The following is a 48731-nucleotide window of genomic DNA, read 5'->3' on the forward strand; positions in this document are numbered from 1 at the left end:
AACCCACCCGGCCGCGTTATTTCTCCAGCGCGTACTGCACCGTCAGCGTCACCGAAGACCCGACCTGTCCCGGCTCCACCGGCGTGGCGGGGGCAGCATCCGCCTTGAACCGCGCCGACACCATCATTGGCATGGGCGGCTGGCCGCCGCTATTGCTCTCCGCCAGCGAAACCAGCCGCGCCGAGCGATAACCCGCCGCCTGCGCGTAGAAATCCGCCTGCGCCTTCGCGGTTTTCAAAGCCGCCGCCCGCGCCTGCGCCAGCATGGGCGTCGGGTCGCTGATCGAGAAGCTCGGCCCGTTCACATTGGTCGCACCGGCCTCCACCATCGTATCCAGCAGAGTCCCCACCTTCCTGATGTCGCGCAGCTTCACCGAAAGCTGATTCGACGCTTCATACCCAATGAAGCGCGGCCCGCTCGGCTGCCCGTCCCGATTGCTGTAATCATATTGCGCGCTCAGATTGATGCCGCTGGTCTGGATATCCTTTTTCGGGATTCCCGCCTTCACCAGCGCTGCGATCAGCTTGTCCATCTGCACCGCATTGTCGCGCATCGCCTGCGCGGCGGTTTGCGCGCGGGTCTGCACCCCGGTGCCGACCGTCGCCACATCCGGCGCTGCCTCCACCGTTTCCGTAACGTTCAGCGTCACGACCGGCGCGGTTTCGGCGATGGTGACGCTGGTCTGCGCGACCGCCGCGACGGGCAGGGCGGCGCCAAGGGCGGCCAGGGCAAACATTGATTTCACAGGGCTTTCTCCTCAAAGCGATGCAGCCACATTGTAACGGCTGCGATGAACGGACGCTGACATGCGCTGAAAGCCGTCAGACAGCTTCCGGTTCCCCCTCTTGCCCTCGACCCCCGGAAAGCCTAGCTGCACCGCCATGGCGGCTCCCATCCTTTCCTTCGAAAATCTCGGCCTTTCCCAGGGCACCCATTGGCTGTTCCGCAATCTCGACATTTTCGTCGGGGAGCGGGACCGGCTGGCGCTGATCGGCCGCAACGGCGCGGGCAAGACCACGCTGCTGAAGCTCATCGCGGGGCAGATCGAGCCGGACGAGGGCAACCGCTCGGTCCGCCCCGGCGCCCGTGTCATCATGCTGGAGCAGGACCCCGACGTCAGCGGCTTCGCCACGCTGCGCGATTTCGCGCTGGCGGGCCAGTTCGCCCCGCCCGCCCATGAGGTGGACGCCATCGCCAGCCAGCTCGGCACCGACCTCAACCGCGAAGCCGCCACAGCGTCGGGCGGCGAACGCCGCCGCGCCGCTATCGCCCGCGCATTGGCCAGCGAACCCGACCTGCTGTTGCTGGACGAGCCGACCAACCATCTCGACATCGACGCCATCGACTGGCTGGAGGGTTGGCTCAGCCGTTATAATGGCGCCTTCGTCGTCATCAGCCACGACCGCGCCTTCCTGACCCGGTTGACGCGCCAGACGCTCTGGCTCGACCGGGGCGGCATCCGCCGCAACGAAATCGGCTTCGGCGGCTTCGAGGAGTGGATGGAAGCCGTCTATGCCGAAGAAGCCCGCGCCGCCGAAAAGCTGGACGCGAAGCTCAAGATCGAGGCCCATTGGCTGGAACGCGGCGTCACCGCCCGGCGCAAGCGCAACCAGGGCCGCCTCGCGAAGCTGTGGGAAATGCGCGCCCAGCGCGCCGCCATGGTGGGGCCGCAGGGCGTCGCGAAGATCGCGGTCGCCAGCGATGACAACAAGACGAAGAGCGTCATCACCGCCGAGCATGTCACGAAATCCTTCCCCGCTCCGTTCGCTTCGAGCGAAGTCGAGAAGCATAGCGCACAACCTGTCTCGACTTCGCTCGACACGAACGGGGTTGGACTGCCGGGCCGCACCGTCATCAAGGACTTCTCCCTCCGCATCCAGCGCGGCGACCGCATCGGCATCGTCGGCGGCAACGGCGCGGGCAAGACGACGCTGCTGAAATTGCTGACCGGCGAACTCGCGCCTGATTCCGGGCAGGTCAAACAGGCCAAGTCACTCGACATGATCTTCATCGACCAGCAGCGCAGCCTGATGCAGCCGGACAAACGGGTCAGGGACGTGCTGGCCGAAGGCGGCGACTGGATCGACGTGCGCGGTGTGCGCAAGCATGTCCACGGCTATCTCAAGGAATTCCTCTTCGACCCCTCGCTGGCCGAGGCGAGGGTGGGGACGCTGTCGGGCGGCGAACGCTCCCGGCTCCTGTTCGCCCGCGAATTCGCCCGCGAATCGAACCTGCTGGTGCTTGACGAGCCGACCAACGACCTCGATCTCGAAACGCTCGACCTGCTTCAGGAAGTGATCGCCGACTATGAGGGCACCGTCCTGATCGTCAGCCACGACCGCGATTTCCTCGACCGCACCGTTACCGTGACGCTGGGCCTCGACGGTTCCGGCACTGTCGACGTGATCGTCGGCGGCTATGCCGACTGGGTCGCCAAGCGCCAGCCGAAGAACGCGCCGAAGCAGGAGAAGAAAGCCGCCACGCCCCCGCCTCAGAAAAGCGCCGCGACCAAGCTCAGTTACAAGGATCAGCGCGATTTCGACCTGATCCCCCAGCGCATCGAGGAGATAGAGGCTGCCATCGCCCGCGACGAGGAAGCGCTGGCCGACCCCAATCTCTACAGCCGCGACCCGAAGAAATTCGAGGCCCTGACCAAGGCCATCGAAAAGGCCCGCGCCGAAAAGGACGCGGCGGAGGAACGCTGGCTGGAACTGGCGGAAAAGGCCGAGGGGCTGGGCGCTTAAGAAGGTCTTGCACCAATCCCCTCATCTGATAGCCAAGGCATCCAGTCAGGGGAAAACACATGGAACAGTCCGCGACGGTGCAGGACAATGACATGATCGACGGCCATCACGCGGTCCATTATGTCAACCGCGTCGGCTGGCTGCGCGCCGCCGTGCTGGGCGCCAATGACGGCATCGTCTCGACTGCCAGCCTGCTGACCGGCATTGCAGCCTCCGGCGCGGCGCGGGAGACCATATTGCTGTCCGGCATAGCCGCGCTGGTCGCGGGCGCCATGTCGATGGCGGCGGGCGAATATGTCTCCGTCAGCGCCCAATCCGACACCGAACGCGCCGATCTGGCCAAGGAAAAGAAGGCGCTGGCCCAACAGCCGCATGTGGAATGGGAGGAGTTGCGCGACATCTATGTCGACCGCGGCCTGACGGCGGACCTCGCCGGTCAGGTGGCGACGCAGTTGATGAATGTCGACGCGCTGGCCGCTCATGCGCGGGACGAACTGGGCATTTCCGAAGTCAGCACCGCCCGCCCGATCCAGGCCGCGCTGACATCCGCCGCGACCTTCTCGGTCGGCGCGGTCGCGCCCGTGCTGGCGGCGGTGGCCAGTCCTTCCCACGCCATCGCCGCCGTCGCGGTCACGTCTCTGATTTGCCTCGCCTTGCTGGGCTATGTCGGCGCGCGGCTCGGCGGCGGTGGAATATTGCGTGCCGTCGCCCGCGTCGTCTTCTGGGGCGTGTTTGCGATGCTGGCAACTTCGGGCGTGGGCAAGATTTTCGGCGCGGCCATATGACGGCCCTGTTCAGACCCATTTCGCAGGAGGCCAAAAGATGACCGATATTCAGCAAATCCCGCTCAAGACCATCCAGGGCGCCGACGCCAGCCTGGCCGATTATGCGGGCAAGGTGGTGCTGGCGGTCAATGTCGCCTCCAAATGCGGCCTGACCCCGCAATATGAGGGGCTGGAAAAGCTTTACGGCGGTTATAAGGACAAGGGGCTGGTGGTCGCCGGTTTCCCCGCCAATGATTTCGCCGCGCAGGAGCCGGGCAGCAATGAAGAAATCGCGTCCTTCTGCACCACCAATTTCGGCGTCGATTTCCCGATGTTCGAAAAGATCGTCGTCACCGGCCCGGAAAAGCACCCGCTCTACGCCGCGTTGACCAGCGCCCAGCCCGAAGCGCAGGGGGACGGCGCCGCCTTCCGCGAAAGACTTACAGGCTATGGCATCACGCCTAATCCCGAACCCGAAATCCTCTGGAATTTCGAGAAATTCGTAATTGCGAAGGACGGCACCGTCGCCGCCCGCTTCGCGCCGACGACCGAGCCCGATGACTCAGCTCTCATCGCCGCGATCGAGGCTGAACTCGCCAAATGAGGATGGAAGCCGCCATTCCCGCCACCGGGCATGGCGGCCCTGTCCATTCGTGCCCGAACCCGCTCGACAGATGCGGCTGACGGCGCTTTATTCGGCCTCATGCTACCCCCAGCCATCGCCCTTTATCAAATCGGCCCGGTCCTGGAAGCGCTGAGCATCCTCGGCACCTTCGTCTTTGCCGCATCAGGCGCGCTGGCGGCGGCGCGCCTGCGCCAGACGCTGGTGACTTTCGCCTTCTTCGCGCTGGTGACGGGGGTGGGGGGCGGCACGGTCCGCGACCTGCTGATCGGCGCGCCGGTCTTCTGGGTGCATGACGCGGTGCCCGCCATCGCGTGCATGATCGCCGCGCTGCTTATCTGGTTCACCCCGCGCCGCTGGTGGAGCGACCGGGCGCTGGACTGGCTGGACGCGGTGGGCCTTGCCGCCTTCGCCGTCTATGGCGCGGCAAAGGCAATGAGCTACGGCGTTCCCCCTTTCGTGGCGGCGATGATGGGCGTCGTCACCGGCTGCGTCGGCGGCATCATGCGCGACCTGCTGGCGGGGGAGCCGTCCATCCTGCTGCGGCCGGAACTTTATGTGACGGCGGCTGCCCTGTCTTCCGGCCTGTTCGTGGTGTTGCGCTGGTGGGGGCTGGACGTGCCGGTCGCCGGGTTGATCGCGGCGCTGCTGGGCTTCCTGCTCCGCGCCGCCGCAATCTGGCGCGGCCTTGGCTTACCCCACTATAAGTCGCCTCATTAAATCCTCCCTGCGCTGGGCGGGAAGGATCAAGAATATCCGTTTTTCCAACCGAATCGGTTGGCGCGGCTACCGCCACCCAAGCCGGACCTGGATCCACCCCCACAGGTGCCAACCCAGATCCACTCAACCTTCAATAGGCATTCCTGTGAACGACGACGCCGAAAGTGGCCAGCAATATCCGCAGGTCGCTCATGATGGACCAGTTGCGGACATATTCCAGATCATATCGCAACCGCTCGATCAGGTCATTCCTGGTATCCGTGGCGCCACGATAACCGCGTATCTGGGCAAGGCCCGTAATGCCCGGCTTGGCTGAGTGGCGAAGCCAGTATCGGGCGTCGACATGCCAGAACAGATCATCCCCGGCCCTTGAGCCCAATGCATGAGGTCTTGGCCCGACCAGCGACATGTCGCCCCGAAGTACATTGAAGATTTGGGGAAGTTCGTCGATCGACGATGCGCGGATGAATCGCCCGACCCTGGTAATCCGCCGGTCGTCCCGTGACGCCGATGTGGCCCCGGAAGCATCGGCCAGTTCGTGGCGCATGCTTCGGAACTTGAAGACATGGAACATGCGGTTGCTCCGGCCTATCCGGATCTGCTTGAACAGGATGGGGCCGGGGCTGTCGCATTTGATGGCGATGGCCACCAGGATCAGCAGCGGAGCGACCAGGAACAATATGGCGACCGCCGCCGCGATGTCGAAGCTGCGCTTGATTGCGCGGCTCCTCAGGTCCAGCGGGCCGGTGGAGACCCTGATCGCCGCGGCGTCGAACGCCAATCGCGCATGGTCGGATATCACCGGCCGCAATTCGGGAATCAGCAGATAGCCGATGCAGCCTATGGCCTGGAGGTAGAGCGACCAATGTTCGCGGTCCTCGACCCGGCAATCCACCAATATCCGGTCGTAATCGCTCACGATCGAACTGAAGGTGTGCAAGGCAACAGGGTCGTGAATGTCCAGCTTCAGCCCCAATTCCCGCATATCCACGACATCATATCCCGCTGTGGCGCGGGCGGGGACATTGTCGACCACCAGCAATTTCTTCAGGAACATTTCGGGAATGGCGCGATTGACGAAAATGTCTATCGGAATGCGGACGAGCAGCAGCAACGTCAACGAAAGCAGGCATCCCGACGAAAAGATGAATCGGGAAACTGGATCGGTGTCCTTGGAAAAGAAGAAAGCCAGCAGCGTGATCGCCACCGCCCATGCCAGCGCCCCGCATGCGCGCCGGGCGGACAGCTTGTAGGATTGCAATGAATCCAGCGTATAGAGCCGCCCGTAAAAGGCGACGACGATGAAGGCGGGGACCAGCACCGTGATCCAGTCGATATTCCGTCCGTTGGACAAATGACCGATCCGCGCCAGGCTGGACGTCAGGAAGCTGAACACAAGGATGAAGACGTCGATCATCAACTGCGCGGCATAGACGGTCACGCGAATCTGCCTGCTGGTCAGCTTCCTTCCGGCAGCAGCACTATGCAGATTCACATCTATTTGCACTCTTGAGGCCCCCGCGCTCAGACTATGAAGTCGTTTGATTTCCGTATCTTGTCCAAATAATCGCGTCCCTTTTGCCTATTAAATTAGGAAGTTGGATTAATCTAACTTTCGGCATATACCGCACGTGCTAACATCAAATCATGCTGCTCTGCAATATCTTGAAAACTTAATTCGAAAGGATGATGGATGTACCGATTCAGGGCGTCGGATTAATCGGCAGGCTGGGGGCGGCAAGCTGGCCATTAGCTCCGTGGCAGTAGAATGAAGCATTTTCCCTGATTAATTCATGCAGAATGCGCCGGAAAATGCTCTAATTCTGCCTGTGCGAACGGGAATATGCAGAAAATCTGCGACCGTTCACGTCGTTCCGAAGTGAATTGGGAAAGGAGTAATCCCAATTCGGTACAGGATTAAATATTCTTTTTAATCATCGCGCTATTTCTTGTTGTCCCGGATCGCTAATTGATTAAATGAGTCGCAACTTTTCGGGCAGAACTTTGCGTCGATTGCTGCAATGTGGGGGTATATGCGACCGATCAAGAAAGCCGTTTTCCCCGTTGCCGGACTCGGAACGCGATTTCTGCCGGCGACGAAGGTCGTGCCGAAGGAATTGCTGGCGATTATTGACCGTCCCCTGCTGCAATATGCGGTGGACGAAGCGATAGAGGCGGGGATCGAGCAGTTCATCTTCGTGACGGGCCGGGGAAAGGGCGCGATCGAGGATTATTTCGACATGGCGTTCGAGCTGGAAACGACCCAGATCGGCCGGGGCAAGGATATTTCGGCGCTGCATGGCACGCGCATGCAACCCGGCCAGGCCGTCTTCCTCCGCCAGCAGGAGCCGCTGGGTCTGGGCCATGCCATCTGGTGCGCACGGCACATTGTCGGGGATGAGCCTTTCGCCGTCCTCCTGCCCGATGAATTCATGTATGGCAGCCCCGGCTGCCTTGCGCAGATGGTGGCGGCTTATGAAAGACTGGGCGGCAACCTCCTGTGCACGCTTGAAATTCCCATCGACCAGACGTCCAGCTATGGCGTGGTCGATCCGGGAGAACGCCATGGCGCCGTGGTGGAGATCAAGGGCCTGGTCGAAAAGCCCGCGCCGGGCACCGCGCCGTCCAATCTAATCCTGCCCGGCCGCTATATCCTCCAGCCGGAGATCATGCAGGTGCTGGGTCGGCAGGAAAAGGGCGCAGGCGGCGAAATCCAGCTCACGGACGCGATGGCGGCGCTGATCGGCAGCCAGCCTTTCAACGGCCTGACCTTTGCCGGACAGCGGTTCGACTGCGGGTCCAAGGCGGGATTCATAGAAGCGAACCTGGCCCTGGCGCTGGATCGCGAAGATATTGGCGATCATATATTGGCCTACGCGGCCGATTTGATCGCAACTATTCAGAAGGGCAGGGGGCTGTCCCGCGACGTAGCTTGATTTGGATTATTGATATATTCGGCTTTTAAGATGATCGGGGGGTCATTTCATGGTTCGCGTCTTGGCTGTGTCCTCCGGCGGAGGGCATTGGGAAGAACTCATGCTTCTCAAGGATGCATTCGATAATAAGGCTGTTCACTTCGCGACGACGTTCGCGGACTTGCCGACCCGCGCCGGCATAACGGAGGCGACGATCCTGCCCGACTGCAACCGCAGCTCGAAATGGGCGGCGATCAGTTGCATCTGGAAGGCGTTCAACCTCGTCCGCCTGCTACGCCCCGACGTCGTGATCTCGACGGGGGCGGCGCCTGGCTTTTTCTGCATTGTCGCGGGCAAGTTGTTCGGGGCGAAGACATTGTGGATCGAAAGCTTCGCCAATGCGGAAAGCCTGTCGATGTGCGGAAAACTGGCCGCCAGGATTGCCGATCGCACCATCGTTCAATGGGAACATCTCGCGAGGCCGCAGGGGCCGCATTTCGCCGGAGCGCTCCTGTGATCCTGGTCACTGTCGGAACCCAACTGCCTTTCGACCGCCTCATCCGGGCCATGGACACTTTGGCGCCTTCTTTGGGCCAGCCCGTCTTCGCGCAGGTGGGAAAGGGCAAATTCCGGCCCCGGAACATGGAGTGGCAGGCGACATTGGACGCTTCCGAATTTGATCGACTGCTGAACCGCGCCAGCCTCATCGTCTCCCATGCCGGGACCGGGACGATATTGCTGGCGCAGAACATGCGAAAGCCGCTGGTCATCATGGCGCGTCGCTCTTCATTGGGAGAGCATCGGAACGATCATCAGGTCGCGACAGCGAAGCAGATGACCGGCCGCCCCGGCGTGCATGTGGCGGAAACTGTCGACGATCTGGCTCCCTCCATTGCAATCGCGAGCAGGGAGGAAGTGGAAGCCGCCATTCCGTCGCAGCGGGAACAGCTTAAGGCCGCCATCCGCGAATTCGTCGGATAGCCGCAGGGACGTACACGATTTGGTGTTGAATTGGCTCCCCGAGTAGGATTCGAACCTACGGCCATTCGATTAACAGTCGAATGCTCTACCGCTGAGCTATCGGGGAGCGGCCCGGCTTCCGCTGGGCAGGCCGCGCCTATAGCAGCGGCTTTCCGGCAATGGCAAGCGCCAAATACCGGAATCTTCACGCGATGAACTGTTCCGCCGCGATCCGGTCGTCCAGCGTATGTTCCGGGTCGAACAGCAAAGTCAGCGGCGTCGCCCGGTCGATCATCACCTCGACCTGCGCGATGTCGCGCACTTCGCGCTGGTCGGCCACGGCGCTGACCGGACGCTTCACCGGATCGAGCACGGTGAACTGGATCGCCGTATTCTCCGGCAGGATCGCGCCGCGCCAACGCCGGGGGCGGAACGGACAGATCGGCGTCAGCGCCACCAGCGCTGATCCCAGGGGCAAAATGGGGCCGTGTGCCGAAAGATTATAGGCGGTCGATCCCGCGGGCGTCGCCACCAGAACCCCATCGCACACCAGTTCGGGCAGCACGGTGCGGTCGTTGACCTTCACCTCCAGCTTCGCGGTCTGGCGCGTCTCGCGCAGCAGGGACACTTCATTGATGGCGGGAATGGAGAAACGCTCCCCATCCACCGTATCGACGGTCATGCGCAGCGGATTGACTTTGAACAGCTTGGCCGCCTCGATCCGCTGCTCCAGCCGTTCCAGCCGCCATTCGTTCATCAGAAAGCCGACTGTGCCTAGGTTCATGCCGAACACGGGCAATATCCGTCGCCCTTCCAGCATGGCGTGCAGCGTCTGGAGCATGAAGCCGTCGCCGCCCAGCGCAATGATCATATCCGCCTGTTCGACCGGCACGAAGTCATAGGCCGCGCGCAGCCTTTCCTCCGCTGCCTTGGCCGCTGGACTGGGGGAGGCGACCAGGGCGCGCCGGACATCGCCCGTCATCCGCCGGTCACGCTCATATGCCGCCGCACGGCCGCCGGTGCGCCCGCGCCGATGCGGAAATCATGGGCCGCCGGTTTCAGCCGCAGCGCCCGGTCGATCAGCGGCTCCACCGCAGCCGTTCCGCCCGCGCGGAAGGCGGATTTCAGGTCGACATGGTCCTCATGCCCCAGGCACATGAATATCTTGCCGTCGCAGGTCATCCGCATGCGGTTGCAGTCGGCGCAGAAATTCCGCGTCAGCGGCGTGATCAGCCCAAGCCGCGCGCCCAGCCCCTCGACAGCATGATAGCGCGCAGGGCCACCGGTGCGATGCGCGATCGGCGCCAGGGCATGACGCGCCCCGATGGCGTCGGCCACCTCCGTCAACGGCAGGTAATGATCGGTGCGATCTTCCCCGGTTTCGCCCAGCGGCATCGTCTCGATCAGCGTCAGGTCGAAGCCCTCAGCATCGCACCAATGCAGCATCGGCAGGATTTCATCCTCATTGATGCCCTTCAGCGCCACCATGTTGATCTTCACCGCCAGCCCGGCGGCCCGCGCCGCCTCCAGCCCCTCGAACACCAGCCGGATGTCGCCGTTGCGCGTCACATGGGCGAAGCGATCCGGATCGCGGCTGTCCAGACTGACGTTGATCCGCCGCACGCCCGCATCGGCCAGCGCCTGCGCATGCTGCGCCAGCCTGGTGCCGTTGGTGGTGAGCGTCACTTCGTCCAGCCCTTCGCCCAGATGCCGCCCGATGCGGCGGACGAGGTCTACGATATCCCGCCGCACCAGCGGCTCCCCGCCGGTCAGCCTGATCCTGCGTACGCCCCGCGCAATGAAGAGGTCCGCCAGCAGCGCGATCTCCTCCAGCGTCAGCACCTGATCCTTGGGCAGGAAAGTCATCCGCTCCGCCATGCAATAGCGGCAGCGCAGGTCGCAGCGGTCCGTCACCGAAATCCGCAAATAGCTGATCCGGCGGCCGAGCGCGTCGGTCAACGCCCTACGCCCCGGATCGACCATGCCCTTATCGACCGTCTCCATGCTTCCCTAGCTAGGCGATGGACCTGCCCCGCGCAAGCGTCCCCGGTTGCGGCAATGTGAACAGGTCGCTAACCGATATACGGATAAAGGGGGGCGATGGACCCTCCCAGGGAGCATCATGTGAGCGGTGAAACCGCACTGGACGGACAGCGCAGCCTTTTCATCCTGTCTCCGGGCGACCGCGACGGCCTGTCGCGGCAGGCGCAGGCCGCCGGTTGGCGCGCCATGGCCGCCCGCCGCGCGACCGACGCCGCGCAACGTTTTCTGCATAGTGATGCCCAGATCGCGCTGGTCGACATGCGCGGCGCGGGCGAGGGCGACGTCCGGCTGATCGCGTCGCTGGTTCCGGCGGTCGATGCGGGCGGCGGCGCGCTGGTCGTGCTGGTCGACGCGCAGCATATCGCCGCCGTGCCCGGCCTGCTGGAGGCGGGGGCGACGCATTTCCTGATCGCGCCTTTCACGCCGGGCGAATTGCGCGCCACGCTCGCTTCCGCCCAGCGGCTGGTCGACCGGCTGGTGGGCGGCGCCACCCACAGCCGTCGCGCCCAGCGCATCCGGCGCGGCGACGCGCTGTTCTGGGAAAGGGAGGGGGACGCCGTCCGCCTCAGCGACAATCTCGCCCGCCATCTCGGCATTGAGGGGCGCAGTATCGGTCCGGCGGGCTTCATCCGCCGCCTGCCGCGTTCGGAGCGGCGTTCGGTGATCGCGGCCTTGCGCGGCATGATGCGTTCCGGCCGTCCCGAAGCCTTCGCCCATGCCGCTCCCGGCCGCCCCGGCGACCGGCTGGTCCATCATCTGCGCCTGATCGACGGCGTGGTCGCGGCGGATGTGGAATGGCTTTCCGACGCTTACGGCCCTGATGAGACGGGGCGCGATGACCTTACCGGCCTGCGTTCGCGGCAGGCGGCGCTCGACTGGCTGGACCGGCGCAAGGGGCTGGCGACCACGGTGCTCCTGCTGTCGATCAGCCAGTTCGACCGGATGAACGCTGCCTATGGCCAAGTGGTGGGGGACGCGCTGCTGGGCCGGATCGCCCGCCGGATCGAGCGCATGACGGTCGACATGGCCGCCGAAGCCATGGTGGCGCGCATCGCCGGGACGGAATTCCTGATCGGCCTGACCGGGGAAGCCGCCACGGCCGAGAAGGCGACTTTCCTCGCCCGCCAGCTCATCGGCGCCATCGGCCGCCCGTTCAGCGCGGGCGATCACCTCATCCGCCTGACCGCCCGCTGCGGCATCGCCCAGTCGCGTTCCGACGATGACGCGACCCGCCTCATCCGTCGCGCCGGAACCGCCCTGGCTGACGCCAGGGTCGGGGGAGGGGAGGGCATCCGCATCTTCTCCTCCGAAAAGCGCAGCCGTCAGGTCGACGCCGATCAGTTGGAGACCGACCTGCGCCTTGCCCTGCATCGCGGCGAGATCGCCATATTGTTCCAGCCGCAATATCCGGTCGGCGGCGAACAGATGGTCGGCGTGGAGGCGCTGGCCCGATGGAACCACCCGCAATATGGGGCGCTGGGCGCGGGGATGCTGTTCGCCACGGCGGAACGGTCCGACTATATGCTCCCGCTGTCGGCGCATATTCAGGCTGAAGCGCTGCGGCAGGCCGCCGCATGGCCCCGCGCTTTGTCCCACCTGCGCCTGTCTATCAACGTCACGGCGGAGGACATCGCCCAGCCCGGCTTCATGCCGCAATTCCTGAATCTGGTGGACATGAGCGGCTTTCCCCGGTCCCGCCTGACGGTGGAAATCACCGAAAGCGGGCTGATCGAGGATGTCGACAATGCGACAGCGCTGCTCACTGCGTTGCGCGCCGAGGGGTTGGCGGTGGCGGTGGACGATTTCGGCACCGGCTATTCCAGCCTCGCCTATCTCAAGAGCCTGCCGCTGGATTATCTCAAGATCGACAGCGGCCTGGCGCAGGACATCGCGGGCACCGCCCGTGACCGCATCATCGTGCGCGGCGTGATCCACATGGCCAAATCGCTGGGCCTCAGCGTCATCGCAGAAGGGGTGGAGACGGAACAGCAACTCGACCTGCTGTCCCGCGAAGGTTGCGACTATTATCAGGGATTCCTGCGATCGGCGGGCGTTTCCTCCGCCGATCTGGTGGCGTTGGCGTTGAAGCCATGAGCGGGGGTGCTAGAGACTGAATCCCAATCGCCCGATCAACGTCGCCCCAGCATGCCGGGTGCGGGAAGTGTCGATGCTGCTGTCGGCATAGCGCACCCCCGCAGACCAGCGCCCTTTGAGATAATCGACCCCGATCCCATAGTCCCAATAGGCGCCGTCCGGCCGCAGCCGCGCCGCCCGCAGCGGATCGCGCGCATTTCCCGAAGATCGCCCAATCCGGGCCGAAACCGTCAGAGGCGTTCCCGGCACCCCCGCCGACGCAGAGGCCGAAAGATATAGATTATCCCCGCCAACAGCAGATTGCCGGGGCGCATAATTCCCGTTGATGTCGATACTGGCGGGTCCGATCAGAAAACCCGCACCCGCGCCTATCTCTCCATAGCCCTGGCCGGACGATCCCGGAAACAGATGGTAGCGCCCCTCTGCCGAAAGCCGCCATCCGCCGATCTGCCGCATATAGGCCGCGCCCAGATCGACCACCGCATCCGCCCCGCCATGCCGGTCGCTCCCCCAGAGCGAAACGGCCGAGCCGTCCAGGCTCAGCCCCTCCGCCACCGGCACGGACAGGGCAGCGCGCACCACCGGATCGCCCTCGCTCCAACTCAGTCCACGGCGCCGCTCATCGCTCGCAATCTCCACCGTCGCCGAAACCCGGTCGGCATATTGGGCAAAGGCCGGACCCGCACTGGCCCACGCCGCAAGGGCGCAGGCCAGCGCAACCCGTTTCTCAGTTGGAGGCAAGTTTGCGGACGGCATCAAGCTCAGCCAATAGCGGCGCCCGGTCGGCTTCCGCCACCGCGATCAGATGGTCGCGAATCTGGCCCGCATATTGCGCCAGGTTGCGCTCGCCCGACTGGCGGCCCGGCGTGCAAGCGCCATGCTCGCTGCCCGAAAACCGCTTGTGGCTGGAAATGGTGCGGCTGAGCGCGGGACCATGGTTCAGCGCGCGGTCGACCACGATGGTCGCGGTCCACTGGCAACGCTGCATGTCCATCCGGTTCGGGGTCTTGGCCCCCAGCGTCCTCGTCTGGAATTCTGCCCGTGCATTGTAGGTCGCCTGTACCGGCGTCCCGCCATGGTCGATCTGAACGCTGTGGGATGCCGTAGGCATCGCCGCCGCGGCCAGCGCAATAAGGGTCAAACTCATATCAATCTCCTGCTCGATGCCGGGCTTTCCTGTCCGGTCATCGATGCAGAATTTAGGTCGCGACTGTTTCCGGCTCTTTTCTGCGCCATAACAAAGCGGTGCTATCCCGCCGCTTTCGCCAGTCCCTTCGACAATTGCAAAGCCCCGTTCAACCGCGCTCCCGGATCGGCCCAGGCCCGGTTCACCACGATCTTGCTGTCCGGCCGCAGCCGCGCCACGCCGTTCAGGCGCTGAATATAAGCGACCAGATTTTCCGGCTTGGGGAAGCGATCCTCGAAGAAGCTGACCAGCGCGCCCTTCGGCCCCACATCGATCTTGGCGATGTTGGCGGCGACGCAATTCTGCTTGATCTCGATGACCTTGAACAGATTTTGCGTCGGCGCGGGCAGCTTCCCGAACCGGTCGATCAGTTCCGCCGCAAAAGCCTCCAGCCCCTGCCGGTCCTCGACCTCGTTGAGGCGGCGGTACAGGCCCATGCGCAGGTCGAGGTCGGGTACATAATCCTCCGGAATCAGGATTGGCGCATCGACGGTGATTTGCGGCGAGAAGCTCTCCCGCTTCTCGATCCCGGCGCCGCCCGCCTTGGCCTCCAATATCGCATCCTCCAGCATCGACTGGTAAAGTTCGAACCCGACTTCCTTGATGTGCCCGGACTGCTCATCGCCCACCAGATTGCCCGCGCCCCGGATATCCAGGTCATGCGAGGCCAACTGGAACCCAGCCCCCAGCGTATCCAGATCGGACAGCACCTTCAGCCGCTTTTCCGCCGTCTCGGTAATCACCCGGTTCGCGGGCGTGGTGAAATAGGCATAGGCCCGCGTCTTCGACCGGCCCACCCGCCCACGAAGCTGATATAATTGCGCCAGCCCGAAGCGATCCGCCCGATGGATGATCAGCGTATTGGCGGACGGAATATCCAGGCCGCTCTCCACGATGGTGGTCGACAGCAGCACATCGTACCGCTTGTCGTAGAAGGCCGACATCCGTTCCTCGACCTCGCCCGCCGCCATCTGGCCGTGGGCGACGATGGGCTTCACCTCCGGCACTTCGGTGCGTAGGAATTCCTCCACCTCGGTCAGGTCGGCGATGCGCGGCACCACGAAGAAGCTCTGCCCGCCGCGGTAATGTTCGCGCAGCAAAGCCTCCCGGATCACGACCCCATCCCAGGGCATGATGTATGTCCGCACCGCCAGACGGTCGACCGGAGGCGTCTGGATGACGGAAAGCTCGCGCAGCCCGGACATCGCCATCTGCAACGTCCGGGGGATCGGCGTCGCCGTCAGCGTCAAGACATGGACGTCGGTCTTGAGCGATTTCAGCCGCTCCTTGTGCGTCACGCCGAACCGCTGCTCCTCGTCCACGATGACCAAGCCAAGCCGCTTGAATTCCAGCCCCTTCGCCAGCAGCGCATGGGTGCCGACCACGATATCGACGGTCCCGTCGGCAAGGCCCGCCTTCACGGCCTTCGCCTCCTTGTCCGGCACCAACCGCGACAGGCGGCCGATATTCACCGGAAAGCCCCGGAAGCGTTCCTCGAAATTCATATGATGCTGCCGGGCGAGCAGGGTGGTCGGGCAGATCACCACCACCTGCATTCCCGCCATCGCCGCCACGAAAGCGGCCCGCAAAGCGACCTCCGTCTTGCCGAACCCGACATCGCCGCAGACCAGCCGGTCCATCGGCCTACCCGCGCTCAGATCCTCGATCACATCGCCGATGGCGCGGTCCTGATCTTCCGTTTCCTGATAGGGGAAACGGTCCACGAAGGCCGGATAACCGGCGCTGTCCGGTTCCGCCACGGTCGCCGCCCGCAAGGCCCGTTCCGCCGCCGTCTTGAGCAATTCGCCCGCAATCTCGCGGATGCGCTCCTTCATCCGGGCCTTGCGCCGCTGCCACGCCTCGCCGCCCAGCTTGTCGAGGCTTACGCCCTCGCTGTCGGAGCCATAGCGGGAAAGAACCTCCAGATTCTCCACCGGCACGTACAGCTTGTCGCCGCCCGCATATTCCAGCGCCACGCAGTCATGCGCCGCCTTGGCCACCGGAATCTGCGTCAGCCCCTCATAACGCCCGATCCCATGGTCCATATGCACCACCAGATCGCCAGGCGAGAGCGTAGCCAGCTCCTGCAAAAAGGCGTCGGCATTCTTCTTCCGCTTGGCGCGCCGGACCAGCCGGTCGCCCAGCATGTCCTGCTCCGTCAGCACCGCCACGTCAGGCGCGGCAAAGCCATGGTCCAGCGGCAGGACGGTCAGCACCGTGCTGCCCCCGGCGGCGATTCCCAATGCCTCCTGCCAGCTATCCGCCGCCGCGATCCGTTTCAGCCCATGATCGGCCAAAAGCCCCGAAAGCCGCTCCCGCGCACCCCCGGAATAGCTGGCGATCACGACCTTCTTCTTCGCCCGCTGCAACGACGCGATATGCTTGCCCACAGCCTCATAGACATTGGCGTTCTGCGCCCGCTCCGGCGCAAAATCACGCGGCCCGTCGACGGCGAAATCGATGACGGAGGCGCTTTCCGGCTCATGAAAGGGCGTGGTGGCGTGCATGGGCCATTCGTGAACCAGCCCGTCCCATTCCGCGCTGTCCAGATACAGCGCCGCCGGCTCCAAAGGCCGATACGCCCCCGGATCGGAGGATTTCGCCTGCACCCGGTTGGCGTGATAATCCCGGATCGCCTCGAACCGGGCCTCCGCCGCGCCCGCCACGCCATGGTCCAGCACCACGATAGTGTCGTCGCCCAGATGTTCGGACATCGGCACCAGCCGTTCCTCGAACAGCGGCAGCCAATGCTCCATCCCCGCCAGCCGCCGCCCGTCGCTCACCGCCTGATAAAGCGGATCGCCCGTCGCCGTGGCCCCGAACGTCTCGCGATAGCGACCGCGAAACCGTTTGATCGTCTCCTCATCCAGCAAAGCTTCGGACGCGGGCAGCAGCGTGAAGCCATCGACGCTGCCGCTGGTCCGCTGATCGGCGGGGTCGAAGCGCCGCACCGTCTCTATCTCATCGCCGAAGAAATCGAGCCGCAAGGGCTGTTCCTCGCCGCCGGGAAACAGGTCGACAATGCCGCCGCGAATGGCGAATTCGCCCCGGTCATGAACGGTATCCGTCCGCACATAGCCGTTGGCCTGCAACATTTCCGCCAGCCGCGAAATCGCGATCCGCTCCTTGGGCGCGAGCTTCGCCACCAACTGCCGCACGCGAAAGGGGGTGAGCGTCCGCTGAGTCAATGCATTGAGCGTCGTCAGGACAAGCTGCGGTCCCTTGGGCTTGCCCTGCAAGGCATAAAGCCCCGCCAGCCGCGCCGAAGCCGACCTGAGCGAAGGACTGGCCCGGTCATAGGGCAGGCAGTCCCAGGCGGGAATTTCGACGATCTCGATCTCCGGCGCGAAATAATGCGCCGTGTCCGCCACCGCCCGCATAAGCTGCTCATCGGGCGCCACGAACAGCGCCCGCCCAGAACCGGAACCGGCTGCGGCCCGCGCGATGTCCGCCAGCAACCAGGGCTGAAACCCGGCGGGAACCCCCGAAAGGGTGACCGGGGAGGAGGCTTTGAGAATCTTGAGAAGGTCGGTCATCGGTTACTCAGTCCCCCTCCCGCAAGCGGGAGGGGTTAGGGGTGGGCATTGCAACGGCAGTGGTGCAGGCGTACCCACCCCGCTGCGACTAACCTCGCCTGCGGCTCGGCAAGTCTCGCTGCCCCTCCCGCCTGCGGGAGGGGGCGTGAGGTCACTTCTTCCCGATCTCTACAAAATCCATCTTCGCGAACTGATCCCACATCGGTCCCCGCCATTCATCCGGCAGCGGCAGCGTCCCCAAGGCCCAGGCCATGATGTCCGCGTCCTGCTCCTCGATAAACCGCTCGAACCAATCGAGTTCCTCTTCGCCCCACCCGGCATGATAGCGGTCGAAAAAACCGCCCACGGCCAGATCCGCTTCCTTGATGCCACGATGCCAGGCCCGGAATTGCAGGCGTCGGATGCGGGGGTCTTCGTTCACAATTTGTTCCTTAGGCGAACATGCCGAAATCACCGATCGGATGTTTGAACCACCGTCCCGGCTGGGCTAGAGGAAGGGCCATAGCCATGCGACCCGACATCCTCAACCCACTCTTCACCGAAATCGAAGCGCTCAAGGGCGTAGGCCCGGCGCTGGCCAAACCGCTGGAGCGGCTGGGCCTCGCCCGCGCCGTCGACGTGGCCTTTCATTTGCCGGTCAGCTTCATCGACCGCCGCATGGTGGACGAACTGATTCTCTCCGACTCCGGCCGCGTCATCGGGATTCAGCTCACCCCGACCGACTATCACGCCTCGGGCAGCGCCCGCGCCCCCTTTCGCGTCATCGCGCAGGACAGGCACGGCAACAGCGTCGCGCTGGTCTATTTCGGCCGCAACAGCGCCTGGCCGCGCAAGCTGTTGCCGCTGGGCGAACCCAAATTCGTCTCTGGCAAGCTGGAGGCCTATGGCGACAATCTCCAGATCGTCCATCCCGACTATGTCCTCCCGCCGGAGGAAGCCGCCACCATCTCGGCCCGCGAGCCGGTCTATGGCCTTTCCGAAGGCCTCACCAACAACCGCCTGCGCGATCTGGTCGCCCAGTCGCTGAGCCGCGCTCCGGACCTTCCCGAATGGATCGAACCCAGCCTGCTCGCCCGCAAGGGTTGGCCCGCATGGCGCGAAGCGCTCACCCGCATCCACGCCGACCCCAGTGACGCCCAGGCCCGCGAACGGCTGGCCTATGACGAAATCTTCGCGGGCCAGCTTGCGCTGATGCTGGTCCGCCAATCCTCCCGCAAGCGCAGGGGGATGCCCATCGCCGGGGACGGCCGCCTGCGCGCCATGCTCCAACTGCCCTTCGCCCCGACCGGCGCGCAACGCCGCGCCTTTGGGGAGATTGAGGGCGACATGGCCCAACCCGTTCCCATGCTCCGCCTGCTGCAAGGCGATGTCGGGTCCGGCAAGACGCTGGTGGCGCTGATGGCGCTGCTCAACACGGTGGAAGCTGGGGCGCAGGGCGCGCTTCTCGCCCCGACCGAAATCCTCGCCCGCCAGCATTATGAGACGCTGCGTAAAATGGCGTCGGGCCTGCCCGTCACCATCGCCATCCTCACCGGTCGGGAAAAGGGCAAGACCCGCGAATCCACCCTGATGGGCTTGGCGGACGGCAGCATCGACATACTCGTCGGCACCCACGCCATCTTTCAGGAGGCGGTGCGCTACAAGAATCTCGCCCTCGCAGTGATCGACGAACAACATCGTTTCGGCGTGGCGCAACGCATGATGCTCGCCGCGAAGGCCGAACGCGCGCCGCACCTGCTGGTGATGACCGCCACCCCGATCCCGCGCACCCTGACGCTCACTTATTATGGCGAAATGGACGTTTCCCGCCTGGACGAGATGCCGCCGGGCCGTCAGCCGATCCAGACCGTCGTCATGTCCGCCAACCGGCTGGAAGAGGTGGTCGAGGCGCTGGCCCGCCATGTGAAGGGCGGCGGCCAGGCCTATTGGGTCTGCCCGCTGGTCGAGGAAAGCGAAACCAGCGACCAGGCGGCTGCCGAAGCCCGCGCCGAAATGCTGAAGATGCGCTTCGGTCCATTGGTCGGCCTGGTCCATGGCCGCATGAAAGGCCCGGAAAAGGACGCCGCGATGGAGGCCTTTGCCTCCGCCCGCACGAAAATCCTTGTCGCTACCACGGTCATCGAAGTCGGCGTGGATGTTCCCAACAGCAGCCTCATCATCATCGAAGGGGCGGAGCGCTTCGGTCTGGCGCAACTTCACCAGCTTAGGGGCCGGGTGGGCCGGGGCCAGAACCACAGCGTCTGCATCCTGCTTCGCGGTGGTGCTTTGAGCGAAACGAGCCGCGCGCGTCTGGCCTTGATGCGCGAAACCAATGACGGTTTCCGCATAGCCGAGGAAGACTTGCGCCTGAGGGGAGCGGGCGAAATCCTCGGTACGCGCCAATCGGGGGAACAGCAGCTTAAACTGGCAACACCCGAACATCTTTCGGCCTTGCTGGATTCGGCAAGAGACGACGCTCATCTCCTGATTGACAGGGACGGGGGCCTGACCGAAGCTAGGGGGGAGGCGGCCCGGACCTGCCTCTACCTCTTTGAACGCGATGCAGCGGTAGGTTTGCTCCGCAGCGGTTAGCTGGTCCGATATAATATCGGGCTCATGCGAAGGCAGGAACCCATCAGGGTGGTTCGGAATGCCGGGAAATGGCTAATAGCTGCCATTAATTCCTCCCTACGCGCAGCGTGGGGAGGGGGACCGCTCGCGAAGCGAGTGGTGGAGGGGAATTTCGGAGGTCGTGCTCCATTCCCCTCCACCAGCCTGCGGCTGGTCCCCCTCCCCATCTCTCGATGGGGAGGAACAGGATAGGTGCGCTCTTCGCCCAAGGAATTCCCCGCCGGCGAAACCATCCCGTCCCCATGTCGTTGCAAATCCATGCAACCCGACATCAGCCTTCACCACGTCACGCCCTTGGCGGCAATCTCCATTGCCCTGTCGGTCGTGGTCGCCTTTCTGTTCCACCGGCTCGCTTATTGGCTGGGCACGCGCATCGTCCGCCGCATGAGGATCGAGCCGGTGATCCTTCCCGCCCTCTATCACCCGACCCGCTGGCTGATCGTGCTCATGACCCTGGCGGCTGGAGTCCAATCGCTCACCTTCAGCGCAAAGGTCGAAGCCATCTGGTCGATAGCCTCGAAAATGATCTTCATCCTGCTGATGGGCTGGCTGATCCTCTCGATGATGCGGGCCGCCCGCATCATCCTGGAGCGGCGCAGCGACATCACGGTCGAGGACAATCTCAAGGCCCGCCGCCAGCATACCCGCATCCGCATCCTCTACCGCGTGGCGCAGTGCGTCGTCGGTTTCCTCATCATCTCGCTGATGCTGATCGTCATTCCCGGCGTCCGCACCGTCGGCGTCACGCTGATGGCCTCGGCAGGCCTTGCGGGTCTCGCGGTAGGCGCCGCCGCCCAGCCTGCGCTCAAGAATCTGATAGCGGGCATCCAGATGGCCTTTTCCGAACCGATCCGCCTGGACGACGTGCTGATCGTGGAGGGCGAATGGGGCAGGGTGGAGGATATCAAGCTGACCTATGTCGTGGTCCGCCTCTGGGACGACCGCCGCCTGATCGTCCCGGTCTCCTATTTTCTGGAAAAGCCCTTCCAGAACTGGACGACCAAAACCTCAGACCTGCTCGGCACCGTCTTCCTCTATGTCGATCCCGCCGCCGACATAGAGCCGATCCGCGCCAAATTCATCGAAGCGGTTCAATCCAACAGCCGCTGGGACGGCCGCGTCGCGATATTGCAAGTCACTGACCACCGCGCCGACGCGCTGGAACTGCGCGGCCTGCTGAGCGCTCGAAACGCGGGCGTCGCCTTCGACCTGCGCTGCGAAGTGCGCGAAGCCATGATGAATTTCCTGCGCACGCAAATGCCGCAGGCGCTGGTCCGTTCGCGCCAGCGGCTGGAGGCAGGGGAGGGTTTTACCAGGCCGTCTGCCGTGGCGGAATGAGCGAAAGCATCGCGTCATAGGTGCGCGGGTCGATCCTCTCGCGAAATTCGACGCCGATCCGGCCTTCCTCGGCCCAGCGCACTTCCCCGGCCTGTTCCTTTACGACGGGCAGCCAGACCGTCACCCGCTCGCCGATCCCCAGTTGCGCCTCGGTCCGGCACATCAGCCCCAGTGCCGAAATATTGATGATGCGCACCCCATGGCTTCGCCCCTGCGCCGTGACATGGCTGACCATGTCGACCAGATCGCGCTGGACGCGCCGCTGGTTGACCGAAGGATCACGCGACCGATTGAGATGCGCAAGGCTGGCGAACATCGAAGACATGCCCGACAGGCTAAGATGAGGAAGATAGAGTCTTCCTTACCTTATATGGTTAAGGCCGGATTGACGCTCTTTTGATTTCAGGCGGTTACCAGCCCATGCTTCTTCGCGCCGAAGCTGAGCTTGTCGCCCGCCTTCAGCGCCAGGGCCGGGTCGCTGACCACCTCGCCATTCACCCGGATCGCACCCTCCGCCAGCTTCCGCCGCACTTCCTTGTTCGATGCGGCAAAGCCAAGGGCGGTCGTCCCCTGCACGACGTTCAACCCTTCCGCGCCAAGGCTCACGGTCGGCAGATTCGCGTCCGAAGCGCCTTCCTCGAAGGTCTTGCGCGCGGTTTCCGCCGCCAGCACGGCCGCGTCGGCTCCACGGCAAAGCGTGGTCGCCTCATTGGCGAGGATCTTCTTCGCCTCGTTGATCTCCGCCCCTTGCAGCGAGGCCAGCCGCTCCACCTCGTCCATCGGCAGATCGGTGAAAAGCCGCAACCGGTTCGCGACATCGGCGTCGGCGGTGTTCCGCCAGAACTGCCAATAATCATAGTTGGAAAGCTGGTCTTCGTTGAGCCACACCGCGCCGCCCACGGTCTTGCCCATCTTGGTCCCGTCCGCATTGGTCAGCAGCGGCGTGGTCAGCCCGAACACCTGCGTCCCGTCCACGCGCCGGGCCAGCTCCACCCCGTTGACGATATTCCCCCACTGGTCCGATCCGCCCATCTGCAAGCGGCAGGCCGACCGCCGCGACAGTTCCAGGAAGTCATAGGCCTGAAGGATCATATAGTTGAATTCGAGGAAGGAGAGCGACTGCTCCCGGTCCAGCCGCAGCTTCACCGAATCGAAGCTCAGCATCCGGTTGACCGAGAAATGCTGGCCGATGTCCCGCAGGAACGGAATATATTCCAGCTTGTCCAGCCATTCCGCATTGTCCAGCATGATCGCGTCGGTCGGCCCGTCCCCGAATGTCAGGAACCGCTCGAACACCCGCTTGATGCTCGCGACATTCTCCGCGATCAGATCGGTGGTCAGCAGCTTGCGCGCCTCGTCCTTGAAGCTGGGATCGCCGATCTTGCCGGTGCCGCCGCCCATCAGCACGATCGGCTTGTGTCCGGCCTTCTGCAACTGACGCAGCATCATGATCGACACCAGATGCCCGACATGCAGCGAGGGCGCGGTCGGATCGAAACCGATATAGCCCGGCACGATCTGCCTGGCGGCCAGCGCGTCCAACCCCTCCGCATCGGTCAACTGATGAATGTAACCGCGCGTTTCGAGCAGGCGGAGCAGATCGGAGGAATAGCTGGTCATAGTGCCGCGCCCTGTAGCATCGGCTCACCGACACGAAAAGGGCTTCATGGGGCAAGCTGATCCTACCCTGTTCGGGCTGCGCTTGTCGAAGCCCTCCACTTCTTTAAAGAAGGAACGGTCGCAGCCCGGACGGAGGAAATGGAAAATGCTGGCAATAGGCCTGATGTCGGGCACCTCCCGCGACGGCATAGACGCGGCCCTGATCGAAACCGACGGCGAAGGCTCGATCAAAGCCGTCGCCTTCCACGCCATGCCCTATCATGACGGTTTCCGCCTCCGCCTCGCCGAAGCCTGCCAGCGCGCCATGACCATGGAAAAGCCCGGCTTCGAACCCCTGATCCACGCGGTCGAGGAGGAACTGACCGAACTCCATGTAGAGGCCATTGCCGACCTTCTCGCCCGCACCGGCCATGTCACGCAGGACATTGCCGTCATCGGCTTCCACGGGCACACGGTCGCGCACCGTCCCGAGCGCCGCTGGACCTGGCAGATCGGGGACGGCGCAGCGCTGGCGGGCGCGTTCGGCATTCCGGTCGTGGCGGACCTGCGCAGCGCCGACGTCGCCGCGGGAGGGCAGGGCGCCCCGCTGCTCCCCGTCTATCACCGCGCTTTGGCGCACGATCTGCCCAAACCGGTCGCCGTCCTCAATCTGGGCGGAGTCGCCAACATCACTGCCATCGCCTCCGACGGAGAGATCGTCGCCTTCGACACCGGTATGGCGAGCGGCCTGATCGACAATTGGATGCAGACGCATGGCGATCGCAGCTTCGATGAAGATGGCGCAACGGCCGCGACCGGCCGGATTGCCGAAGCCCGCCTCGAACGGATGCTTTCAGACCCGTGGTTCGCCGTGGCCCCGCCGAAGAGCATTGACCGCGAAGCCTTCACCATCGAAGCCGCGCGCGGCCTATCGCTGGAGGATGGCGCGGCCACCCTGACGGCCTTCTCCGCTGCGGCTGTTGGAAAGGCGCTCGATCATCTGCCCGAACGCCCGACCCGCATCTACGCGGCGGGCGGCGGTCGCCACAATGCCACGCTCATGCGGATGCTGGCGGCCTATACGGGCGCGGAGGTCCGCCCGGTGGACGAACTGGGCTGGGACGGCGACGCGCTGGAGGCGCAGGGCTTCGCCTATATGGCCGTCCGCCATCTGAAAGGCCTGCCGATCAGCTTCCCCGGCACCACCGGCGCGCCGCAGCCCCTGACCGGCGGAGTCCTCTTCGAACCGGCCTGATCGCATCGCGCTTGCAATTGACCGTTGCAAGGCGCGCATATCGACAGTCGATCACGTCCGTTGGTCGCCCATTCTGCACATATCGTCCGATGATCGGCGGAGATGAACGCCTGTATCGATCATCTCGTCTCTCCATCCTACCGTAAATCAAGATGAATTTCGGCCGATGATCGGATCGTCGTCTCGGATATCATCGCACTAATTCTTTCGGTCGATTTCGCATGCGACCGAAATCGGCGACATGAAAGGCGGGTCTTCGAACCGGAAGGGCCCAGGGGCGTCACATCATAGGAGAGTCGCAGTGACCAGATTTATTCTTCCCCTCATCGGCCTTGCCGTTTTGGGCGCGGCCACGGGCGCGCAGGCCCAGGACAGCAACGTGAAGGGGACACTTCAGGACAGCAATGTGAAGGGAACCCTTCAGGACAGCAATGTCAAAGGCGTCCTTCAGGACAGTAATGTGAAGGGCACGCTGCAGGATGCGCAGGGCGCCGCGACGGCGGCGCAAGACGCGCGTGCCGCGTCGACCGAAGCCCGCTCCTCCGCCGCTGAAACCCGCCGCGCCGCGCAGGATGCCCGCGCCAATGCGGGCGCGGCCCGCGAAACGGCCACGTCCGTCAAGGAAAGTACCCGCTCCACCCGCGGAAGCTGACCGCAAGCGAAGCATGAAGAGCGAGGGCGGGCCCGGCAAGGGTTCGCCCCGCTTGGCATATGGAGGGGACATATATGAAGGGGACCATGATGCTGGCCGCCGCCGGCATGGCGATGGCGGCAGGCGCTATGCCCGCCCTGGCGCAAATCGCGGCGCAAAGCGGCCCACAAACCGCCCAGGCCGAAGAACCGTCCACAGGCTTATCGACAGCCTTATCCACAGGCGGCGGCCTGACCGCGATCACCGGCGTCGATTACAGCAGCGGCGATTATGGCACCGGCTCCGACACCCATATACTGGTCGTGCCGATGAGCCTGCGTTACCGCACCGGCCAACTCCGTTTCACCGCGACCCTGCCATGGCTGCGGATCAACGGATCGTCCGCGATCGTCGGCAGCGGATCGGGCGGCGTCATCATCGATCCGAACGCGCCGCGCACCACTCGCAGCGGCCTTGGCGATCTGACGCTGGGCATCGGCTATCAGATTCCCGAAGAGCAGCTCGGCTTCGGTCTCGACCTTTCCGCCCGGGTCAAGCTGCCCACCGCCTCCCGCTCCAGGGCGCTGGGCACCGGCAAGACCGATGTGGCGGTCGCGGCGGAAATCTCCAGGAGTTTGGGCGCCATCACGCCCTTCGCCAATGTCGGCTACCGCATGCCGGGCGACCCGTCAGGGCTGGACCTGCACAACGCCTGGACGGCATCGGGGGGCGCGAGCGTGATGCTGGGCAAGTCGGCGCTGATCGCCTCCTATGATTATCGCGAGTCCACCAGCGATTTCGCCCGCGATAGCCAGGAACTGTTTGGCGCCTTCAGCAGCCCGGTCGCGGAAAAGCTGATCTTCACCCTCTACGGCACCGCCGGGCTCAGCCAGGGCGCCGCCGATTATGGCATAGGGTCGATGGTCAGCGTGAGATTCTAGGCCGCGTGGACGAATTCGGAATGTCGGGAAATGGCCATGGCGGACATCAATTCCTCCCTACGCGCAGCGTGGGGAGGGGGACCGCCGCCGAAGGCGGTGGTGGAGGGGAAATTTGGAGGTCGCGCCCCATTCCCCTCCACCAGCCTTCGGCCGGTCCCCCTCCCCATCTATCGATGGGGAGGAATAGGATAGGTCTACTTCCCACCCAAATCACTCAGTCCGGCGAGTCTTGAATTCATCCACGCCGCCTGGAAACCAGATCAGCCCAATCCCATTTTCACCGCTTCCGCGTCAATTCCCGCATCGCGCCGTCGATTCCCTCGATGGTCAGCGGATACATGCGTTCGTTCATGATCTCGCGGATCATCTTGATCGACTGGCTATAGCCCCAATGCGCCTCCTGCGCGGGATTCAGCCAGACCGCCGCCGGATAGGTATGCAGCACCCGGCTCAACCATGTCGCGCCCGGTTCCTCGTTCATATGTTCGACCGATCCGCCGGGATGGCTGACCTCATAGGGGCTCATCGCCGCGTCCCCGACGAAGATCACCTTATAGTCATGCCCATATTTGTGCAGCACGTCCCAAGTCGGCGTCCGTTCCGAAAAGCGCCGCCTGTTATCCTTCCACACGCCTTCATAGATGCAGTTGTGGAAGTAGAAGAATTCCATATTCTTGAATTCGCTCGTCGCCGCCGAAAACAGTTCCTCGCACAGCTTGATGAACGGGTCCATCGACCCGCCCACGTCCAGGAACAGCAGCAGCTTCACCGCATTGTGCCGCTCCGGCCGCATGCGGATGTCCAGCCAGCCCTGCCGCGCCGTCCCCCGGATGGTCTCTTCCAAATCCAGTTCGTCCGCCGCGCCCTCCCGCGCAAAGCGCCGCAGCCGCCGCAGCGCGACCTTGATATTGCGGGTGCCCAATTCCTTCTGATTGTCCAGATTGGCGAATTCGCGCTTTTCCCACACTTTGATGGCGCGCTTATGCTTGCTCTCGCCGCCGATCCGCACGCCTTCGGGATTGTAACCGCCATTGCCGAAGGGGGATGTGCCGCCCGTGCTGATCCACTTGTTGCCGCCCTGATGGCGGCCCTTCTGCTCCTCCAGCCGCTTCTTCAGCGTCTCCATGATCTCGTCCCAGCTACCCAGCGACTTGATCTTCTCCATCTCCTCGGCGCTCAGGAACTTTTCCGCCACCAGCCGCAGCCATTCCTCCGGGATTTCCGCCTCGACGCCTTCCGCGCCCAGCACGCCCTTGAACACGCGGGCAAATACCTGGTCGAAGCGGTCGATCAGCCCTTCATCCTTCACATAGGTCGCGCGGGCGAGATAATAGAAGTCCTCCGGCCGCTGCCCGACCACGTCGCGGTCCAGCGCCTCCAGCAGCAACAGATGTTCCTTGATGCTGACGGGAATGCCGGCAGCACGCAGCGCGTCGAGGAAATTGAGCATCATAAGGACACCCTTGTCCGCCAGCTTGGCCCGCGATGCAAGCTCTGGCGCGTTGTTGGAATGTTAAGTGTTGCAATGCATCGTTAACAAGGCAGTATCCATATTGGGCGGAATAGGGCAGCGATCATTGGAAAACGGGGATTTGTTGACCGACCTGGGGGAAAGATCGGGCGACATCGCATTGCAATGCAGCGAAACGGCGGGCTTCCTGGGGGAGCTTACGCTGCGCATTCAGGCCGATTCAGCGCATCTCGGCGAACTGCAATCGACCATGGAAACGCTGGCGGTCAGCCAGAATGAAAGCGTGCTGGCGGCGCAGGAACTCAGCCTTACGGCACGTCGGGCGGGAACGATCATCGCCCAGGGGCACGAAACCATCGGGCGTTCGCTGGGGCAGATCACCGAACTCATCGAAAATGTGACCGGCCTGGAAGGACATTTGCGCCAGTTTCTGGACGTCATCGAAACGGTGGGCGACATTTCCGGCCAACTCGGCGCCATTGCCCGCCAGACCCGTCTGTTGGGCGTCAACGCTGCGATAGAGGCGGCGCGGGGTGGGGAGGCGACCCAGGGCTTTGCCGTGGTGGCGGACGAAATCCGGCGTCTGGCGGGGCAGGCGGGGGAGTCCGCCGCGTCCGTCGGCGACAAGCTGGGCCAGCTAGACCGCGACGCGCGCCAGTTGATCGGCGGGGTGGAGGCCAATATCCTGCGCGGCCGCGATGTCGGTTCCCATATCGACACGCTGCGGATCAGCATGGCCGAAATCGCATCGCTGGTGACGCAATTCGGCGATCGGTCCGACACCATCGTCACCTGCACCGATGAGGCGGACGGCGACGTGGCGGCACTGCGCCAGGGCCTTGCCCGGTTCAGCCGGTCCGCGACGGAAAGCGCCACCCGCGTCGAAACCGCCCGCAGCCAGTTGGAGGGGCTGGAGGGGATGGCGAACGACATGCTCAACACCGCCGCCCATGGCGGCCATGTCACCCGCAACAGCCGCTATATCGCCATGGCGGAAGAAGGCGCAGAGGAGATGCAGGCGCTGATCGGGCGGGCGCTGGCCGAAGGGCAACTGGACATGTCCAGCCTGTTCGATACCGCCTACCGGCCGCTTCCCGGTTCCGAACCGCCGCAATATGAAAATGGCTTCACCGCCTTTGCGGACCGCTTCGTGCAGCCTTTGCTCGACCGGCGGACGGCGGAGGACGGCGCCATCGTCGGTTGCTGCCTGATCGACATGAACGGCTATCTGCCCACCCATATCAGCGCCCGCAGCCAGCCGCAGCGGCCGGGGCAGGCGCGCTGGAACATGGAACATGCGCGCAACCGCCAGATATTTATGGACGGCCAGACCCGCCGCGCGTTGGATGGGGAGGGGGACTTCTTCCTCTTCACCTACCGCCAGGATCTGGGCGAGGGCCGCTACCGCGCCCTGCGCAGCGTCTTCGTGCCGCTGACCTTCGGCGGACGGCGCTGGGGGCTTTACGAGGTCGGCTATCTGATCTGAATTATGGGGCGGTTTGTCCCGATTTCAGAAGTATGTCCAAAAAAAACTGCGTCATGCTGAACTTGTTTCAGCATCCATTTCTCCCCACGAACGGGTGTGGCCGAGGCGCAATGGATGCTGAAACAAGTTCAGCATGACGAAAGGCAATCAATCCACCGTCAATAGTCCATGAGGTAAGATCGATCGGCTAACGCAGCTTCGCGTCCGCCGTCCGCACCGTCACATCGCCATTGGCGGCATAATCGGCGATGGCCCCCGCCTGAGCGGTCTGCGGGTCTTTTCCGTCTAGTATCTGGGCGATCTGCCGGGCGCTAGGCACCTTGTCATAGACGCCGTAGAGATCGGTCTGCCCCACCGAATGGATCGACAGCCGATAGCCCCGGCCCGCCTTGGCCGGATCGAACGCGACCACTGTCCCCGCATCGTCCACCGGCACGATGATCGCGCCATCCGCAATGCCCGCCTGCTGGAGAATGTCGTAGCTGCCGTCGGCGGTATCGACCTTGCCCCGCACGCAAAGCAGTTCCCGCCCTTCACGCGGCAGGGAGATATCGACCGGCTCGGCAACGGTCCGCGCCGTCAGCCGGGCATCGCCGCCGTCATCCGCCGGGCATGCGGCAAGCCGCGCCGGTTTCGTCGCATGAAGCGAGGCGGGATCGTCGAACGTCAGTCCCGCCACCATGCCGTCCAGCCCGGCCAGTACTTCCTTGCGCCGCTCGGCGGGTCCGGTGACGCGCAGCTTCACCAGCCATCGCCCCGCATGCAGGAAGGCGGCGGCGGTGGTGAGCGCCCCGTCCGCCGCATCGTCATAGATGGCGCGGATCGCGCGGTCGGCCTGTCCCGCCACGGCCACGCTCGCATAGGCGGTGCGGCGGGTTTTTGCCCCGAAACGCTCCATCACCGCCTTGTCCGTCATATAGGCGGCCAGGGACGCGTCGGCATAGCTGGGCAGATAGATATAGAGCGTCGCCTGGATCGCGCCGTCGTCCGACAGATATTGCGCGTAATTGTCGATGCCCTTGCCGCCGTTGGAAACCTCCCCGCTCTTGGAGAGCGACAGGCCCGCCACGCTTTGCGGCATGGCGATCCCCGCGGCGTCGGCGCGCAGGGCGGTGGCGGTCGGCGTCCAGGCTTCCCGTTCCCCGGCGGCGCGCGCGAACGCGGGCGCTGACACGGATAGGGCCAGCACCGCCGATAAAAGGGACAACGCGCATTTGGGCATTGGCATCCTTCCCATATTCACGACCGTCTTTGCGCGGCTTTGAATGTAAGAAGGAAAGTTGAGCCGAAATGCAGGCCCTGCGCAAGCGGGCTTTTAGGCGACCGGTGGAATTTGTGCCGGATAATGGGGCAGTTCCGGGTCCAGATGCGCCCAATGCGGCGCCGCATCGGTCCAGATGACGGCCTGAGGCCCCAATATGTCCGGATCGTCCAGCGCTCCGGCCCGGATAAAGGTTAGATGCGAACGCGATTCGGCCACGCTGAACAGAGGCGTCCCGCATTCGGGGCAGAAACCGCGCCGCATCGCATTGCCGCTGTCGGCGGTGCTGTGATGCCAGCGCACCTCGCCCGTGACGGTCATCCTGTCGGAAGGGAAGCAGACATTCACCGTCCCCGATCCGCCGCCCAGATATTGGCAGAGCCGGCACCAGCACATGCGCGCCGCCATCGGCTCCGCGTCGATGCTGACCCGCACCTGTCCGCACAGGCATCCGGCTTGATGGGGCATGGGCTTGGCCTTTCCTGTTCGCCTGGGCAGCTTGTCGATTTGGGCGGAGAGCGGACCTATCCTATTCCTCCCCATCGTTAGATGGGGAGGGTCGAAGAGAGGCACGTGACTCTCTTCGACGGCCGCAGGCTGGTGGAGGGGAAATACGCAGGTCGCGCCATTTCCCTCCACCATGCTTCGCATGGTCCCCCTCCCCACGCTTCGCGTAGGGAGGATCAAGAGCCTCCAAAGCCTGGCCGTTACCGTCCCTGCCGTCTCGACATGAAGGCCAGGCGTTCGAACATCATGATGTCCTGCTCATTCTTGAGCAGCGCGCCGTGGAGCGGCGGGATCGCCTTGGTCGGGTCGCGGTCCTGCAACACGTCCAGCGGCATGTCCTCCGCCAGGATCAGCTTCAGCCAGTCGAGCAATTCGCTGGTCGAAGGCTTTTTCTTGAGGCCCGGCACCTCCCTGATTTCATAGAATATCTCCAGCGCGCGGCTGACCAATATCTTCTGGATGCCGGGGAAATGCACGTCGATGATCGCCTGCATCGTCTCCCGGTCGGGGAATTTGATATAGTGGAAGAAGCAGCGGCGCAGGAAGGCGTCCGGCAGTTCCTTCTCGTTGTTGGAGGTGATGACGACCACCGGCCGCTCCTTCGCCGCCACCGTCTCGCCCGTCTCATAGACGTGGAAGGCCATGCGGTCGAGTTCCTGCAACAGGTCGTTTGGGAATTCGATGTCGGCCTTGTCGATCTCGTCGATCAGCAGCACGGGCAGGGTGGGGGAGGTGAAGGCCTCCCACAATTTGCCCTTGCGGATATAGTTGCCGATGTCGTGAACGCGCTGGTCGCCAAGCTGGCCGTCGCGCAGCCGGGCCACCGCATCATATTCATACAGGCCCTGATGCGCCTTGGTCGTCGACTTGACGTTCCATTCGATCAGCGGAGCGTTCAGCGCCTTGGCGATTTCCTGCGCCAGCACGGTCTTGCCCGTGCCCGGTTCGCCCTTCACCAGCAGGGGGCGGCGGAGCAGCACCGCGGCGTTGACCGCCACCTTCAAATCGTCGGTGGCGACATAATCCTGGGTGCCTTCGAACCGCATATGCTTGCTTCTCTTCCTGCCTTGACTGGCCCAACTATGGCAAAGCAGGGGAGGAGCGCAAAGCCTTTATGCGCGATTGAGGACTTGATCCTTGCCGGCGCGAATATTGGCGCGGGCCTGAAGCACGTCCCACAAGCCGCGATGCTGATTGAGCAACTGGCGCGCCCCGAACAGGATGGCGCGGTCGATCGTGTCGTCCCCGCCGATTTCCCGCGCCATATCCAGCGTCGCCGCCCGCTCCGGAAGGTCGCAGACATGGGGTTCCAGCCCGACGCGAATCGCGGCGATGTCCAGAACATGGCGTACCGCCCGCCAATCGAGCACTAGCGCAATGGCCGCGCCCATGGCGCAGCCGCGCCGGTCCGACTGGGCCAGCATGTCCAGCGCATGGCGCTGCTGGCTGACGACGGTTTCGCAATCGCTCTGTCCCGCGGTGCTGGGCGCGGGGCCGACCGCAACCGTCACCTGCGTCAGATAGGCCCGCTCCCGCGCAAAGGCGTCCGCCGCCTGGATCAGCCAGTTTCTGGCCGCATTGTCGGCGGATCGGGTGGCGGCATGGTCGATGACGCCGGGATGACGCCCATGCAGCAGGCAGAGATAATAGGCCGCGTCCGCCAGGTCGGGCAGGGACAAGGTCGCATTCGGCCCAAAGCTGGTCCGCGCCCCACCGGGATGGCTATGGCCAGCCGATCCGTCGGCGGCCACCACGGCCTCCAGAATCTGCGATACGTCGCCAAATTGGTAGCGCGGTGCTGCTTCGCTCATCGTCTTCCCCTGCGCGCGCCGGACAACCGGCGGAGCCTCATTCCGCGAAATTAGAGAGACGAGGTAAAAGAGGAGTTTACGCCACCAAAAAAGGGCGACCCGGAAGCCGCCCTTTTCGATCATTCTACCGTGCCTTAGCCTCGGCTGGCCGAGCCGCCTTCGGCCCGGCGCTATTGGTCGAGGAAGCTGCGCATCTTGCGGCTGCGGCTGGGGTGCTTCAGCTTGCGCAGCGCCTTCGCCTCGATCTGGCGGATGCGTTCGCGGGTCACGCTGAACTGCTGGCCGACCTCCTCCAGCGTATGGTCGGTGTTCATGCCGATGCCGAAACGCATGCGCAGAACGCGCTCCTCGCGCGGCGTCAGAGAGGCGAGGACGCGGGTGACCGTTTCCTTGAGGTTCGCCTGGATCGCGGCGTCCACTGGAATGATCGCATTCTTGTCCTCGATGAAATCGCCCAGATGCGAATCCTCCTCGTCGCCGATCGGCGTTTCCAGGGAGATCGGCTCCTTGGCGATCTTCATCACCTTGCGCACCTTCTCCAGCGGCATGGACAGGCGCTCGGCCATTTCCTCCGGAGTCGGCTCGCGGCCCTGCTCATGCAGGAACTGGCGGGACGTGCGGACCAGCTTGTTGATCGTCTCGATCATGTGGACCGGGATGCGGATGGTCCGCGCCTGATCCGCGATGGAGCGGGTGATCGCCTGCCTGATCCACCAAGTGGCGTAGGTGCTGAATTTATAGCCGCGCCGATATTCGAATTTATCGACCGCCTTCATCAAACCGATATTACCTTCCTGAATAAGATCAAGGAATTGCAGGCCACGGTTCGTATATTTTTTAGCGATGGAAATGACGAGGCGCAGGTTCGCCTCGACCATTTCCTTCTTGGCGATGCGCGCCTCGCGCTCGCCCTTCTGCACCATGTTCACGATGCGGCGGAATTCGGAAAGCGACATGCCGGTCGCCTGCGCGATTTCGCTCACTTCGGTGCGGATGCGCTCGACGGCGCGCCCTTCGGCGGCGGCGAAGGCGGCCCATTTCTTGTCCAGTCCGGAAATCTTGTCCAGCCAGCCATCGTCCAGCTCATGGTTCACATAGCGGTCGAGGAAATCCTTGCGATTGACCTTATGCCGCTCGGCCAGACGCAGCATCTGCCCGCCCAGCGCGGTTAGCCGCCGATTATAGGCATAGAGTTGATCGACCAGATATTCGATCTTCTGCTGGTGAAACTGGACGCTCTCGACCTCGGCGGTCAGTTGCTCGCGCAGTTCCTGATATTCATCCTCATTCTTCTGGCTCAGCGCCTCGCCGATCGCCATGGCGACCATGCGCGCTTCCTGCGCGGCGGAAAAGGCGCGGAAAATCTCCGTGATGGTCGCGAATTTCTCCAGCGCCATCGGTTTCAGCGTCTCTTCCATCTGGGCGAGGGAAAGAGTGTTGTCCTCCTCTTCCTCCTCTTCCATCCGGCGGGTGCGGCGTTCGGTCAGGCCGTCCTCATCCTCGTCGGAATCGGCGGATTCCTCTTCCGGCTCCTCCTCTTCCTTGAAGCTGGGACCGGCGGTCTTCTCGCTGATCTCGCCGTCATCGTCCTCGGCGCCTTCCTCCAGATTTTCCGGAGCAGGGTCTTTCGACAGCATCGCGTCGAGATCGAGTATCTCGCGCAACTGCATCTCGCCATTGTTGAGGGCGGTGGACCATTCGATGATCGCGTTGAAGGTCGTCGGGCTTTCGCACAGGCCCAGGATCATGGTGTCGCGACCGGCCTCGATCCGCTTGGCGATGGCGATCTCGCCTTCGCGGCTGAGCAGTTCCACCGCGCCCATCTCGCGCAGGTACATGCGCACCGGGTCGTCGGTGCGGTCGACCGTTTCCTTCTTCTTCTCGGCTACCGGCCGCGGCGATCCGTCGTCGTCGCCGCTGTCGTCCGTGTTGTCGTCGTCGCTGTCGTCGCGCTGATCGTCGCCGTCCTCGCCGGCTTCCTCATTTTCGACGATGTTGACGCCCATTTCGTTGAGCGCGGACATGATGTCCTCGATCTGCTCGGAGGACATCTGGTCCTGCGGCAGGGCGTCGTTCAATTCGTCATAGGTGATATAGCCGCGCTTCTTGGCGCGGGCGATCAGCTTCTTGATCGACGCTTCATTCAGATCCAGCAACGGCGCATCGCCGGTATCCTGATCCTCGCCCGCACCCTTGCCGTTCGCCTTGCTCGCCATTTATTCGCCTTAACTCCGCCGTCCCCGTGCAGGGGACGGTCCAAGATCATATACTATCTTCGGACTGCGCCAGTTCCGCCAGGCGGCGATCATGATCCAGCTTCAACTCCCGGACCCTTTGCTGTTCCGCAAAGCTGTCCTCGTTGAGGTCGTCTCTCGCCCGCCGGGTAGCTTCCGCCAACGCCGCCTCCAGCTCCGGTCCTTGCGCCATCACCCGAATGGCCTCGTCCAGATCGCGTTGCACGCGATCCGAGTCGGCCTTGCTTCTGTGGGGGGTGAATGTGAACGTGTCGGCCCGGAGCATCCCCTTTGCCATATTATACACTTCACCTTGCCCCAATATGGTAAGGAGGCCACCTGTTTCAACTGTTTCTTTGCCGAACGACGCCGCGATCATCGCCTTCATCAATTCCGCCAGCGCCCCATCGGCGATTCGCAGCCCGGAAAGCGTTTCCCGATGCAGCGCGATCTGCTCCGGATGCCGCAGCAGACTGGCAAGGATGGCCCTCAATAACCGTTGCTCCATGCCGCTGGCGCCGATGGCCCGCGCCTCGCTCCCCGCGGGCGGGAGAGGGGGCTTCCAATTGCCTTTCCTGTCCCGCTGCCAGCCGGAACGGGCGCCGCCGCCGCGCTGATGCCGGGGCTGGAAAGCCTGCCGCGCAAAGAACAGCGCGTCATAACGCTCGCGGAAAGCATGGACATAATGCGCCCGCACATCGGGATGGCCGATGGCGTCGGTGATTCCGGAAAGCCGCTGCTTGAGCGCCGCCCGCTGCTCCGGCGTGTCCAGCGGGGCGGCGGCCTGTTCGAACTTCCAAAGCCGCTCGACCAGCGGCTCGGCTGCCCCCAACACCGATTCCATGGCCTGAGGCCCCTGGGCGCGGATCAGATCGTCCGGGTCTTGCCCCCCCGGCAGGGTCGCAAAGGCCAGACTCATCCCCGGCCGCAACAAGGGCAGCGCGCGCGTTGCCGCCCGGATCGCAGCCTTCTGCCCCGCCGCGTCGCCGTCGAAACAGAGGATCGGCACATCCGCCATTTTCCACAGCCGCTCGATCTGATGCTCGGTCAGCGCGGTTCCCAGCGGCGCCGCCGCCTCCCCAAAACCCGCCTGCGCGAGGGCGATCACATCCATATAGCCCTCGACCACGATGATCCGCCCGGCCTGACGGCTGGCCGGAGAGGCCCGGTCGATATTGTAGAGCGTCCGTCCCTTGTCGAAGAGCGGCGTGTCCGGCGAGTTCAGATATTTCGGCTCGCCCGCGCCCAATATGCGCCCGCCAAAGGCGATGACCCGCCCCCTGATATCCCGGATCGGCAGCATCAAACGCCCCCGGAACCGGTCATAGCTGTCGCGTTCCCCGTCGGGATCGATCAGCAATCCCGCCTCGATCAACAAAGGCTCGCCAAAATCCTTGAGCGCCGCCTTGAGCCGCCCGCGCCCATCCGGCGAAAATCCGAAGCCGAAGGCCTTGGCCATCGCCGCGCTGATCCCCCGCTTCTGGAGATAGGCCCGCGCCTCAGCACCCTCGATGCCGCCAAGCTGTTCCTCGAAAAAGGCCTGCGCCGCCGCCATGACGTCGTGCAACCCCTTGGCCTGCTCCGCCCGCTTGGCCGCGCGAGGGTCGGGCGCGGGCACGTCCATGCCCGCCGCCTGCGCCAATTCCTTCACGGCCTCCATGAAGGGCAGGCCGCGCTGATCGGTCATCCAGCGGATCGCATCCCCATGCGCCCCGCAACCGAAACAGTGATAGAAACCCTTCTCGTCATTGATGGTGAAGCTGGGCGTCTTTTCATTATGGAAAGGGCAGCAGGCCTTATATTCGCGGCCCGCCTTCTGCACCTTCACCGTCCGCCCGATCAGGGTCGACAGCGAAGTCCGCGCACGCAGTTCATCAAGAAAGGCCGGGGATAGACTCATGCTTAGCTGGCGCCCCCACCTTTTAATCCATCTTCCATACACCCGTTCGTTTCGAGCGAAGTCGAGAAACGCTCACGCGGCGGCCTAGAGAAATGAGACACCAAGGACCAATTTCCTGCAAGCATGGCTTCCTTCTTGGCGCGCGACCAGCCGCCGACGATCCGTTCCGCTTCCAGGGCTTCGATCCGCGAAGAAAAAACCTCGCTCCAGACGAGCGCGACGGGCAACCGCCTGCGCGTGAACTGGCTGCCTTGCCCCGACTGATGCTGCCCTATCCGATGCTCAAGATCATCTGTATGCCCGGTATAATAGCGCCCGTCCGAGCATCGCAGCATGTAGGTCCAGAACGCCATGTTTTGATTATGCCGGAACAAGCGCCCGTGTCGAGCCGCACGCGCCCCCACCCGTTCGTTTCGAGCGAAGTCGAGAAACGATATGTGTGCACTTTCCGTTTCTCGACTTCGCTCGAAACGACCGGTGGTTGGGAAAAAGCGGGCGAGCCGTCAAAATGCTATGCTCCCGCCAAACCCCCTACGAAAGCGCCGCCTTCACCAACCCGCTGGCCTTGCTCATATCGATTACCGACCCATGGCGCTCCTTCAGCACGGCCATGACCTTGCCCATATCCTTGACGCTGGCCGCGCCCACCTCCGCCTTGATCCCCTCGATCGCTGCCCTGGTCTCATCCTCGCTCAACTGCTGCGGCAGGAAGCCGTCGATCACGTCCAGCTCCGCCTGCTCTTTGGCCGCCAGCTCGTCGCGCCCGCCATTTTTGAACATCTCGATGGATTCGCGCCGCTGCTTCACCATCTTCTGCAACACCTCGACCACGACCGTGTCGTCATCCGGCACGTTCGAAGCGGTGCGCAATTCGATATCCCGGTCCTTCAGCTTCGCCAGGATCAGGCGCACGGCGGCCAGCCGATCCTTCTCTCCCGCTTTCATGGCGGCGACCTGGGCGCTCTTAATCTCGTCGCGAATCATGCGAATATGTCCTGTCTCTCGGGAAAGGATCAGATATAACGCCAAAAGAGATTTTTAACAGGAGTTGACCGCAACGCCTCACCCGCATAGGTGACCGGCCGTTTAACCCGCAGCAGACGGGTTCCCGCAAAAGCATAAAGGACGATACGACCATGGCTGACGCCAAGACCCTCATTGTGCCCAAAGGAGCGACAGGGGTATTGGTTTTCGCCGATGGCTCGGCGGTGTTCGGCCGCGGTTTCGGCGCCGTCGGCGATGCGGTGGGCGAACTCTGCTTCAACACGGCGATGACCGGCTATCAGGAAGTGATGACCGACCCCAGCTATGCGGGCCAGATCGTCACCTTCACCTTCCCGCATATCGGCAATGTCGGCACCAACCTGGACGATGTGGAGGCGGACCTGCCCCATGCGCTGGGCTGCGTCGTGCGTCAGGACGTCACGGAACCCAGCAATTTCCGCAATGTCGAACCCTTCGACCAGTGGATGAAGGAAAAGGGCCGCATCGGTCTGGCAGGCGTCGACACCCGCGCCCTGACCCGCATGATCCGCCTGAAGGGCGCGCCCAATGTCGTGATTGCGCACGATCCGGAAGGCAATTTCGACCTGGAAGCGCTCGCCGCCAAGGCTGCGGCCTGGCCGGGCCTTGAAGGCATGGACCTCGCCATCGAAGTCAGCGCCACGGAAAGCCGTCTCTGGAAAGACGGCGTATGGAAGCTCGGCCATGGCTACGGCCTCGACGAAACCGAAACCCCGTTCGTTTCGAGCAAAGTCGAGAAACCTCGTCCCCATGTCGTCGCCCTGGATTATGGCGCGAAGAACAACATCTTCCGCAACCTCGTAAAGGCGGGCGCGTGCGTCACCGTACTGCCCGCCACCGCCAGCTTCGAACAGGTGATGGAGCAGAAGCCCGACGGCGTCTTCCTTTCCAACGGCCCCGGCGATCCCGCCGCGACCGGCGAATATGCCGTGCCCGTGATCAGAAAAGTGCTGGAAGCCGGCACGCCCATCTTCGGCATCTGCCTGGGCCACCAGATGCTGGCGCTCGCCGCCGGAGCGAAGACGATCAAGATGCACCAGGGCCATCGCGGCGCCAATCACCCGGTCAAGCGCCTGTCCGACGGTCTGGTCGAGATCACCTCAATGAACCACGGCTTCGCGGTCGACAGCGATACGCTGCCCGCCAATGTGAAGCCGACCCATGTGTCGCTCTTCGACGGCAGCAATTGCGGCATCGAACTGACCGACAGGAAGGCCTTCTCGGTCCAGTACCACCCCGAAGCCTCACCCGGCCCGCAGGACAGCTTCTACCTGTTCCAGCGCTTCGTTGAGGAGCTTAAGTGAGCCTCAACCTGCCCCCGGTTGACGAAGCCCGTCTCGCTGCGGAGTGGGAGGCGGACAAGGCCGTCCTCGCCAATCTCGCGGCGAATGGCGATGTGGCGCGCATCGCGCGCCCGGTCGATGTCAGCTTCAAGGGCAGCGAGAAGGATTTCGAGCGCGTTTTGACCATCGCCAGCCAGTTCGGCTTCGTGGAACTGGACCGCGAAGAGGATGAAGATGGCGACCTCTTCCTGTTCCTCGAATGCGAGCAGCCCGTCGATGAACAGTCGATCCGCGCCCTGACGAAAAAATGCCTCCAGATCGAAATCCTCTGCGGCGTCGAATATGACGGCTGGGGTTGCGAGGCCCGGACGGGGGGAGTGCATTGATACAGGATGCACCTCCACCGGCATACCATTGCGTCAAGGCCGAAGATATTACGGCGGATTCAAAGGGAAATGCGTTTGTTACCCTTAGCGGAGATCCCCAACAACTTACCGCTTTTTTGAACGAAATTCCGAAATCGGGCAGCTTGCAGCTCGAAGCGCAGTCGCAAGCCAATGGCGTTGCATTTGCGCGCTTACGCGGCGCATTAAACACGCCATATCGTGAGATTGGCGGCCTTATTTACTCGGCTCAACGTCGACACTTAGCCGTCGCGATGACCACCGATCCCTTGATTTGCGAAATAGAAGAGAAATAATGCCCAAACGCACCGACATCTCCTCCATCCTCATCATCGGCGCTGGCCCGATCATCATCGGCCAGGCTTGCGAGTTCGACTATTCGGGCACGCAGGCGGTGAAGGCGCTCAAGGAAGAGGGCTATCGCATCATCCTGGTCAATTCCAACCCGGCCACCATCATGACCGACCCGGAATTCGCCGACGCGACCTATGTCGAGCCGATCACGCCCGAAATCGTGGCGAAGATCATCGAAAAGGAACGCCCCGACGCGGTGCTGCCCACCATGGGCGGCCAGACGGCGCTCAATACGGCGCTCGCCCTGTTCAATGACGGTACGCTGGAGAAGTTTGGCGTCAAGATGATCGGCGCCGACGCGCAGGCCATCGACAAGGCCGAAGACCGCCTGAAATTCCGCGACGCAATGGACAAGATCGGCCTGGAATCGGCCCGCTCGCGCATCGCCCACACGATGGAAGAGGCGCTGGAGGCTCTGGAGTTCACCGGCCTGCCGTCGATCATCCGGCCCAGCTTCACGCTCGGCGGCACCGGCGGCGGCGTCGCGTACAACAAGGAAGAGTTCAAGCGGATCGTCTCCGACGGACTGGACGCATCGCCCACCACCGAAGTGCTGATCGAGGAATCGCTGCTCGGCTGGAAAGAATATGAGATGGAGGTCGTCCGCGACCGCAACGACAATGCCATCATCATCTGCTCCATCGAAAATGTCGACCCGATGGGCGTCCATACAGGCGACTCCATCACCGTCGCGCCCGCGCTGACGCTGACTGACAAGGAATATCAGATCATGCGCAACGCGAGCATCGCGGTGCTGCGTGAAATCGGCGTGGAAACAGGCGGTTCGAACGTGCAGTTCGCAGTCAATCCGAAGGACGGCCGCCTGATCGTCATCGAGATGAACCCGCGCGTCTCCCGCTCTTCGGCACTGGCGTCGAAGGCCACCGGCTTCCCCATCGCCAAGGTCGCGGCGAAACTCGCCGTCGGCTACACGCTGGACGAGATCGAGAACGATATTACCGGCGCGACCCCGGCGTCGTTCGAGCCGACCATCGACTATGTCGTGACCAAGATCCCGCGCTTCGCCTTCGAAAAATTCAAGGGGTCCGAACCGCTGCTCGGCACCGCGATGAAGTCGGTGGGCGAGGTGATGGCCATCGGCCGCAACATCCATGAATCGATGCAGAAGGCGCTGCGGGGTCTGGAAACCGGCCTGTGCGGCTTCAACGAGGTCGATCATCTCGTCGGCGCCCCCAAGGACGACATCATCGCCGCCCTGGCCCAGCCGACGCCGGACCGCCTGCTGGTCGCCGCGCAGGCGCTGCGCGAAGGCCTGACCGTCGCGGAAATCCACAATATCGCGAAGTTCGATCCCTGGTTCCTGGAACGGATCAAGGAAATCATCGACGCGGAAGGCGAAATCCTCAGCAACGGCCTGCCGCAGGACGCGGATGGCATGCGCCGCCTCAAATCCATGGGCTTTTCCGACAAGCGCCTCGCTTACCTCGCGCTCAAATCCGCCAATCTGCGCGGCATGGAGCGGGGCATCGCGCGCGGTTCGGGCCTGATCCACGAAGCGGTCAAGGCCATGACCGGCGGCGTCACCGAGGATGAGGTCCGCGCCCTGCGCCACAAGCTGGGCGTGCGCCCGGTCTTCAAGCGCATCGACACCTGCGCCGCCGAGTTCGAGGCGAAGACGCCCTATATGTACTCGACCTACGAAGCGCCGATCTTCGGGGAGGCGGAGAATGAGGCGCAGCCCAGCGACCGGAAGAAGGTCGTGATCCTGGGCGGCGGTCCCAACCGCATCGGGCAGGGCATCGAGTTCGACTATTGCTGCGTCCACGCCTGCTTTGCGCTCAGCGAGGCCGGTTATGAGACGATCATGGTCAATTGCAACCCTGAAACTGTATCAACCGACTATGACACCTCCGACCGTCTCTATTTCGAGCCGCTGACCGCCGAAGACGTGTTGGAAATCCTCAGCGTCGAAATGTCGAGCGGTTCACTTCTTGGAGTCATTGTGCAATTTGGCGGTCAAACCCCGCTGAAACTGGCCCAGGCGCTCGAAAATGCGGGCGTTCCGATCCTGGGCACCTCGCCCGACGCCATCGACCTCGCAGAAGACCGCGAACGCTTCGCCGCTCTTATCGACAAGCTCAAGCTCAAGCAGCCCGCCAACGGCATCGCCCGCAGCCGGGAAGAAGCCATCGCCGTAGCCAACCGCATCGGCTACCCGGTGCTGATGCGTCCCTCCTACGTCCTTGGCGGCCGCGCCATGGAGATTGTCGACGGTCAGGCGCAACTGGAGGAATATATCGCCACCGCCGTCCAGGTGTCGGGCGACTCCCCGGTGCTGATCGACCAATATCTGCGCGACGCGACCGAGGTGGATGTGGACGCGCTCTGCGACGGCGACGATGTGGTCGTTGCGGGCGTGCTCCAGCATATCGAGGAGGCGGGCGTCCATTCGGGCGACTCCGCTTGCTCCCTGCCGCCCTACAGCCTGTCGGACGACATCATCGCGGAGATCGAGCGTCAGGCTGACGTCCTGGCCCGCGCCCTGTCCGTTCGCGGATTGATGAACATCCAGTTCGCGGTCAAGGACGGGGTGGTGTATCTGATCGAGGTCAACCCCCGCGCCAGCCGCACCGTGCCCTTCGTTGCCAAGGCCATCGGCACCCCCATCGCCAAGATCGCCAGCCGCGTCATGGCGGGCGAGAAGCTGCATGATCTGCCGAAGATCGACCGCAACGCGATTTCGCACATCGCGGTCAAGGAAGCCGTCTTCCCCTTCGCCCGTTTCCCCGGCGTCGATCCGGTCCTCTCACCGGAGATGAAGAGCACCGGCGAAGTCATGGGCATCGACAGCGATTTCGCCACCGCCTTCGCCAAGTCGCAATTGGGCGGCGGCACCGTCCTGCCCAAGAGCGGCACCGTGTTCGTGTCGGTCAAGGACAGCGACAAGCCGGTGATCCTGCCCGCCGTGCAGAAGATGGCCGCCCTGGGCTTCGCGATCATCGCGACCGGCGGCACCGCCCGCTATCTGGAGGATCAGGGCATCGCCGTCCAGCCGGTGAACAAGGTGGCGGAAGGGCGCCCCCATATCGTGGACAAGATCATCGACGGCGACGTCGACCTGATCTTCAACACGACGGAGGGTTGGCAGTCGCTGAAGGACAGCAAGGAAATCCGCACCAGCGCGCTGCGCGCCAAGGTACCGAGCTTCACCACGGCGGCGGCTTCGGTCGCTGCTGCGGACGCGATAGAGGCTCTTCGGGGGCATGCCCTTGAAGTGCGGTCGCTCCAGTCCTATTATCCCGTGTCGCAAGCCTGAACCCCTGCATAAGGAAGCATGCTGCGGGCGGCCCCATGGTGGGGGCCGCCAAAGGGAAGTTTTGACGAAGGATTTGCAATAATGGCGACCGTCGAGAAGATGCCGATGCTGCAAATGGGCTATGACAAGCTCAACGCGCAGCTCCGCGAATTGAAGGCCGAACGGCCCTTGATCGTGGACGCCATCGAAGAAGCGCGCGCACACGGCGACCTTTCCGAAAACGCCGAATATCATGCGGCGAAGGAACGCCAGGGTCAGGTCGAGGCGACCATCGCTGACCTGGAGGACAAGCTGTCCCGCGCCCAGATCATCGACCCGACGACCCTGTCGGGCGACAAGATCGTCTTCGGCGCGACCGTCACGCTGCTGGACGAAGACGACAAGCCGGTGAAGTACCAGATCGTGGGCCAGGCCGAGGCGGACGCCAAGGTTGGCATGATCAGTTATAACAGCCCGCTCGGCCGCGCCCTGATCGGCCGCCAGATCGGGGAAGAGGTCGAAGTTTCGGTTCCCTCGGGCGACAAATTCTACCTGGTCGACAAGATCGATTTCATCTGAAATCCATGAAACTGCCTGCCGGGCGCATGACCAACGGGATCGCGGCGATCACATTCGCCGCGTTTCTCCTGCTCTATCTGACGGGGCAGGTCGACAATGCCGCCATCATCGCCGGTTTCATCCCGGCGCGGGTGGAGGATGGCGCGCTGCTGGCCGGAATGGCGGCGGTGCCGGCTTGGCTGACGCCGATCAGTTGCACGCTGGTGCATGCGAACTGGCTGCATATCGGCTTCAACCTGTTCATGTTCGTCTTTTGCGGACGGCAGGTGGAACATGTGCTGGACAAGGGCGCCACGCTGCTCCTCTATGTTGCGGGCGCCTATGGCGCGACGGCGCTGCAATGGGCGGTCGATCCGCATTCGGCCAATCCAATGGTCGGCGCCAGCGGCGCCATATCCGCCGTCATCGCCACCTATTCGCTTCTCTACAGCCAGCAGAGAGTCCGGCGGGTCGGGCCGATTTCAGCCAATCTGGTCCGTCTGCTCTGGCTGGCGGCAAGCTGGATCGTGCTGCAACTGATGATCGGTTTCGCCACGGCGGGCGGCGCAGGCGGCCTTGGCCAGATTGCTATCGCCGCGCATATCGGCGGTTTTCTGGTGGGGCTGGCGCTGACGCGCCCACTGCTGCGCTGGCGCTTCCGCAAGCGTCCCCAGCCCCTTTCCTGAAATATTGGCCTGAACGTCCCTTATTCGTTCGGCAAATCCGGTTCCAGCAACCGGTGCAGGTGCACGATCACATAGCGCATCTCCGCATCGTCGACCGTCCGCTGCGCCGCGCCGCGCCACGCATTTTCCGCCGCGGCATAATCGGGATAGACCCCAACCAGTTCGATGGAGTTCAAATCTTCGAATTCCAGCGTCTGGGGATTTTTGACGCGACCGCCCATCACAAGGTGCAGCTTGCTCATGGTGTCTTATTTTCTCCTGTTCGGTGAACAGGCACAGTAGCAGGCCGCCCGCACCCGTCAAAGGGGCAGGCGGCCAGTTCAGCATGCTTTTGCTGACTGAGCAATTAGGATTTCGGCAACCGGGCCTTCAGCGCCTCGCCAATCGCATCCACCTTGGCCGCCACCAGCGCGATCACATCGTCCGCGAGGCGGGAGGTCTTTTTCGCCAAATCGGCGGAGGCCACGGCGTCGCGGGCCGAGGTTGCCGCCTCCTTCGTTCCCTCGGCGGCGTTGTTGAGCGCGTCGGTCGTGCTGGATTTCAGGCTTTCGGCGCTCTCCGCTGCCGCGGCCTTCGCGGCGAGCGCTGCGTCCAGCACCTTCGCGCCCGCGCTTGACGCCAGGCCGGGCAGCGCCTTCATCGCGGAGCGGCTCTTCGGGAACATCCAGGCGATGACCGCCCCGGCAGCCACGGCCCCCGCGACGGCGACGATGGGATGTTCCTGCACGATCTCATTGGCGCGGGCTGCGACCCGCTGCGACCGGTCCCGCGCGTCGGCATAGGCGGCGCTCGCCTTGTCGCGGGCGTCGCCCGCCCGTTCCCGGCTTGTCTGTATCAACCCCCCGGCGCCCTCCCTGGCACGGTCCGCCGTATCGCGGACCTTGCCCGAAGCGGTTTCGGCAATGTCGTTCGCCGCTTCGCGGGCACGGGTGATTTGAGCGCGGATACCAGCCATCATCAGTCTCCGGAATCTTCTGTGCGGTTCCTTATCCGAACGTATAGCCGCTGGAAAAGGCTCCCAAGCGGACGCCGCATCAAATAAAGCGCCAATGCGCCCACCGCCGCCGCCGTCGCGGCCGGCCGTTGCCGCACCTTCGCGGCGGCATAGGCGGTGCCGTCCAACAGGGCCTCGGTCGTCTTGTCCCGCGCATCCTGCTTCAGCCGGGCGGGCGCGACGCGCGCCTTGGCGGCGAGGGCGCTGGACAGAAAAGCCGCCTTGCGCGCATCCGCCAGCGCCGTCGCATCCCGATAGGCTTGTTCCCGCTTCATGCCCTCACGGCCTTCTTCATCCGGTCAATCCGACCCTTGGCGATCAGCAGCAATAGCAACGCGACGATCAGCGTGCCGCCGAATACCGCGCCGGTTGCCCAACCTGTCCCCAAAAGGGGCGCCAGCGCCAGGACAGCGCCCACAAGTCCGGCGACGATGGCGGCAAAGACCAGCATCGCGGCCACCACCGCCAGGATCGCGGCATCGCGCACTCCCGCGCCCACGATGGCGGCGCGCAGTTTCTGCCGTGCAACCTCCGCCTCCGCATAGGCGCGGCCGTCGGCGTACAGGCGTGTGAAGGCTCCCCGGACGGACTCGTCCTGTTCTTCGCTGTGCAAGGGCTCTTGCGTCAAAACTTCCTCCGCCCCAGCGTCGGGGCTTTGCGTTCACCACTTGCGAACGGCATATTCAGGCGTCTTCGTCGGAACCCTTGGCAAGGCGCATCAGCACGAAGCCGACCACCGCCGCCGCGCCGATGGCGACGGCAGGACTCTTGCGGACGAAATCGCGCGCTTCGGTCATCAACTGGTCGACATCCTTGCTGTCCAGCGTCTTTGCCGCTCCGGCCACGGACTCCGCAGCCTGGCGGGCATAATCGCCATATTGCGGGCCCAGCTTCGCGTCGACCGTGCCCGCAGTGTCGGAAATCAGCTTGGCCAGGCTCTGCATGGCCGATCCGGTCTTGTCCTTGGCGACGCCGGCCGCCGACTTCGCGGTCTTGGAGGCCTGATCCTTCAGCGGGTCGATATGCGCTTTCCAATCGACGGCGTTCAGCTTGTCCGTAGCGGCCTTCGCCGCCTTCTCGGCTTGGGCCTTGATCGGCGCGATCTGCGCGGTCCAGCCATGGGCAGCGGCGCCGTTGCCGGGTTTGCTGGGGGTTGCGGCCTTGCGTGTGGGGGCGGCCTTGACGGGCGCGGCCTTCGTCAGCGTGGCTGGCTTGGCCTTCGGGGTCTTGGCCGGGCTGGCTTTCTTGGCGCGCTTGGCGGGCGGGGTTTGGGGGGTGTCGGCCATCGTCCTTTGTCTCCCTTTAAATGCGGTCGGATTGCGATGCGGGCTGGCGGCTTTGCTTTTAATGCTCGCCACCGCTCACAGTTCCGTTGCCGTTACTATTTTGAGCATCGGCATTTTTCGAGTCCTTGCAAGCCCCTGCATTGCCAAGCGGGAAGGCGGTAGCTAAGCGGAGCGCGAAAAGCGACCCAGAGCCAGTCCCCCAAGACCAGTCACAAGGAGCGATCCATGACCGCCATTCTCGATATCCACGCCCGCCAGATTCTGGACAGCCGCGGCAATCCGACCGTCGAAGTCGACGTGATGCTGGAGGATGGCAGCTTCGGCCGCGCCGCCGTGCCTTCGGGCGCGTCCACCGGAGCCTATGAAGCGGTCGAGAAGCGCGACGGCGACAAAAGCAAATATCTGGGCAAGGGCGTGCTGGCCGCCGTCTCTGCCGTCAACGACCAGATTGCCGAGCAGATCATCGGCCTGGACGCGGAGGATCAGGCGGAGGTCGACGCCGCGATGATCGCGCTCGACGGGACGGAGAACAAGTCGAACCTGGGTGCCAACGCGATTCTGGGCGTCAGCCTGGCCGTGGCGAAGGCCGCCGCCGACACGCGCGGCCTGCCGCTCTACCGCTATGTCGGCGGCGTAAACGCGCATGTCCTGCCGGTGCCGATGATGAACATCATCAACGGCGGCGAGCATGCCGACAATCCCATCGACTTCCAGGAATTCATGATCATGCCGGTCGGAGCGGAAAGCATCGCCGACGCCGTGCGGATCGGGTCGGAAATCTTCCATACGCTGAAGAAGGGCCTGCACGACAAGGGGCTGGCGACCTCCGTAGGCGACGAGGGCGGTTTCGCGCCCAACATCGCGTCGACCCGCGACGCGCTCGATTTCATCATGCTGTCGGTGGAGAAGGCGGGCTACAGGCCGGGCGACGACGTCGTGCTGGCGCTGGACTGCGCTGCGACCGAGTTCTTCAAGAACGGCAAATATGAAATTTCGGGCGAAGGCCTGTCGCTCAGCCCGGTCGAGATGGCCGATTACCTCGCTGCCCTTTGCGCCGACTATCCGATCAAGTCGATCGAGGACGGCATGAGCGAGGATGATTTCGAAGGCTGGAAGGCGCTGACCGACAAGATCGGCGGGAAGGTCCAGTTGGTGGGCGATGACCTGTTCGTCACCAATCCGAAGCGCCTGGAAATGGGCATCGGCAAGGGGCTCGCCAACTCGCTGCTGGTGAAGGTGAACCAGATTGGCTCGCTCACCGAAACGCTGGCTGCGGTCGACATGGCGCACCGGGCGCGCTACACCGCCGTCATGTCGCACCGTTCGGGCGAAACCGAGGATGCGACCATTGCGGACCTGGCCGTCGCCACCAATTGCGGTCAGATCAAGACCGGCTCGCTCGCCCGTTCGGACCGGCTTGCCAAGTATAACCAGCTTATCCGTATCGAAGAAGAATTGGGCGACATCGCCGTTTACGCGGGTCGTTCGATCTTCCGCTAAGTCAATTTTCCGACGGACGGCCGCAGGGGCTATAAATTTTGCTTGCGGCCGGCCCGTCCGTGTGATTCAACTGGTCCATGGCGCATATCGCGAAACTCCGCATGTTGCTTTTTTCGGCTTTCGGTCCGGCGATTGCGGTGCTTCTTCTTCTTTTCTTCGCCGGCTATGTGGTGCTGGGATCGAACGGCGTTCTGGCCTGGGGCGACTATAAGCGGCAATTGCATCAGGCGCAGGGCGAACTGAAGCAGGTCCAGGCCCATCGGCAGGAACTCAAGAACCGGGTGGATCTGCTCAATCCCCGGCGCGTCGACCCCGATCTGTCCGATGAACTGATCCGGCGGGAGCTGGGCGTCGTCCATCATGATGAAGTCATCGTCCCGCTGAACTGATTGTCCGGGGCGACTAATCGATCGCTTCTCCATGCCCTTGCGTCCCATGCCGCGTTGCATTTTGGGACGTTCTGCCGTTATACCGGCCTTCCTTCCATCCTCATCTACGCAAAAGGATAATAGCCTTGGCGAAACCAGCGACGCCGCGCCCCTCACGCGCAAAGGCAGCAAAAGCTGTCGGCGCGGACCACAACCGGCCTCGTCCAGAGGCGCCTGATGATTATAAGGCCAGCAAGGAAGAGTTGCGGGAATTTTACCGGCAGATGGTGCTGATCCGGCGTTTTGAGGAGAAGGCGGGGCAGTTATATGGTTTGGGCCTGATCGGCGGCTTCTGCCACCTCTATATCGGTCAGGAGGCTGTGGCGGTCGG

General features: G+C 63.6%; 46 protein-coding genes, 1 tRNA gene and 1 pseudogene. 23 read left to right on the forward strand and 25 right to left on the reverse strand.

All coding sequences use genetic code 11. The features are described 5' to 3' along the window. Nucleotides 1-16 precede the first annotated feature (16 nt). Nucleotides 17-745: an SIMPL domain-containing protein gene (locus tag BV95_RS16015; RefSeq protein WP_037454135.1), complete on the reverse strand. Its 729-nt coding sequence runs from the start codon at nt 743-745 to the stop codon at nt 17-19. Nucleotides 746-881: 136 nt separating this feature from the next. Between BV95_RS16015 and BV95_RS16020 the strand changes: the two genes are divergently transcribed. The 4 genes from BV95_RS16020 (at nt 882) to BV95_RS16035 (ending at nt 4850) form a co-directional block, all read left to right on the forward strand. Next, entirely contained in the window at nt 882-2744 is a 1863-nt protein-coding gene (locus tag BV95_RS16020; RefSeq protein WP_037454138.1) for an ABC-F family ATP-binding cassette domain-containing protein, read from the forward strand. Nucleotides 2745-2803: 59 nt separating this feature from the next. Next, nucleotides 2804-3529: a VIT1/CCC1 transporter family protein gene (locus BV95_RS16025; protein ID WP_051749815.1), complete on the forward strand. Its 726-nt coding sequence runs from the start codon at nt 2804-2806 to the stop codon at nt 3527-3529. 37 nt (nt 3530-3566) lie between these two features. Further along, nucleotides 3567-4112: a glutathione peroxidase gene (locus tag BV95_RS16030; protein WP_037454140.1), complete on the forward strand. Its 546-nt coding sequence runs from the start codon at nt 3567-3569 to the stop codon at nt 4110-4112. A 99-nt stretch (nt 4113-4211) separates the two neighbouring features. Then, nucleotides 4212-4850 (forward strand): trimeric intracellular cation channel family protein, encoded by a 639-nt coding sequence (locus BV95_RS16035; RefSeq protein WP_037454245.1) that lies wholly within the window; start codon nt 4212-4214, stop codon nt 4848-4850. A 130-nt stretch (nt 4851-4980) separates the two neighbouring features. Here the strand turns inward: BV95_RS16035 and BV95_RS16040 are convergent, their stop codons facing one another. Next, entirely contained in the window at nt 4981-6345 is a 1365-nt protein-coding gene (locus BV95_RS16040; RefSeq protein ID WP_234703209.1) for an exopolysaccharide biosynthesis polyprenyl glycosylphosphotransferase, read from the reverse strand. A 538-nt stretch (nt 6346-6883) separates the two neighbouring features. On the opposite strand from BV95_RS16040, the gene BV95_RS16045 reads away from it, so the two are divergent. The 3 genes from BV95_RS16045 to BV95_RS16055 all read left to right on the forward strand — a co-directional run bounded on the left by BV95_RS16045 (nt 6884) and on the right by BV95_RS16055 (nt 8746). Beyond that, complete coding sequence (locus BV95_RS16045; RefSeq protein ID WP_049785939.1) at nt 6884-7786, forward strand: UTP--glucose-1-phosphate uridylyltransferase; 903 nt, start codon at nt 6884-6886, stop codon at nt 7784-7786. A 100-nt stretch (nt 7787-7886) separates the two neighbouring features. Next, nucleotides 7887-8282, forward strand: a complete 396-nt coding sequence (locus BV95_RS16050; protein ID WP_234703210.1) for a glycosyltransferase family protein — start codon at nt 7887-7889, stop codon at nt 8280-8282. Next, entirely contained in the window at nt 8279-8746 is a 468-nt protein-coding gene (locus BV95_RS16055; protein ID WP_037454146.1) for a glycosyltransferase, read from the forward strand. Before BV95_RS16050 ends, BV95_RS16055 begins: the two co-directional genes overlap by 4 nt. A 31-nt stretch (nt 8747-8777) precedes the next feature. On the opposite strand, the gene BV95_RS16060 is transcribed toward BV95_RS16055, so the two are convergent. From BV95_RS16060 to moaA, 3 genes are all read right to left on the reverse strand, one after another. Next, nucleotides 8778-8852 (reverse strand) — tRNA-Asn (locus BV95_RS16060). A 78-nt stretch (nt 8853-8930) separates the two neighbouring features. After that, nucleotides 8931-9707 (reverse strand): NAD kinase, encoded by a 777-nt coding sequence (locus BV95_RS16065; RefSeq protein WP_037454149.1) that lies wholly within the window; start codon nt 9705-9707, stop codon nt 8931-8933. Beyond that, the gene (moaA, locus tag BV95_RS16070) at nt 9704-10729 is read right to left on the reverse strand and encodes a GTP 3',8-cyclase MoaA (protein WP_234703211.1); all 1026 of its coding nucleotides are present in this window, start codon (nt 10727-10729) and stop codon (nt 9704-9706) included. The genes BV95_RS16065 and moaA overlap by 4 nt, the downstream gene beginning before the upstream one ends. Nucleotides 10730-10825: 96 nt before the next feature. Here moaA and BV95_RS16075 point away from each other — a divergent pair, with 96 nt between their 5' ends. Continuing rightward, nucleotides 10826-12862 (forward strand): putative bifunctional diguanylate cyclase/phosphodiesterase, encoded by a 2037-nt coding sequence (locus BV95_RS16075; RefSeq protein ID WP_037454151.1) that lies wholly within the window; start codon nt 10826-10828, stop codon nt 12860-12862. Between the two features lie 9 nt (nt 12863-12871). Here the strand turns inward: BV95_RS16075 and BV95_RS16080 are convergent, their stop codons facing one another. From BV95_RS16080 to BV95_RS16095, 4 genes are all read right to left on the reverse strand, one after another. Further along, the gene (locus BV95_RS16080; RefSeq protein WP_305851996.1) at nt 12872-13618 is read right to left on the reverse strand and encodes a TorF family putative porin; all 747 of its coding nucleotides are present in this window, start codon (nt 13616-13618) and stop codon (nt 12872-12874) included. Beyond that, complete coding sequence (locus BV95_RS16085; protein ID WP_037454157.1) at nt 13590-14009, reverse strand: hypothetical protein; 420 nt, start codon at nt 14007-14009, stop codon at nt 13590-13592. The genes BV95_RS16080 and BV95_RS16085 overlap by 29 nt, the downstream gene beginning before the upstream one ends. 101 nt (nt 14010-14110) lie before the next feature. Continuing rightward, nucleotides 14111-17584 (reverse strand): transcription-repair coupling factor, encoded by a 3474-nt coding sequence (gene mfd / locus BV95_RS16090; protein WP_037454160.1) that lies wholly within the window; start codon nt 17582-17584, stop codon nt 14111-14113. A 151-nt stretch (nt 17585-17735) separates the two neighbouring features. Then, the gene (locus BV95_RS16095; RefSeq protein ID WP_037454162.1) at nt 17736-18005 is read right to left on the reverse strand and encodes an FAD assembly factor SdhE; all 270 of its coding nucleotides are present in this window, start codon (nt 18003-18005) and stop codon (nt 17736-17738) included. Nucleotides 18006-18091: 86 nt separating this feature from the next. On the opposite strand from BV95_RS16095, the gene recG reads away from it, so the two are divergent. Together recG and BV95_RS16105 are read left to right on the forward strand one after the other, a co-directional pair. After that, complete coding sequence (recG, locus tag BV95_RS16100; RefSeq protein ID WP_037454165.1) at nt 18092-20155, forward strand: ATP-dependent DNA helicase RecG; 2064 nt, start codon at nt 18092-18094, stop codon at nt 20153-20155. 297 nt (nt 20156-20452) lie between these two features. Next, nucleotides 20453-21532: a mechanosensitive ion channel family protein gene (locus BV95_RS16105; protein WP_037454168.1), complete on the forward strand. Its 1080-nt coding sequence runs from the start codon at nt 20453-20455 to the stop codon at nt 21530-21532. On the opposite strand, the gene BV95_RS16110 is transcribed toward BV95_RS16105, so the two are convergent. Both BV95_RS16110 and tyrS read right to left on the reverse strand, forming a co-directional pair. Continuing rightward, nucleotides 21504-21857 (reverse strand): PilZ domain-containing protein, encoded by a 354-nt coding sequence (locus BV95_RS16110; RefSeq protein ID WP_037454172.1) that lies wholly within the window; start codon nt 21855-21857, stop codon nt 21504-21506. The two genes, BV95_RS16105 and BV95_RS16110, sit on opposite strands and share 29 nt — an antisense overlap. 77 nt (nt 21858-21934) lie before the next feature. Further along, on the reverse strand, nt 21935-23152 hold the full coding sequence (gene tyrS / locus BV95_RS16115) for a tyrosine--tRNA ligase (RefSeq protein WP_037454175.1): 1218 nt from the start codon (nt 23150-23152) through the stop codon (nt 21935-21937). 145 nt (nt 23153-23297) lie between these two features. On the opposite strand from tyrS, the gene BV95_RS16120 reads away from it, so the two are divergent. From BV95_RS16120 to BV95_RS16130, 3 genes are all read left to right on the forward strand, one after another. Next, nucleotides 23298-24386: an anhydro-N-acetylmuramic acid kinase gene (locus BV95_RS16120; protein WP_037454178.1), complete on the forward strand. Its 1089-nt coding sequence runs from the start codon at nt 23298-23300 to the stop codon at nt 24384-24386. A gap of 301 nt (nt 24387-24687) precedes the next feature. Further along, nucleotides 24688-25038 carry a hypothetical protein gene (locus tag BV95_RS16125; protein ID WP_037454181.1) on the forward strand — a complete coding sequence of 117 codons (351 nt, stop codon included), beginning with the start codon at nt 24688-24690 and terminating at the stop codon, nt 25036-25038. Between the two features lie 74 nt (nt 25039-25112). Further along, the gene (locus BV95_RS16130; RefSeq protein WP_037454257.1) at nt 25113-25958 is read left to right on the forward strand and encodes a transporter; all 846 of its coding nucleotides are present in this window, start codon (nt 25113-25115) and stop codon (nt 25956-25958) included. A 277-nt stretch (nt 25959-26235) separates the two neighbouring features. Here the strand turns inward: BV95_RS16130 and BV95_RS16135 are convergent, their stop codons facing one another. Then, nucleotides 26236-27411 (reverse strand): vWA domain-containing protein, encoded by a 1176-nt coding sequence (locus BV95_RS16135; RefSeq protein WP_037454184.1) that lies wholly within the window; start codon nt 27409-27411, stop codon nt 26236-26238. A 139-nt stretch (nt 27412-27550) separates the two neighbouring features. Here BV95_RS16135 and BV95_RS16140 point away from each other — a divergent pair, with 139 nt between their 5' ends. After that, entirely contained in the window at nt 27551-28915 is a 1365-nt protein-coding gene (locus BV95_RS16140; protein WP_174544470.1) for a methyl-accepting chemotaxis protein, read from the forward strand. A gap of 187 nt (nt 28916-29102) precedes the next feature. Here the strand turns inward: BV95_RS16140 and BV95_RS16145 are convergent, their stop codons facing one another. The 8 genes from BV95_RS16145 to BV95_RS16180 form a co-directional block, all read right to left on the reverse strand. Further along, the gene (locus BV95_RS16145) at nt 29103-30137 is read right to left on the reverse strand and encodes a hypothetical protein (protein WP_037454191.1); all 1035 of its coding nucleotides are present in this window, start codon (nt 30135-30137) and stop codon (nt 29103-29105) included. A gap of 93 nt (nt 30138-30230) precedes the next feature. Next, complete coding sequence (locus BV95_RS16150; RefSeq protein WP_037454194.1) at nt 30231-30644, reverse strand: GFA family protein; 414 nt, start codon at nt 30642-30644, stop codon at nt 30231-30233. A 239-nt stretch (nt 30645-30883) separates the two neighbouring features. Beyond that, nucleotides 30884-31729, reverse strand: coding sequence for an AAA family ATPase (locus tag BV95_RS16155; protein ID WP_013846495.1), 846 nt, complete (start codon nt 31727-31729; stop codon nt 30884-30886). Between the two features lie 66 nt (nt 31730-31795). Continuing rightward, nucleotides 31796-32494 carry a DUF6975 family protein gene (locus BV95_RS16160; protein WP_037454198.1) on the reverse strand — a complete coding sequence of 233 codons (699 nt, stop codon included), beginning with the start codon at nt 32492-32494 and terminating at the stop codon, nt 31796-31798. A gap of 170 nt (nt 32495-32664) precedes the next feature. Next, nucleotides 32665-34710 carry an RNA polymerase sigma factor RpoD gene (gene rpoD, locus BV95_RS16165; protein WP_037454202.1) on the reverse strand — a complete coding sequence of 682 codons (2046 nt, stop codon included), beginning with the start codon at nt 34708-34710 and terminating at the stop codon, nt 32665-32667. 46 nt (nt 34711-34756) lie between these two features. Next, entirely contained in the window at nt 34757-36628 is a 1872-nt protein-coding gene (gene dnaG, locus BV95_RS16170; RefSeq protein WP_037454205.1) for a DNA primase, read from the reverse strand. Between the two features lie 2 nt (nt 36629-36630). Further along, a complete protein-coding gene (locus BV95_RS16175; protein ID WP_037454209.1) occupies nt 36631-36981 on the reverse strand; it encodes a GIY-YIG nuclease family protein in 351 nt (116 codons plus the stop codon). 178 nt (nt 36982-37159) lie between these two features. Beyond that, complete coding sequence (locus tag BV95_RS16180; RefSeq protein ID WP_037454211.1) at nt 37160-37612, reverse strand: GatB/YqeY domain-containing protein; 453 nt, start codon at nt 37610-37612, stop codon at nt 37160-37162. A gap of 152 nt (nt 37613-37764) precedes the next feature. Between BV95_RS16180 and carA the strand changes: the two genes are divergently transcribed. From carA to BV95_RS16205, 6 genes are all read left to right on the forward strand, one after another. Then, nucleotides 37765-38955 carry a glutamine-hydrolyzing carbamoyl-phosphate synthase small subunit gene (carA, locus tag BV95_RS16185; protein WP_037454213.1) on the forward strand — a complete coding sequence of 397 codons (1191 nt, stop codon included), beginning with the start codon at nt 37765-37767 and terminating at the stop codon, nt 38953-38955. After that, complete coding sequence (locus tag BV95_RS16190) at nt 38952-39320, forward strand: ribonuclease E inhibitor RraB (RefSeq protein ID WP_037454216.1); 369 nt, start codon at nt 38952-38954, stop codon at nt 39318-39320. The genes carA and BV95_RS16190 overlap by 4 nt, the downstream gene beginning before the upstream one ends. Then, a complete protein-coding gene (locus BV95_RS24125; RefSeq protein ID WP_156483468.1) occupies nt 39317-39634 on the forward strand; it encodes a hypothetical protein in 318 nt (105 codons plus the stop codon). Before BV95_RS16190 ends, BV95_RS24125 begins: the two co-directional genes overlap by 4 nt. After that, entirely contained in the window at nt 39634-42969 is a 3336-nt protein-coding gene (carB, locus tag BV95_RS16195; RefSeq protein ID WP_037454219.1) for a carbamoyl-phosphate synthase large subunit, read from the forward strand. The genes BV95_RS24125 and carB overlap by 1 nt, the downstream gene beginning before the upstream one ends. Nucleotides 42970-43050: 81 nt before the next feature. Next, nucleotides 43051-43527, forward strand: coding sequence for a transcription elongation factor GreA (greA, locus tag BV95_RS16200; RefSeq protein WP_037454221.1), 477 nt, complete (start codon nt 43051-43053; stop codon nt 43525-43527). A 5-nt stretch (nt 43528-43532) separates the two neighbouring features. Beyond that, on the forward strand, nt 43533-44192 hold the full coding sequence (locus BV95_RS16205) for a rhomboid family intramembrane serine protease (protein ID WP_037454224.1): 660 nt from the start codon (nt 43533-43535) through the stop codon (nt 44190-44192). A 20-nt stretch (nt 44193-44212) separates the two neighbouring features. On the opposite strand, the gene BV95_RS16210 is transcribed toward BV95_RS16205, so the two are convergent. The 5 genes from BV95_RS16210 to BV95_RS16230 form a co-directional block, all read right to left on the reverse strand. Continuing rightward, entirely contained in the window at nt 44213-44434 is a 222-nt protein-coding gene (locus BV95_RS16210; RefSeq protein ID WP_037454225.1) for a DUF4170 domain-containing protein, read from the reverse strand. Nucleotides 44435-44538: 104 nt separating this feature from the next. Further along, entirely contained in the window at nt 44539-45147 is a 609-nt protein-coding gene (locus BV95_RS16215; protein WP_037454260.1) for a hypothetical protein, read from the reverse strand. A gap of 2 nt (nt 45148-45149) precedes the next feature. After that, complete coding sequence (locus tag BV95_RS16220; RefSeq protein ID WP_037454229.1) at nt 45150-45461, reverse strand: hypothetical protein; 312 nt, start codon at nt 45459-45461, stop codon at nt 45150-45152. Continuing rightward, nucleotides 45458-45814 (reverse strand): hypothetical protein, encoded by a 357-nt coding sequence (locus BV95_RS16225; RefSeq protein ID WP_051749816.1) that lies wholly within the window; start codon nt 45812-45814, stop codon nt 45458-45460. The genes BV95_RS16220 and BV95_RS16225 overlap by 4 nt, the downstream gene beginning before the upstream one ends. Nucleotides 45815-45869: 55 nt before the next feature. Then, complete coding sequence (locus tag BV95_RS16230) at nt 45870-46472, reverse strand: hypothetical protein (protein WP_037454231.1); 603 nt, start codon at nt 46470-46472, stop codon at nt 45870-45872. Nucleotides 46473-46697: 225 nt separating this feature from the next. On the opposite strand from BV95_RS16230, the gene eno reads away from it, so the two are divergent. The 3 genes and pseudogenes from eno to BV95_RS23235 form a co-directional block, all read left to right on the forward strand. Beyond that, the gene (gene eno / locus BV95_RS16235) at nt 46698-47972 is read left to right on the forward strand and encodes a phosphopyruvate hydratase (RefSeq protein ID WP_037454234.1); all 1275 of its coding nucleotides are present in this window, start codon (nt 46698-46700) and stop codon (nt 47970-47972) included. 77 nt (nt 47973-48049) lie between these two features. Next, a complete protein-coding gene (locus BV95_RS16240; RefSeq protein ID WP_037454237.1) occupies nt 48050-48361 on the forward strand; it encodes an FtsB family cell division protein in 312 nt (103 codons plus the stop codon). A gap of 125 nt (nt 48362-48486) precedes the next feature. Further along, nucleotides 48487-48731 (forward strand): annotated as a pseudogene (locus tag BV95_RS23235) (pyruvate dehydrogenase (acetyl-transferring) E1 component subunit alpha); the annotation flags it as partial.

The organism is Sphingobium chlorophenolicum, from assembly GCF_000722875.1.
In the GTDB taxonomy this organism is placed as follows: Bacteria; Pseudomonadota; Alphaproteobacteria; order Sphingomonadales; family Sphingomonadaceae; genus Sphingobium; species Sphingobium chlorophenolicum.

Excerpts from the sequence above, each read along its gene's own strand:
- dnaG (WP_037454205.1), bottom strand. The coding sequence starts at position 36,628 with ATGAGTCTATCCCCGGCCTTTCTTGATGAACTGCGTGCGCGGACTTCG.
- eno (WP_037454234.1), top strand. The coding sequence starts at position 46,698 with ATGACCGCCATTCTCGATATCCACGCCCGCCAGATTCTGGACAGCCGC.
- tyrS (WP_037454175.1), bottom strand. The coding sequence starts at position 23,152 with ATGACCAGCTATTCCTCCGATCTGCTCCGCCTGCTCGAAACGCGCGGT.
- BV95_RS16230 (WP_037454231.1), bottom strand. The coding sequence starts at position 46,472 with ATGGCCGACACCCCCCAAACCCCGCCCGCCAAGCGCGCCAAGAAAGCC.
- BV95_RS16035 (WP_037454245.1), top strand. The coding sequence starts at position 4,212 with ATGCTACCCCCAGCCATCGCCCTTTATCAAATCGGCCCGGTCCTGGAA.
- BV95_RS16080 (WP_305851996.1), bottom strand. The coding sequence starts at position 13,618 with ATGCCGTCCGCAAACTTGCCTCCAACTGAGAAACGGGTTGCGCTGGCC.
- recG (WP_037454165.1), top strand. The coding sequence starts at position 18,092 with ATGCGACCCGACATCCTCAACCCACTCTTCACCGAAATCGAAGCGCTC.
- BV95_RS16130 (WP_037454257.1), top strand. The coding sequence starts at position 25,113 with ATGAAGGGGACCATGATGCTGGCCGCCGCCGGCATGGCGATGGCGGCA.
- BV95_RS16215 (WP_037454260.1), bottom strand. The coding sequence starts at position 45,147 with ATGGCTGGTATCCGCGCTCAAATCACCCGTGCCCGCGAAGCGGCGAAC.
- BV95_RS16240 (WP_037454237.1), top strand. The coding sequence starts at position 48,050 with ATGGCGCATATCGCGAAACTCCGCATGTTGCTTTTTTCGGCTTTCGGT.
- BV95_RS16105 (WP_037454168.1), top strand. The coding sequence starts at position 20,453 with ATGCAACCCGACATCAGCCTTCACCACGTCACGCCCTTGGCGGCAATC.
- moaA (WP_234703211.1), bottom strand. The coding sequence starts at position 10,729 with ATGGAGACGGTCGATAAGGGCATGGTCGATCCGGGGCGTAGGGCGTTG.
- BV95_RS16175 (WP_037454209.1), bottom strand. The coding sequence starts at position 36,981 with ATGGCGTTCTGGACCTACATGCTGCGATGCTCGGACGGGCGCTATTAT.
- BV95_RS16220 (WP_037454229.1), bottom strand. The coding sequence starts at position 45,461 with ATGAAGCGGGAACAAGCCTATCGGGATGCGACGGCGCTGGCGGATGCG.
- BV95_RS16030 (WP_037454140.1), top strand. The coding sequence starts at position 3,567 with ATGACCGATATTCAGCAAATCCCGCTCAAGACCATCCAGGGCGCCGAC.
- BV95_RS16025 (WP_051749815.1), top strand. The coding sequence starts at position 2,804 with ATGGAACAGTCCGCGACGGTGCAGGACAATGACATGATCGACGGCCAT.
- BV95_RS16075 (WP_037454151.1), top strand. The coding sequence starts at position 10,826 with ATGGACCCTCCCAGGGAGCATCATGTGAGCGGTGAAACCGCACTGGAC.
- BV95_RS16145 (WP_037454191.1), bottom strand. The coding sequence starts at position 30,137 with ATGCCCAAATGCGCGTTGTCCCTTTTATCGGCGGTGCTGGCCCTATCC.
- BV95_RS16135 (WP_037454184.1), bottom strand. The coding sequence starts at position 27,411 with ATGATGCTCAATTTCCTCGACGCGCTGCGTGCTGCCGGCATTCCCGTC.
- mfd (WP_037454160.1), bottom strand. The coding sequence starts at position 17,584 with ATGACCGACCTTCTCAAGATTCTCAAAGCCTCCTCCCCGGTCACCCTT.
- carB (WP_037454219.1), top strand. The coding sequence starts at position 39,634 with ATGCCCAAACGCACCGACATCTCCTCCATCCTCATCATCGGCGCTGGC.
- BV95_RS16085 (WP_037454157.1), bottom strand. The coding sequence starts at position 14,009 with ATGAGTTTGACCCTTATTGCGCTGGCCGCGGCGGCGATGCCTACGGCA.
- BV95_RS16050 (WP_234703210.1), top strand. The coding sequence starts at position 7,887 with ATGCTTCTCAAGGATGCATTCGATAATAAGGCTGTTCACTTCGCGACG.
- BV95_RS16065 (WP_037454149.1), bottom strand. The coding sequence starts at position 9,707 with ATGACGGGCGATGTCCGGCGCGCCCTGGTCGCCTCCCCCAGTCCAGCG.
- rpoD (WP_037454202.1), bottom strand. The coding sequence starts at position 34,710 with ATGGCGAGCAAGGCGAACGGCAAGGGTGCGGGCGAGGATCAGGATACC.
- BV95_RS16020 (WP_037454138.1), top strand. The coding sequence starts at position 882 with ATGGCGGCTCCCATCCTTTCCTTCGAAAATCTCGGCCTTTCCCAGGGC.
- BV95_RS16120 (WP_037454178.1), top strand. The coding sequence starts at position 23,298 with ATGCTGGCAATAGGCCTGATGTCGGGCACCTCCCGCGACGGCATAGAC.
- BV95_RS16155 (WP_013846495.1), bottom strand. The coding sequence starts at position 31,729 with ATGCGGTTCGAAGGCACCCAGGATTATGTCGCCACCGACGATTTGAAG.
- greA (WP_037454221.1), top strand. The coding sequence starts at position 43,051 with ATGGCGACCGTCGAGAAGATGCCGATGCTGCAAATGGGCTATGACAAG.
- BV95_RS16045 (WP_049785939.1), top strand. The coding sequence starts at position 6,884 with ATGCGACCGATCAAGAAAGCCGTTTTCCCCGTTGCCGGACTCGGAACG.
- BV95_RS16160 (WP_037454198.1), bottom strand. The coding sequence starts at position 32,494 with ATGAGCGAAGCAGCACCGCGCTACCAATTTGGCGACGTATCGCAGATT.
- BV95_RS16205 (WP_037454224.1), top strand. The coding sequence starts at position 43,533 with ATGAAACTGCCTGCCGGGCGCATGACCAACGGGATCGCGGCGATCACA.
- carA (WP_037454213.1), top strand. The coding sequence starts at position 37,765 with ATGGCTGACGCCAAGACCCTCATTGTGCCCAAAGGAGCGACAGGGGTA.
- BV95_RS16110 (WP_037454172.1), bottom strand. The coding sequence starts at position 21,857 with ATGTCTTCGATGTTCGCCAGCCTTGCGCATCTCAATCGGTCGCGTGAT.
- BV95_RS16150 (WP_037454194.1), bottom strand. The coding sequence starts at position 30,644 with ATGCCCCATCAAGCCGGATGCCTGTGCGGACAGGTGCGGGTCAGCATC.
- BV95_RS16180 (WP_037454211.1), bottom strand. The coding sequence starts at position 37,612 with ATGATTCGCGACGAGATTAAGAGCGCCCAGGTCGCCGCCATGAAAGCG.
- BV95_RS16210 (WP_037454225.1), bottom strand. The coding sequence starts at position 44,434 with ATGAGCAAGCTGCACCTTGTGATGGGCGGTCGCGTCAAAAATCCCCAG.